We start from the raw sequence: 56853 nt of genomic DNA, 5'->3' as shown, positions 1-56853 counted from the left end.
CGCGGCGGCCAGGACACCCTGGTTGTAGGCCATCCACGAGTAGGAGAACCGGGGGCTGCGCACGGTCTGGTTGGCGTACGCCGACATGGACGCGTAGCTGCCGCCGAAGGGGAGGCGCAGGGCGCGCGGCACGTTGGTGGAGGTGCCGGCGCCGGGCCAGTGGTTCAGGGTGGCGTCGCTGAAGTAGTAGTACGTGTTCGTGCCCGGGACCAGGTAGCCCTGGACGTACAGGTCGTGGGCGCGGACCAGGACGCGGATCTCCGGGTGCTCGCTGCTGCTGATGTTGACCGTGAAGTAGTTGTTGCGCTCGTCGTTGCTGACGGCCTGCCTGCTGGTGCCGGTGCTGTCGGTGGAGACCGTGGTCCAGGTGGTCGCCGAGCGGCTGCCGTAGAGGATGTTGGCCTCGGCGCTGGCGCGGACCTGGTCGATCATGTTGCCGTACGCGGTCTTGCCGTCGTTCAGGTACCAGTCGACGTCGTCGTTCTGGTCGATCGCGTGCGCACTTGCCGCGCCGAAGGGGGCGAGGAGGCTCAGCAGCAGGGCGATCAGGACGGTGCCGGCGGCGGCCAGCGGGGTGCGGGGCGAACGACCGGGTCGGGGTCGTAGGGCGAGGGCGGGACTACTCACGATCGTGCTCCAGTCGTTCGGCGTCGGGGGATCGACAGGGATCGGTGTGGGGGATGCCACGTCCCAGATTTCCGGCCGCCGTATTGATTGGCACGCCCCTCCCACCAGGGCAATCAATCCCGTTGTGGGGACGTGGGCGGACCCGCGTCACCCATACGTCACGTGCGGGCAACCCGGCCGTTTCCTGGCCATCCGTATGGTCATCGCTCCGGATGTCGCTTTCGTGAGGTGTACGGAGGTACGCGCATGGGTCGTCCCGAGCGACCGGTCGACCCGCGGGCGGGTGCCGTGCAGGGGCTCGCGCACGCGTTGCGGGAGCTGCGCCGGGCGGCGGGCGGGCCGTCGTACCGGACGATGGCGAAGGCGGCGGGTTTCTCGGCGACCACGCTGTCCCAGGCGGCGGCGGGCGAACGGCTGCCGACGCTCGCGGTGGTCGAGGGGTACGTCCGGGCCTGCGACGGCGACCCGGCCGAGTGGGGCCCGCGCTGGAAGGAGGCCGAGGCCGAGGCGAACCGTGCCGCCGAGGAGGCGGAGGCGGCCGACGACGGCCCGGCACCGCCGTACCGAGGACTCGCCCGCTTCGAACCCGCCGACCGGCACCTCTTCTTCGGCCGGGACCGGGTCGTCGCCGACGTCCACGCGCTGGTCCGCGACCACCGTTTCGCGGTGCTGTTCGGCCCGTCGGGAAGCGGCAAGTCGTCCCTGCTGCGGGCCGGACTGATCGCACGGCTCCAGGAGGAGATAGCGGCCGGCACCTGCCCGGCGAGGCTGCGCATCCTGACACCGGGGCCGACCCCCGCCACCACCTACGGCCACCTCCTCACCCCCGCCCCCGCCGAACCGGAGAGCTGGGTGGTGGTCGACCAGTTCGAGGAGATCTTCACCCTCTGCCACGACACGGCCGAACGCTCCCGCTTCATCGACCTCCTGCTGGCCGCCCGCGACAAGGACACCCGCCTTCGCGTCCTGGTCTCCGTCCGCGCCGACTTCTACGCCCGCTGCGCCGAACACCGTGGCCTGGCCGACGCGCTGCACGGGGCCGCGCTGCTGCTCGGTCCGATGACGGCGGAGGAGTTGCGGGAGGCGGTGGTGGGCCCGGCCCAGGCGGTCGGCTGCCTCGTCGAACGCGCCCTGACCGCCCGCCTGTTGGAAGAGGTCCTCGACGAACCGGGCGGCCTCCCGATGCTCTCCCACGCCCTCGCGGAAACCTGGCGCCGCCGCAAGGGCCGCCTCCTCACCCTCTCCGGCTACGAGGCGGCAGGCGGGGTTCGAGGCGCGATCGCGGCAACGGCCGAACAGGTCTACGGCACCCTGTCCCCCACCGAGTCCACCACCGCCCGCCACCTCCTCCTGCGCATGGTCGTCCCGGGCCAGGGCACCCCCGACAGCCGCCGCCCCCTCACCCGCGCAGAGCTCTCGGAGTGGGCGAACCCGGCGGTACCCGCAGTCCTGGAACGCCTGACCCGAGCCCGCCTCCTCACCGCCGACGAGGACGGCGTCCACCTCGCCCACGAGGCATTGATCACCTGCTGGCCCCGCCTCCACGACTGGATCGAGTCCGACCGCGAGCGCCTCCGCCACCACCGCATGCTGACGGAGGCGGCCCACACCTGGCTGGAACACGACCGAGACCCCGGGACGCTGTACCGGGGCACACGCTTGGCCCGAGCGGAGGAACTGTTCGGAGAGGAGCTGAGGGGCGACCCCCTCAGGGGCGCGGGGCTGTATTTGATGAGCGGCTACCGCCGCGTGGGCGCGACCAGCCACAACGAACCCGCACCCGGCACCAAACCCAAGCCCCCCACCGCCATCCCCGCCCTGACCATCCCCGCCCTGACCACCCCCGCCCTGACCACCCCCGAACACACCTTCCTCACCGCCGCCCTCGCCGCCCGGGACACCGAACACCGCACAGCCACCCGAACAACCCGCCGCCACCGCATCCTCACCGCATCCCTCGCCACCGTCCTCGTCATCGCGGCACTGACAACCCTCGCCATATGCCATGTGCTGCACGACAACGACCGCCAGCGCACCCAGAGCGCCGCCCGCCGAGTCGCCGACGTGGCCGACGCCCTCCGGACCACCGACCCCCGCACCGCACTCCAACTCGGCGTAGCCGCCTGGCGAATAGACAAGTTGCCGGAGACCCGCCGCGCACTGCTCGGTTCGCTCGCGCAGCCGGAGACGGACACGTTCACCGACCCCGCACCCGGCGAGGACACCCGACGGTTGCTCACTGACGGCGGTCGCACGCTGCTCAGCGCGTCCGGCGACACCTGGCACACCTGGGACGTGGTCACCCACCGTGCCACCGGTTCGGGCCGAGTCCCCGACGGCACGGTGACCGACGCCGACACCTCCGCACACCTCCTCGGGGTCACGGACACCGACGGCGACCTCCGCCTCTGGAACACGCTCACCCGCCACTGGACCGGCGCCCCCGCCCTGCACGACGTCGACGACACCCACTTCACCGCCGACGGCCGCACCCTCCTCACCACCGAGGGCGACCACGTACGGCTGCGCTCGGTCGCCGACGGCCACGTCACCTTCGAGGCGCGGGCACCGGACACGACCCTCACCGCCGTCAGCGCGGACGGCCGTACGGTCGCCGCCTGTTCAGCCGGGACCGTACATGTATGGAGCACGGTCAACTCCAGCCCACTGCACGGCACTTGGCAGCAGAACCCAGCCATCTGCGACAACGACTCCCCCCTCCTCACCCTCACCGGCGCCCGCCTCGCCGTCGGCACCGACACCGGACCGCGCGTCTGGAACACCGCGACCGGCCACGAGGTCGCCGTCCTCCCCGACACCGGTGTGCAGTACGCGTCGTTCAGCCCGGACGGCACCTTCATGGCGACGGCGGACGGTTCCGAACTCCGCGTCTGGCGGCTCGCGGACCCCGCCACCCCCGTCTTCCGCCACGGCCTCGACAACCAGCACCTCTACGGCGGCCTCGCCTGGGACTACGACGGCCACACCCTGCGCTACCTGGAGAGCGGCACCGTCCACACCCTCGACCTGGGCGCCTCGGTCACCTCCGCCTGGCGCCCCACCGCGCTGGACGACATCCGCTTCAGCCCCGACGGCACCACCTACGCCACCACGCGACGCACCGGCACCCACTACCTCTTCCGCCTCTACGACACCTCCACCGGCCGCCTCCGCCACACCTTCCCGCCCGCCCCCGTCCCGGTCTCCACCGACCCCGCCCGACCGACCGACCCCGCCGGCACCCTCCCCCTGATGGCGTTCGGCCCGGACGGCACCCGGTTCGCGTACGGCGTCTCGGCGCCCGGCCGGGAGACGGCGGCGCAGCCGTTCGGGGTGTGGGACGTGCCGCGGGGGAGATCCCTCGCGACCCTCAACCTGCCGGGCGAGGCGGTCGTCGCACTCGCTCTCGGCCCGGGCGCAGGTCACCGTCTCTACGCGGTCCGCACCTCCGCCATCGGCCAACTCACCGACGAGACATGGGACTTCGCCCGCCACCGCAGGACCGCGGTCCTCACCGGCGTCACCGGCAGCCATCTCGCCGTGCGACCGGACGGCGGCCTGCTGGTCGGCGAGGGGAGGGTCGCCCGCTCGCCCTCGGGCCGTTCCGCCGGGCAGGACCTCGTGCAGGACCTCGTGCAGGGCGACGAGATCGGCGCGCTGGCGTTCACGGCGGACGGTTCCACGCTGGCGGCCGGTGACCAGACGGGCCGGGTCGACCTGTGGGACGGAAGGCTCCGCCACCGCGAGGGCGTCCTGCGCAACGTGTTCCCCACCCCGGTCGGCACCGCCCCGACCGGCACCACCCCGGAAGGCGTCTCGGCCCTCGCCTTCAGCCCCGACGGCCGTACCCTCGCGGTCGGCGGTACGGGCGGCAGCCTGCAACTCTGGGACGTGGCCACCCAACAGCCGCTCAGCAGCGCTCCGTTGACGACCCCGGGCGAGGCGATCACGTCCCTCGCCTTCAGCCCCGACGGCACCACGGTGTACGCGGGCAGCGTCCACGTCCCGCTCCAGCGCTACGCCGTGGATCCGGCCCGCGCCCTGGCACGGGTCTGCGCGCGCACCGGGAACGCGGAGCTGACTCGGGCGCAGTGGCGGACGTACGTACCGGACGCGCCGTACCGCCGTATCTGCTGACGGACGTGTACGGAGGGTCTCCTCTCACCCGTACGGCTCAGCTCACGCGGCCACGCCCGCACGCCGCTGCTCCACTGATGAGGAACGAAGAAAACAAGGGGGCCGGTAGTACCCACTAGTACCCACTAGGACCACTGAAGGAAGTGCCGCCCATGGCTGTTCCCGAAGCCACCCTCGCCATCAACTTCACCCAGGGGCTGAACGACGCCTGGTCGAAGGTCGCGCAGTTCGTGCCGAAACTCATCGGCTTCCTGGTCATCCTGGCCATCGGCTGGTTCGTGTCGAAGATGATCGCCCGCGTCCTGGACCGGGTGCTGCGCAAGGTCGGCTCGGAGAAACTCTCCGAACGGGCCGGTACGGAACGGTACTTGCGGGACTCCAAGTACGACATGACCGGCATCGTCTGCAAGATCGTCTACTACGCGCTGATGCTGATCACCCTCCAGCTCGCGCTCGGCGTCTTCGGCTCCAACCCGGTCAGCACGATGATCAACGGCATCGTCGCCTGGCTCCCGCGCGGCATCGTCGCGGTCGTCCTGGTGGTCGTCGCGATGGCCATCGCCAACGCGGTCCGGGGCATCGTGGGCAGCGCTCTCTCGTCCATGTCGTACGGCAAGATGCTCGCGACCATCGTCTGGGCCTGCATCATGGCGCTCGGCGTGATCGCGGCCCTCGGCCAGGCGGGCATCGCCACCTCGGTCACCCAGCCGGTGCTCTACGCGGCCCTCGCGACCGCGGCCGGCATCCTGATCGTCGGCGTCGGCGGCGGCATGATCACCCCGATGCGCCAGCGCATGGAACGCATGCTGATGGCCGCCGAACGCGAGACCACCAACGCCCGCGGCAGCCTCACGGCCTACCAGTCGGGCCGCCAGGACGCGATGACCAACCAGCCGGTGCGCGAGCGCACGGACCTGCCGGGGTCGTCGGACATGTGAGTCGCACGGCTACGCTGGGTCGTACTGTCGCGAAGGAGATGGCGGTATGACCCAGCAGACCATTTACCAGCATCTGCGTGAGTTGCGGGATCATTTCACGCCGCCGCAGGGTTTCACCTTCCCCGAGATCAGCAACGGCACGTTCGTCATGATGATGAGCCCCCGCCCCCGGCACCAGCTCACGGCCGTGGACGTGCGCGACCAACTGGCCGGACAGCTGCCGCCCGGAATAATCGCCGCGGAGGCCACGGACACGGATGACGCGTCCCTCGGCACACTGCGCATTCCTGACCTGCTCGTGGTCCCGCGCTCGGCCATGGAGACGGACGATCCGCTGGACCCGCACGAGATCCTGCTGGCCATCGAGATCGTCTCCCCGTCGAACCCCGGCAACGACTACGACGCCAAGAGCCACGACTACCCGGCGATGGGCATCCCGCACTACCTCATCCTCGACCCGCGCGACGGCACCTGGACGTACCAGTGGGGAATCGACACCCACAGCGGTCGCCCCGCCTACGGCAACCGTCTTCAGCGACAGCCGTACGGGACCCCGCTCGCCGTCACCACCGAGCTGGGCACCTGGAAGCTCGACACGAGTGGGCTGCCGCTCTACTCGCGCAAGGACATGATGCTTCCGCCGGAGTGAGCGGAGCGGGACGCGTGGTGCTGGGCCGGCGAATGGTCCGCGGCCTTGGCCGGGCTTGCCGCCGCCGCTCCGATCAGGGCGGCCACGGCGATGACGGCGGCGCAGAATCCTCTGACGTAACGCGCGGACATACCTACCTCGCAACGACAGTGACAGCGACAACGACGGCGACGACAGTGATGAGTTAAGCACGCTTAATGCGTGCCTAACTTAGAGGGTCGGAGTGCGCAACGGGAAGGGCTTCAGGGCGAGTTGAGTCACCGGAAACCCTTTTTCAGTCACCGTGGCGCTGCTCGGGGAGCAGCCCGTGCCGGTGCACCAGCCAGCTGATGGCGGTCAGCCTGCACACCGCGTAGTCGTGGCCGACCGGCTCCCGCCAGTCCAGTTCCGCGAGCGCGTCCAGGAAGCCGAGCGCGTAGTCCGTGAGGTCGGCGTGGTCCGGTGGCGGGGGCGAAAGATCCGGGCCGCCCGCCGCGAGGCGTTCGCGCAGTTCAGCCACGTGCTGGTCCACGGCGGCCACGAAGGCGGGCTCGAACGCGAACTCCGCGAAGCGCGGCGCGTACGAGTCGCTGATCTTGACCAAAGGGGACATTTCTCCACCGTACGTTACGAGCGTTATGGAGAGTTCGTGATTCTCATCACCCAGGCGGCGTCAAGTAGTTACTCTCGGCGACAGGCCGGTAACTACTCGGAGGTGACTGTCGCATGGTCCACGTTCGCCAACTCGACCCGAGCGCATCCCCGTTGGACTACTTCGGCTATGAATGCCGTCGGTTGAGGGAGGCGGCGAGTCTCACGCTGGAGGGCCTCGGCAAGATCCTCTACTGCACCGGCTCGCTGATCGGGCAGATCGAGACCGCCCAGAAGGTCCCGACCCGGAACTTCGCCGAGCGCCTCGACGCCGCGTTCATGACGGACGGGTCCTTCACCCGCATGATCGGCATGGTTCTGCGGAGCCAACTCCCCAACTGGTTCCAGGCGTACGCGGACATGGAGGCGAAGGCCGCGTACATCTCGACGTATCAGTGCCAGTTGGTCTACGGCCTTCTCCAGACACCGGAGTACGCGGCAGCTCTGCTCGCCGTCGACGAGCCGGACAAGGTCGAGGAGATGGTCTCGGCGCGCATGGAACGGCAGCGCATTCTGGATAAGAAGCAGCCGCCCGCGGTGTGGGTCATCCTGGACGAGTCCGTGCTGTTCAGGATGGTCGGCGATCGCGAGGTCATGCGTAAGCAACTGGCCCGGCTGGTGAGCTTCCGGGACAACCCCTGGGTGAACATCCAGGTGCTGCCGTTCTCCGTGGGCGCGCACACCGGAATGATGGGCTCTTTCACTCTCCTGCGCTTCGACGACGACCCCGACATCCACTACTCCGAGGGCTACGACCAGGGGCACATGACCGCCAACCCAGACGTCATCAGGGAACGTTCGGTCGGATACGCTCGATTGCAGGCCGCTGCCCTCTCGGTGGAGGACTCGGCCGACCTGATCGCACGCGTGATGGAGGAGCGTTATGGAGACCGGCCGACAGACGTGGCGGAAGTCCAGCTATAGCGGCACCAATGGCGGCGAATGCGTCGAGTGTGCCCCTCTCGGCACTGTGGAGTGGCGTAAGTCGTCCTTCAGCGGCAGCAACGGCGGTGACTGCGTAGAGGTCGCTGCCGGTGCCCCCTGCGTCGCGATCCGTGACTCCAAGAACCCCGGCGGAGCCGTTGTCACCATCAACCGCGCCCACTTCGAGGAATTCATCAACTCACTCTCCATGTAACTGAGTTACTCGCCAGTCTGTAACTCGGCTTACTGGCATGATTAACGCATGGTGAGACGGGACGACCCGGAAGTCATCGGGCGCAGGGTCCAGCAGTTGCGGCACGAACGCGGGCTCACCCAGCGGCAGTTGGCCGAGCCCGCCTACACGCCCGCGTACATCTCCACGCTTGAGGCCGGCCGGGTCCGCCCCTCCGACGACGCGTTGCGCCACCTCGCCGAGCGACTCGGCGTCGCCTACGAGGAGTTGGCGACCGGCCGGCCCGCCCACCTCGCCACCGAACTCCGCCTGCGCCTCACCGAGGCCCAACGCACCCTGGCCACAGGGGAGTCGGAGGAGGCCACCGAGCAGTACGCCGACCTCCTTGAGGAAGCGGTGTCGCTGGGGCTGGCGGACGAGGAGGCCGTAGCACTGCTCGGGCTCGGCGAGTGCGGACTCGACACCGGTGATCTCACCGCCGCCCGCCTGCACTTCGAGCGCGCCGAGCAACGCCTCGCCGACGAACCGCTCCCCTCCCGCGTCCCGGCGATCCGGGGCCGAGCGGTCGCCCACTACCTCACCGGTGAACTCCGTTACGCCGTCTACCTGTTGGAGTCCACCCTCGACGAGCTGAACCGGGGCGGCCTGCACGACCCGGATGCCCTGCTGCTGCTCTACGCGAGCGCGATAGGGCCGTACATGGACATGGGCGCGCACGCGAGGGCGGCCCAGGCGGCGGAGCTGGCGCTCGCGCTGGCGCCGCAGGTGGCGGACCCGGCGCTGCTGGCCCGTATGCACAGGTCGGTGGCGCGAACGCTGATAGCGGAGGGCAAGGTAGCGGAGGCGGACGCCTCGCTCGCGAAGGCCGCCGATCTGTACCGCCAGCTCCAGTTCCGTACCGAACTCGCCAACTGCCACTGGATGCGCGGCTACGTCTACGCCCAGGACGGCGAACTGGAGCGTGCCGAGGTCGAGTTGAGACAGGCGCTGGCCATGCTGACGGCGAAGCGCGCGGCGCTCTACAGCAGCCAAGTAGCCGTCGAACTCGCCGACGTACTCCACAAACGCGGCAAGTCCGACGAGGCCGCCGCCCTCCTCCACGACGTCCTCAGCGACCTCAGCTCCGAACGCGGCGCCCTGCACTCCGCCGCCGCGCACCGCCTCCTCGGCATCATCGCCGAGGACTCCCGGGACACGGACGCGGCCGAGGAGCACTACGTCCGCGCCCTCAGCCTGCTGGAACGCGCGGGCGCGGCCGGCGACCTGGCCGACCTGTGCCGGATGCTCGGCGACCTGCTCCGCCGTACCGGCCGGGTGGAAGCGGCCCTCGACGCCTACCGCACCGGCCTCGGCCACCGCACCGCTCCCGGCACGACGACTCTGGGCCCGGCCCCCGCACAGCCTCCTCTTTGACAAATCGGGGATACCGCACAGCGCCGACGGTTACCGTGCGACGTACGAGTCGTAGCCGTACTGGTGTGAAACGGGATGAGACAGGCGCGTGCGCGTGCAGAACGAACGGACCGTGGTCGACGGCCTGCGCCTGGCCGTACGCGCCATGGTCTACGCGGTCCTGGGCGGCGCGGCGCTCATAGCCATCGCGACGGTCGTCTCGGTCCTCGGCCCGATGGTGGCGATGGACCTCTACACCCCGGCCGTGGCGGCCTGGTGGACGGTCTTCACGGCGGTCGCCGTCCAGGGCGTCCCCTTCCTGCTGCTGGGCACGGTGGTGTCGGCGGCGATCGGAGCGTTCGTACCGGAGAAGGTGTTCACTCGCCTCCTCCCCCGCAACCAGGCCCTCGCCGTCCCCATCGCGGGCGCGGCAGGCGTCGTACTCCCCGGCTGTGAATGCGCGTCGGTACCGGTGGCGAGCAGCCTGATGCGCCGGGGGGTCGCTCCGGCGGCGGCGCTCGCGTTCCTGCTCTCAGCCCCCGCGATCAACCCGGTGGTCCTGGTGGCCACGTCGATCGCGTTCCCGAACCAGCCGAAGATGGTGCTGGGCCGACTCGTCGCCTCCCTCGCCACGGCGGTGGTGATGGGCTGGCTCTGGGCGAGATTCGGCAAGGAGGAGTGGCTACGCCTCCCGAAGCGCGCCCAGAGCGCCGCCTCTTCGCCGACCGGCGTGAAGGCCTTCGTGGCGGGCCTGCAACACGACTTCCTGCACGCGGGCGGCTTCCTGGTCCTGGGCGCGGGGGCGGCGGCAACGTTCAACATCGCCGTACCGCGCTCGATCCTGGCCGTCTTCACGGGTTCGTCCTGGCTGTCGCTCCTCCTGCTGGCGTTCCTCGCGGTCGTGCTGTGCGTGTGCAGCGAGGCGGACGCCTTCGTGGCGGCCTCGCTGAGCGGCTTCTCCCCGGCGGCGAAACTGGCGTTCATGGTGGTGGGCCCGATGGTCGATCTGAAGTTGATCGCCCTCCAGGCAGGCACGTTCGGCCGCGCCTTCGCGTTCCGTTTCTCCTCGACGACGTGGCTGGTGGCGGTGGTCAGCAGCACGCTGGTGGGTTGGTGGTTGCTGTGAGGCGCTACGGCTCGGCGGTCCTGCTGTTGCTGACGGGCGGCGCGGTCCTACGGATCTCCCTCTTCAGCGAGCTGTATCTGCGGTATGTGCAGGCGGCGTTGAGGCCGTACCTCGTCATATCCGGGGTGCTGTTGATGCTGCTGGGGGTCGCGGCGGCGGTCAGGGGCATGCGGCAGAGGGACGAGGAGGAGCACGGGGAGGAGGGTGAGGAAGAGGAGCACGCCCATGGCCACTCCCACTCCCACTCGCACGGCGGCCCCCGTATCGCCTGGCTGTTGACGCTCCCGGCCCTGGCCCTGCTGCTCTTCCCGCCCCCGGCGCTGGGTTCGTACAGCGCGTCCAGGGAGGAGGCACAGCGTGCGGCGCAAGGCATAGGCACCTTCTCGGCGCTGCCCGCCGGGAAGGTGCTGGACATCTCGGTCGCCCAGTACAGCTCCCGCGCGATCTACGACACCGGCCACTCCCTCAAGGGCCGCACCCTCCGCATGACCGGCTTCGTCACCCACGGCTCCAACGGCACCTGGTACCTCACCCGCCTCCTGGTCACCTGCTGCGCGGCCGACGCGACGATCAGCAAGGTCGAGATCCGCGGCGACGAGGTGGACGGCGCCCCGCAGACGGACAGTTGGGTCACGGCCACGGGCACGTGGGTCCCGAAGGGCAAGCTCGGGACGGACGGGGCGTGGCCGCCGATCCTCAAGGCGACAACGGTCAAGCAGGTGAAAGAACCGGCCGACCCGTATGACAAGCGTTGACGCATTCCGGAGGTTCGGGTGATTCCTGCGCGTTAAGGTGCCCCTGATGCGCTGGGTGTGGAGCGCGTCACACATCGCTACGAAACAGGGGCCGCCGGGAAAGCTGTGCGGCCGTGCATCTGGGGGGCCTCATGCACGAGATGGTCAAGGGTGGGAACGTCGGTCTGGCGTCGCTGAGCGAGGACGCCGGCTCGGTGATGATGAGCCTGAGCTGGGGCAGTCCGACGGGAGAGGGCGACGCGGACGTCTCCGTACTGCTGCTCACCGCGGACGGAAAAGTGCGCAGCGACGGGGACTTCTACTTCTACAACAACCCCGTCGCCGCCGACGGGAGCGTCCAACTGCTCGGCAAGGCGCCGACGGCGGACGGCAGCGAGGACCGGATCACGTTCGATCTGACCGCCATTCCGGCGGGAGTTGAACAGATCGTCGTGGCGGCGAGCCGCTACGAGAGCGCCCGTTTCTCCGAACTCCAGGATCTGCGGCTGACGTTGGCCGACGGCTCCGGCGAGAGCCTGCTGCGCTTCTCGATCGACGATCCGGGCGAGGTCAGCGCGCTGCTCTTCGGCGAGTTCTACCGGCGGGGCGGAGACTGGAAGTTCCGGGCGATCGGACAGGGCTACGAGTCCGGACTGGCGGGCGTGGCAACGGACTTCGGCGTCGACATCGACGACGACGCGGGCACGGACGCAGACGTGGAGGCCGCTTCCGATTCCGACGCCGAGCCGGACTCCGAATCCCCGGTCCGTGCGCCGGAAGCCGTCTCCGTGATTCCCGCGCAGCCGTCGAGCCCCGCGGTCGAGTCGGTGCCCGAGGCGGGGAGCGGGACCGAGGCAGCTCCCCGTCCCACTCGCCCCCGTACGGCGAAGAAGAAGGTCACCCTGCCGAAGGTGGCCAAGAAGTCCCTCGCGGAGAACGACTCCTGGCGAAGTGCCCGGCTCTTCCCCGCCTCCGCGCTCAAGAGCGACCACGAGCGGGAGACCCGGGCGACCTCCGTGCTGCTGTCGGTGATGGCCCAAGTGCCGGAGTTCGGGCGGCGGTTGACGGCCGCTTTCGGTGCGCCGGTCGGGCGGATGGAGACGTTCACCGAGGTCACGCTGCCCAACGGCGAGTCGCCCCGGCGGCCCGACGGGGTGATCCGGGTCGAGCGGGCGGGCAAGCTGTGGACCGCGCTCGTCGAGACGAAGACGAACGGCAACCCGCTCAAGTTGGACCAGGTGCAGGCCTACGCCGACATAGCGGCCCGGCGCGGATACGAGGCGGTCATCACCCTCTCCAACGATGTGGAGCTGGAGGGCAGCCCGCTGGTGGAGGTCAAGCTCGACGGGCGGCGCAAGCACAAGGTGGCGCTCTGGCATCTGTCCTGGGCCGAAGTCGCCCACCAGGCACAGCTGTTGATCCGCCACGAGGGTGTCGGCAACGCGGCGCACGCCTGGCTGCTCCAGGAGCTTCTGCACTACCTCCAGCACGAGAACTCCGGCTGCCACGGCTTCCAGAACATGGGCCGCTCCTGGGTCCCGGTGCGCAACGCGATCGACGCGGAGACCCTGTGCCAGGGCGACCCGCGCGCGGTGGAGGTCGTAGAGAGCTGGGAACGGCTGGTCCGGCAGGTGTGTCTACGGCTCGGCGGCGAGCTGGGCGAGAAGGTGCTGCCGGTACAGCGCGCCAAGCGCGGTACCGACCCGGCGTCACGAAGGGCCGCGTTGGCCGACCGGCTCTGTGTCGACGGCCGGCTCGACGCCGAACTCCGTATCGAGGGCACGCCCGGTGTCCTCGCTCTCTGCGCCGACCTGCGCACCGGCAAGCTGCGCACATCCATCGAGATCGCCGCACCCGACCAGGGCTACCCCCTGACCTGGGCCAAGCGGCTGGTCCGCCGCCTCGCCGAGGCACCGGCCGACCTGCACGTCGAGACCCTGTTGGAGGGGCAGACGGGCGGCCCGCGCGGCACGCTGGAACGCCTGCGCCCCGAACCGGCCGACATCCTCCCCAAGAACGGAGCCCAGATCACCGGCTTCCGCCTCTCCCTCTTCAGAGGCATGGGCAACACCCGGGGCACCGCCGAATCGGGCTTCATCCGCAGCGTCGACGAGTCCGTGGACCGCTTCCACGCGAGTGTGGTGGTGCATCTGGAGGGGCGTTCGGCGCGGGCTCGTCGACCCGTCGACGCCTAGATCTGTACCCGCCCCTGCTTCTGCACCTCCGTCAACCGCTGCGCGCCGGTCTCCAGCGCCTGGCCGGCCGCGTCCACGGGCACGTTCCCCAGGCCGCCGTTCGTGACGGTGATGGTGTCGTCGCCGATGCGGACGGCGGCGGTGTCGAGGGTGAGGGTGGACCGGTCGCCCTCGGGGGTGGTGCCGGTGAGGGTGAGGTGGAGGCCCTCGCGGGCGTCGCCGACGGTGGGGAGGGTGGCCTCCGTGACCGTCACGGTCTGGGTGCCGGAGCGGGTTGTCGTCGCCGTGAAGGTCGCGCACTTCTGCGGGAGTGTCTTCAGCCAGGTCATCGTGCGGTCCACGTCCGCCGGTTTGAACGCGGCCACCTGGTAACGGAGTTGGGCCTCGTCGTCGGGGTCGTCCAGGGTGGTCACCGCCTGGGTGGTGGCGGGGGTGCCGAGGAGTTCGTCGGCGTAGAGGGCGTCCAGGAGGCGTTGGCAGTCGGGGGCGTTCGTCTTCGCCTTCAGCAGGGTGTCCCGCCAGGTCGCCGTGCCCTGGGTCGGGGTCCAGGGGGCGCCCAGGTCGGCCTCCGTGATCAGGGCGGCCTGGGCCTGGGCGGGGGTGAGGACGGGGGCGGCGGCCGGGGACGCGTGGGTGGCGGGGGTCGTTCGCACGGCCGAGGGGGAGGGGGCGGTCGTCACCTCGTGCAGGATGGCCTCGTTCGCGCAGCCGGCCGCGGTCAGCAGTGTGCCCGCGGCGAGGAGGATCAGGGCCGGGGTGCGGGTCATCGAGGGTCCCTCCTGGGTGGGTGAGTCCTCCCAACGGCACCATCGCCCGCGCCCGGCCACCAGCGCGCCGGGCCGTCCGGGTGAGTGCGAGTACTTCGGTTGTGGGTCGGGTGCGGGCCCGGTGGGGGCCGGTCGCGCAGTTCCCCGCGCCCCTAAAAGACGGGGGCGTCCGGTTGTGGGTCGGGTGCCGGTCCGGTGGGGGCTGGTCGCGCAGTTCCCCGCGCCCCTAAAAACAGAGGGTCAGCGCTGAGGCCAACCCGGGCGCCAACCCCCTAGGGGCGCGGGGAACTGCGCGACCAGCCCCCGCGGCGCCGCACCGAAAATCCATGGCCGGGGTCTTCATACGACTGCTAGCGTCCGCCGCATGAAGCGCGCCCCACTGTCCATCACGACGACGCCGGACCCTGTCCCGGCGCGCTGACTGCTGAACCGAGTCGAAGCCCCGGGGCGAGTGCCCCGGGGCTTCGTCGCCGCCGGATTCCTCGCCCCGCCAGCCGCAAAGCGAGGAACCCCGCCATGTACGACCACCGCCGCCTCGGCCGCGAACTCGACCTCTTCGACACCGACCCCCTGATGGGTGCGGGCCTGCCGTACTGGCTCCCCGACGGTGCGACCGTACGGCACGAACTGGAGGAGTACGTAAGGGAGTTGGAGCGCGCCGCAGGCTACCGGCACGTGTACTCGCCCGTCCTCGGCAAGCGCGAGCTGTACGAGATCTCCGGTCACTGGTCGCACTACAGCGAGGACATGTTCCCCCCGATGAAACTCGGCGGCGAGGAGGTCGTACTGCGGCCCAGCCTCTGCCCCCACCACGCCCTCATCTACCGTTCCCGCGCCCACAGCTACCGCGAACTCCCCCTCCGTATCGCCGAGTTGGGCGGCATGTACCGCTCCGAACTCTCCGGCGTCCTCGGCGGCCTCACCCGCGTCAGGGCCATCCAGCTCAACGACGCCCACATCTTCTGCACCCTGGACCAGGCGGTGGAGGAGGCTCGCACCGCCCTGAACCTCATCGCCCGCGCCTACGCCGACCTCGGCATCCGCGCCTCCCGCCACCGCCTCTCCCTGCCGGGCGAAGGCGCCAAGTACGTCGCGGATCCCGCCCTTTGGCGCCGGGCCACCGCGATGCTGACGGAGGTCCTCGACACCTCCGACGTCGTCTACGAGTCCGCCGAGGGCGAAGCCGCCTTCTACGGCCCGAAGATCGACGTCCAGATCGCCGACGCGGCCGGCCGCGAGGCCACCCTCTCCACCGTCCAGATCGACTTCCACCAGCCCGAACGCTTCGACTTGCGCTACATCGGCGCCGACGGCGCGAAACACCGTCCGGTGATGGTGCACCGCAGCGTCATCGGGAGCGTGGAACGGGCGGTGGCGCACCTCGTGGAGGAACACGGCGGGGCGTTCCCGGCGTGGCTGGCGCCGGTGCAGCTGGTGGTGCTGCCGGTGTCGGAGGCGCAGGCGGAGCAGGCGTACGACCTCATCCGCCAAGCCCGACAGCGAGGCCTGCGCGCAGAGTTGGCCGGTCCCGAGCAAGGCACCCTCGGTGCCCGCATCCGAGCCGCGCGACTCGTCCCGTACCAGGTGGTGATCGGCGAACGGGAGGCCGACGCAGGCCTGGCCGCCGTACGCCTGCGGGACGGCCGTCGTGTCGAGCCGCTGCCGTCCGCCGAACTCCTGCACCGCGTCGCGGCCCGGGTCGAGGCGCGTGGCGCCGAACTGTGGGCGGATGCGTAAGGTCACCCTTGATCCGCCGAACAGTTGTGAGAGGAGCCTGCCGTGACCGGTCAGCCCATCCCCGTGATCATCGACTGCGACACGGGGGTCGACGACGCCCTGGCGCTGCTGTTCGCCGTCCGCCACCCGGGCCTGGACCTGCGCGCGGTCACCTGTGTCGCCGGGAACACCGACGTCGACCAGGTCGTACGGAACACGCTGATCGTCCTGGACCACGCCGGTGCCGGTGACATCCCGGTCGCGCGCGGTGCGGCCCGGCCGCTGATCGAGCCGGCGCGTTCGGCGGCGCACGTCCACGGGCAGGACGGCATGGGCGACATGGGGCTGCCCGACTCCACACGTACGCCCGTCGACGTGGACGCGGTGACCCTGCTGCGCCGCGAGATCCTGGCGTCGCCGAGCCCGGTCACGCTCATCCCGACGGCGCCCCTGACGAACATCGCGCTGCTCCTGCGTACGTTCCCGGAGGTCACCGAGAACATCGAGCGGATCGTGTTCATGGGCGGCGCGGTGGCGGTCGGGAACGCCACGCCGGTCGCGGAGTTCAACGTCTGGCACGACCCGGAGGCGGCCGCGATCCTGCTCACCGCCGGGGTGCCGATCACGATGTACGGGCTGGACGTGTTCGAGCGGGTGCAGGTTCCGGCCGCCGATGTGCGGCGGCTGCGGGAGAGTTCGGAGCCCCGGCTGAAGCTCGCCGGCGACCTCCTCGCCCACCGCGACCCGGCCGCCTCCGGCGACCCCACCCCCACCGGCGGCCTCGGCGACGCGGGCGCGGTCTGCGCGGTCGCCGACCCGGGCGGCCTCACCACCCGCCTCCTCCCGGTCGAGGTCTCCCTCGCCCCGGGGCCGGGCCGAGGACAGACGATCGTCGACCGGCGCCCGCGCCACGGCGAGTCCGAGATCCATGACGGCGCCCGCGAACAGGCCCTGGTGGACGTGGGGTTGGACGTGGATGTGGAGCGGTACGTGAAGCTGTGGCTGGGGACGGTGGAGGCGTAAAGGGCGCGGTCGGCTCACCGGGAGCGCAGAGGAAACGGTTAGGGATACACCCCTTAGGGGTGTATCCCTAACCGTTTCCGTCCAGGAGGGTTCGTGCAGCGTCACGCAAGGCCGGACAAGCCGGCACGTCTCTTCGACCGTGGCGCCGAATGGGACGCGCTCAGCGCCTTCGTGAACCGGCCGCTGCCCCACGCCATGCTCGGCATCGTCAGCGGCCGACAGCGCAGGGGGAAGACGTATCTCCTGCGGGCGCTCGTCGAGCAGTGTGGGGGCTTCTACTTCGGGGCCACCGCAGGGACCGAGGCCGAATCACTTCGGCAGTTCAGCGCGGCCCTGGCCGAGCACCAGGGCTCTCCGGTGCCCTTCACCTTCGCCACCTGGGACGACGCGATCTCGTATCTCTTCGGTCTCGCCGTACCGGGGCGCGGGGACAGTCCGTTCCTCGTCGTCATCGACGAGTTTCCGTACCTCGCGAAGGTGGCGCCGGAGCTTCCCTCGCTCATCCAGCGCGTGATCGACCGCTTCCAGGTGGACGAGAGCGGCATGAGGCTCCTCCTCTGCGGTTCGGCGATGTCCGTCATGGGAGGACTGCTCGCCAGCACCGCGCCCCTGCGCGGCAGGGCCCAGCTCGAACTCGTCGTACGTCCCTTCGGCTACCGGGCCGCGGCGGACTTCTGGGGTGTCGCCGACGATCCCGCGCTCGCCGTACGGCTGCACGCGCTGGTCGGCGGCACCCCCGCGTACCGCCGTCAGTTCCTGGCGGACGACGTTCCCGCCGGTCCGGAGGACTTCGACGACTGGGTGTGCCGGACCGTCCTCTCGCCGTTCAGTCCGCTCTTCCGTGAGGCGCGCTATCTGCTCGCCGAGGAGGCCGACATCCGTGACACGGCGCTCTACCACTCGGTACTCGCGGCGGTGGCACAGGGCAACACCACACGAGGCGGCATCGCGGGCTACATCGGCCGCAAGTCCGTCGACATCTCGCATCCGCTCAATGTCCTGGAGGACAGCCATCTGCTGGCCCGCGAGTCGGACATCTTCCGGGCCGGAAAGTCGCAGTACCGCATCACCGAGCCGCTGATCAACTTCTATGAGGCGGTCATGCGTCCGGCCTGGGCGCGGCTGGAGAGCGGACAGGCCGCCGAGGTCTGGGGACAGTCGGCGGAGCGCTTCGCGGCGCAGGTCGCGGGACCGCATTTCGAGGCGGTGTGCCGGGAGTACGTGCTCGGACCCGGACGCTCCCTGCTGAGTACGTCGTTGGGGGAGGTCGGCAGCGGTGTGGTGGCCGACCCGAAGGAGCGCCGGCAGATCGAGATCGATGTGGCCGTCGTCGAATCGGGGTCCGGAGCCGGCAGTCCCGCGGTCACGCTGCTGGGCGAGGTGAAGTGGGGGACCGTCATGGGGGTGAACCAGTTGGAACGCCTGGGTCGGGCCAGGGAACTCCTTGCCGGCCGGGGCATGGACACGACGCGGTGCGGGCTGGCGTGCTTCAGCGCCGTCGGCTTCAGCGACGCTCTCCGTGCCCGGGCCGAAGGAGGCGGTGTGCTGTTGATCGGCCTCGACGAGCTGTACGGCCGTGCGATGCCGACGGCGCTGCTGCCCTGAACGAACCCCGCCGCTCACCGACCCTGAGATGGGCGCAAGCGGCGGGGTGTCCGGAGAGATACGCCTACCGGGATACGGCTACGACTGCGCGGCCCGCCGGCGACGCGTCGCGACCACGATCGCCGCCCCGCCCGCCAGCAGGACCGCCGCCCCGCCGACCAGCGCGCCGGTGTTGCTGCCGCCACCGGTCTCGGCCAGGTCGCCGCCACCGCCGCCGTTGGGCGAGGGGGCCGGCGCGGGAGTGGTCGACTCGGAGTCGGACGGGGTCGGGGTGGAGGACTCCGGGGTCGACTCGGAGGCGCTCGGGGTCGGGGTCGAGGAGTCGGAGGCCGGCGGGGTGGACTCCGGGACCGACGGCGGGACCGAGGCCGGGGCCGACGGGGTCGGGGGCTGGGACTCGGTGGTCGTGCAGTCCTTCGTGCCGCCGTTCCAGGCCGCGATCAGCTTGTCCTTGATGACCGTGTGGTCGGGGCCCTTGGGCAGGTCGCCGTGGACGAGGCCGTCGCCGGCGGCCGGGTTGCCGTCGAACTTGACCGCGCCGCGGTAGAGGTCGATCTGCGCGAAGCAGCCCTCGTCCGGCACCGCGATGTCGAGCGAGTCGGTCTGGCCCTTCTTCACGGTCACCGTGTCGAAGTCGACGAAGACCTGCTGGCCGGAGGTGGCGAAGGTCGGGCCGTGGGCGATGTACGAGGCGAGCGAGGCGGTGCAGCTGCCGGCGTCTCCGGCGGTGCGGACCTTGATGTGGATCTTGCCGTCGTCGGTGGGCTTCAGGTTCTGGTCGTCGACCTTGACGGAGGGGAAGAAGTCCGTGCCGTTCAGCGAGAACTGGCAGCCCTCGGTCTCGGTGACCGTGCCGGCGCCGGAGCCGGGCCGGTAGTGGCCACCGGACTCCCAGCCGTCACCGCCACCGCCGTGGGCCCAGGCGCCGGAGGCGCCGCCGACGGATGCCGCGGCGAGGGCGAGGGAGGCGGCGCCCGTCCCCAGCAGGCGACGCACAGTGACACGACTCGCTATGGACATACTTATCCCATCTTGGCCTGACAAGGAGTGGAGGAGCTGAGCAGCGAAGGAAACACCGGGCCCATTGGTCACATGCGCCACAGCGTGTGCACATCGTGGGTCCACCGGAAGTTGACTGTCAACTTCCGTCAGCGCAGCGGGAATTCATAAGGAGACCACGTGACCGACCTGTCCTCCCGTGACCCGGACTGGTGGCGGCAAGCCGTCGTCTACCAGGTCTATCCGCGCAGTTTCGCCGACGCCGACGGCGACGGACTCGGGGACCTCAAGGGCATCACCCAGCGCCTCGGTCACCTCGCCGCGCTCGGCGTCGACGCGCTCTGGCTCAGCCCGTTCTACCCGTCCGAACTCGCCGACGGCGGCTACGACGTCGCCGACTACCGCGACGTCGACCCGCGCCTGGGCACCCTCGACGACTTCGACGCGATGGTCGCCGAGGCGCACCGTCTCGGCCTGAAGGTCATGGTCGACATCGTGCCCAACCACACCTCCCGGCTGCACAGTTGGTTCCAGGAGGCGCTCGCCGCCCCGCCCGGTTCCGCCGCCCGCGACCGCTACGTGTTCAGGGACGGACGCGGTGCGGACGGTCAACTCCCGCCCACCGACTGGCCGTCGGTGTTCGGCGGCAGCGCGTGGAAGCAACTCCCCGACGGGCAGTGGTACTTGCACCTCTTCACGCCCGAACAGCCCGACCTGAACTGGGACAACGAGGAGGTGCGGGAGGACTTCCGCACCACGCTCCGCTTCTGGTCCGACCGGGGCGTCGACGGCTTCCGCGTCGACGTCGCCCATGCCCTGGTCAAGGACCTCAGCGAGCCGCTCCGCGACGTGGGACCCATCGCGGCGAACTCCGAGGACGTCCTCGACTCGATCCCGCCGGGCACCCACCCCTACTACGACCGCGACGAGGTCCACGAGATCTACCGCGACTGGCGGCGTACGGTCCTCGACACCTACACCCCGCCCCGCATGGCGGTCGCCGAGGCCTGGGTACCGGCCGCCCGCCGCGCCCTCTACGCCCGCCCGGACGAACTCGGCCAGGCCTTCAACTTCGAGTACCTGGAGGCCGGTTGGGACGCGGCCGAACTCCGCGAGGTGATCACCGGCTCGCTCGCCACGGCCCGCGCGGCGAGCGCCTCGGCGACCTGGGTGCTGTCCAACCACGACGTCGTACGCCACGCCTCGCGCCTGATGCTGCCTCCGGGCACCGACCCGAACACCTGGCTGCTGTCGAACGGCCACACCCCGCCCGTCGACACGGCGGCAGGCCTGCGCAGGGCCCGTGCCGCGACGTTGCTGATGCTGGCGCTGCCCGGTTCGTCGTACGTCTACCAGGGCGAGGAACTCGGTCTGCCCGAGGTCGCCGACCTGCCCGTAGAGGTCCTCCAGGACCCCGTCTGGGAACAGCAGGGCCACACCCACAAGGGCCGCGACGGCTGCCGCGTACCCCTGCCGTGGACTTCGACCGGTCCGTCGTACGGCTTCGGGGCGGGGCCCGCGTGGCTGCCGCAGCCGGCGAGCTTCGCGTCGTACGCCGTCGAGGCACAGGACGGGACCGAGGGCTCGACCCTGGAGCTGTACCGCACGGCATTGCGGCTGCGCCGCAAGCTGCTCGACGGGGAGGAGCTGACGTGGGCCGCGGACAGCCCGCCCGGGGTGCTGCACTTCGCGCGCTCCGACGGCTGGCGGTGTGTCACCAACCTGTCGGACGTGCCCTTCGCCCTGCCGCCGGGGGAGGTGCTGCTGAGCAGCGAACCGGCGGCAGGGGGTGGCGAGTTGGCGCCCGACACGACCGTGTGGCTGGGGGCGTAGCGCGCTCGGTGGCGCACTCACCCCACGGTCGGGGTCTGGGTGGAGCTGGGTGACGCCTCGCCCGGCAGGACCGGCGGCTGGGTGGTGCTGTTCACCGGCGGGGTGAGCACCACCTCCGGCGCCCCCGCGGCCGGGGGTGGCGGGGTCAGGTCCACGGCGGGCAGCTTCGGCGGGGTCGTCTCCTGGAAGAGGACCTGGCTGAAGTTGACCAGGCCGGTGTCCTCCATCACCGTGATGTGGTCCAGAACGGTCGCGTTGGCCTGGTTGGCCAGGGCCCGCACCAGGGTGTTCTCGGTCGTCCCGCGGATCTTCGCGATGGTGGCGAAGATCGAACCGTGCGTGACCCGCAGGATGTTGGCGAAGTCCGTGTCGAACTGCTTGCCGCTGTCCGAGTTCAGCGTGTTGATGAACCCCTGCTGCTGCGGGCTGGGCTGGTTCGGGATCGTGATGTTGAGCATGGGTGCGATCTTGCGGACGGTGGAGTCCAGCGCCGCGTGCCCGTCGATGAGGTGCTTGCTCGCGGTGACGACCGCCGGGCTCGCCCCCTTCTTCAGTCCCATCTGGCCGACGGGGTACTCCCACAGCCCTGCCGCGCGCACCTTGACCACGAAGTCGCGGTCCGCCTCGGTCAGCGGCCCCCACTGCGTGTTGGCGATCACGCGTGCGGGGGCGCTGGAGACCGTGGTCACGCCCAGCATTGCCGGATAGGCCAGTGCGACGAGGGTCAGGCTGAGGGCACCGCCCACAACCATCGTTCCCGTCGCGTTCCGCGAAAAGCGCACCGTACCTCCTGTGTCATGGACCGCCCGTCGGCGGTACGGACAGTGGGGAATACGGATCAGGGCAGCGCGCCAAGTCTTTTGTTTTGGTAAAGCCGGAGTGGGGCGCGTCACAAGTGACGGACAGCAACTCCGGTTGCCGCCCCGGTCGCCGTGGCTGTCGTACCGCCGTACCGGCCGGATAGGTTCTGCGGAATGCGCACCCTTTCCCCGGCCGCCCGCGCGCTCGCCGCCCGCTGCGAACCGCGGGTGAACGAGCTGGCCCGGCGGATGACCCGCACCGTCTTCGAGGATCTGCACGGGTACGCCGAACTGCCCGCGGACGTAAGGGGCGTGGAGATCACGGCGACGGCCCGGCACGGCCTGCGCCGGTTCCTCCGGGGCGCGGCCGACGGCGAGGTCCCCCGTCCTGCGGCGGACGGGGGCCTGCGGTACTTCCAGGAACGCGCCCTCCAACGCGCGGACGAGGGCATGCCGCTCCAGCTCCTCCTCGGGACCTACACCGCCGGCGCGCAGGTCTTGTGGCAGGCGCTCACGGACGCGGCCCGCCCCGGTGAGGAGAGCGCGCTGACCGAACTGTGCGGCGCGCTCATCGCCGCGCAGGGTCGTGTCATCGGCGCGGTGACCGAGAGCTACCTCGACGAACAGGCCGCGATCGTCGCGGAGCGGGGGGAGCAACGGCGTTCGCTGGCAAGGGCGTTGCTGGAGGGGACCGGGGCAGCCGATGCGGTGGAGGGGCCGGTCCTGGTCGTACATCTGCGGTTCGAGGCCCGGCAGTCCGGCGGTGTCGCGGTACGACGCCTCGTGCGCCGGGTGCAGACGGCCCTGGACCGACTCTTCGGCACGGAGGTATCGGCGCTGCTGGACGGTGGTGGCGGTCACGCGCTCGTGCCGGGGCGTACGGAGTTGCCGGACGTGGCGGCGGAGGTACTACGGGAGGCGGCGGGCCCGGGACTCCGGCTGGCCGCGACGGTCGCCTCGGGGGCCGGGGACGTCCCGGACGCGGCGCGGGTGGGCGAGGAGATCGTGCGGGTGGCGACGGCCTGCGGCCACGCCCCGGGCCCGCATCACCTGGACGACGTACTCCTGGAGTACCACCTGTCCCGCCCCAGCGCGGGCAGCGCGCGGATAGCGGTGCTCCTCGCGCCCCTCGCCGACCGCCCGGACCTGACGGCCACCCTCCGCACCCACCTGGAACAACGCCAGGACCGCAGAGCCACGGCCCGAGTCCTCGGCCTCCACCCCAACTCGGTGGACTACCGCCTGGCCCGCATCACCGAACTGACCGGCCTGGACCTGGGCGCACCCCGGGATGCGGCACTGGCGTTGGCGGCACTGCTGCTCGGCCCGCGTCAGGCGAACTGACCGGGCTGGTAATCGCCGGCGGGCATCGTGAGCATGACGTTCATCCGGTTGAAGCTGTTGATGAGGGCGATCAGCGAGACGAGCGCGATGAGTTGCTCATCGTCGTAGTACTTGGCGGCGTTCGCCCACACTTCATCCGACACCCCACCGGCCGCGTCCGCGATACGGGTCCCTTCCTCGGCCAGCTCCAGCGCGGCGCGCTCCGCGTCGCTGAACACGGTGGCTTCCCGCCAGGCGGCGACGAGGTTGAGCCGCACCGCCGTCTCACCCGCGGCGGCCGCGTCCTTGCTGTGCATGTCGGTGCAGAACCCGCACCCGTTGATCTGGCTCGCGCGCAGCTTCACCAGTTCCTGCGTGGCGGCGGGCAGCGGCGAGTCGTCGATGACCTTGCCCGCGGCGATGAAGTGAGTCAGGGCCTTGCCGGCGAGCGGACTGGCAAAGGGGTTCAGTCGAGCACCCATGGTGGGCTCCTCTGTTCTGTCGTGGCTGTTGGCTACACAGCTCTGACGGAACGGGGCCCGGGGAATGTGACAGGGCTGGGTGTGACCTGGGTCTCGCGCTCAGTGATGGGGGTGGAGGGTGCCTGTGTGTATTGCCTGGAGGAGGTGGGTGAGGGGGGTTGGGGTGGTGGTGAGGTGGGTGGTGGGGGTGTCGGATTCGCGGAGGTGGATCATGCCGGGGGTGGCGGCGACCTCGACGCACTCGTTTCCTTCGGCCCCTCCAGAGAAGGACGACTTCTGCCAGCGCAGCTCGGTGTCCATGCCCTCGCCTCACAGTTCGTGCACCAGTTCGCCGAGGAGCATGAGGGCGCGGAAGGCACAGTGGACGCCACCCCCTGACCCACCCCCTGACCTTGACCTTCAACTGCCCTTCGTTGACGGAATGTTGACCGGTGTATGGCACAGCATTGGCGAACCCCCGCTATACGTTCGGCCCCATGCCGCCACTCCCCCCACACTCCCAGCAGCGGGCCCGCCAGCAGGCCCCCCTCCCCGTCCTCCCGTACCGCAAGCCCACCAAGGGCCGTGACTACTGGGTGCTGAACGACGTGCTTCCGGACGTGGACGCCGTACGGGAGCGGTGTCTCGCGAAGGACGACTGGGTCAAGGGGTATCCGTACACGTCGGAGACCTGGCCGGGGCTGCGCACCATGCCGGGGCTTGAGCCGGCCGAACTGGGGCGGATCGAGCGGCTGGTGAAGCAGGCGATCGGGGTCAAGGAACTGTGGGTGGAGAAGGCGCCCGGCGGCGGGACGCTCAACCACAACTGCATCCAGGTCGTCGGGAAGGGCGAGAGCGAGCCCCGGCCACACACCGATTCCCGCGCCCTGTGCCGGTACGCCGCCGTGCTCTACCTCAACCCCTCCGTGCCGAAGGACTGCGGCACCAGTTTCTACCGGCAGCACCTCCCCGGCGGACGCCTCGGCGGCAACGTCGTCCAAGCTCCGCACAACAACCTCGTCGAGGCCTTGGGGACGCGGTTCGTGGCGCCGGACGCCTTTGAAGAGGACGTGCGCGTGCCGCACAAGTACAACAGCCTGTTGCTCTACCACGCCAACCTCGTGCACAGCGCGACCGGTTACCACGGCAGCACGCTGGAGGAGAAGCGGATGACCGCCGTCTTCTTCTGGATGGCCTGAGCACCGGGTGGCCTGAGTACTGGACGGTCTGAACCCAACACCCTTGTTTTTATTGCGACTTACGCCCCCTTTCTTCTCTCCGTCAGCGCCGCCCCGAACACCATCCCCACCGCGATCGCCGTGACGATCGTGACCAGTTTCAGCAGGTCCCGGAAGCCCTCGATGACATGCCCGCCCGCCAGCGTCGTCAGGCCGCGCATGCCGAGGGAGCCGACGGTGAGGGTGAAGAAGCCGGGGAGGAGCAGGACCAGGCGGGGCGGGCGGTGCTCGGAACGGGCCAGCAGTGTCGCCGCCGCCGACAGCACCGCCGCCGCCACGAACGTCCCCCCGACCTCCCCCACCAGCTTCGTGAACAACGACTGCACGCCCACCGTGACGTAGACGAGGACGAGCAGCGGCCAGTACAGGCGGCGCGGTACGGCGAAGGCGAGGACCGTGCCCGCGGTGAACACGATCCAGCCCAGGAACAGTGCCCAGCGCGCCATGTCGGAGTCCGCCGCGATGTCCCAGAGGGAGTGCGTGGAGGTGCCTGTCGCGAACACGCCCAGCATTACGCCCAGATAGAGCTGCACCAGCAGGAACACGGCGTAGACGAGGCGGATCGCGCCCGTGGTGATGAGGCCGGCCGCCAACTCGGCCGTGGCCGCGCTCAGATAGTCGCCGGGGACGAAGAAGAAGAGCGCCGGGAGCATCAGCAACACCGGGCCGCCGTGGGACGGTTCGCGGGCGAACACCTCAAGTGCCACCACCGAAACCACCGTTGAGACGACCAGCGGCAACACCTTCGCCAGGCGCGGGAGTCGGTCCGCCGTGATCGCCAACGCCGCCGCGATCGTGGCCAGTACCGCCGTCGACCCGACCTCGTACCAGGTCGGCTGCATCAACGGTGCGAAGCCCAGCGAGAACAGCACGATGCCGAGGAACTTGAGCGGCCAGGGGTAGGGGGCGGGGGCGTTCTCGATCCTGGCCAGCCGTCGGTCCGCCTCCGGCACGCTCAGGCGGCCCTTCTCCACCTCCGCGAGCAGCGGCTTCAGCGCGGTGACCTGGTCCAGGCGGAACACCTCGGGGAAACCGCGCACGGTCACCGTCCGTGTGCCGCCACCGGCGATCACCGTGAGCGCCGCCGCGTCCGGAACCAGCAGGAGCGAGGCCTCGCCGCCCAGGGCGCGGGCCGCCGACCGTACGGAGTCCTCGATCAACTCGGCGCCCTCACCGCTGGACCGGAGCAGCAGCCGGGTCAACCGGGCCAGGAACGTGGTGAGTTCGTCGAGTTCGCCGAGCGCGGGGACCGCGCGCTGTTGCTCCACGACCGCCTCCGTTACGCAGCCCCCCGGCGCGACACCTGTGTCCAGAAAGTGTGACACTTCCTGCGAAAGTGTCACACTTTTTCGAACCACCCCCCCAGCCTGTACGGTCCGGACCCGTCCGGCATCCCGGCCCCTCACCCGAACGGCCCACCCGACCTGCGTCCAGCCGCCCCCGCATCGAGCCTGGCCACACCACCCGAACGTCACTCCAGGGAGGGCCCGTGGCCTCGATGGACGTCCCCGCCGACCTGCCGAAGCCGGTGCCGAAGGCGCACACGGCGGCGAGAGCCCGGCCCGCGCCCACCCTGACCTGGGTCACCCTCGCGCTGATGACGACCTCCTCGGTGGCCAGCCTGCGGGCCGCCCCGACGATGGCCGTGTACGGCCTGGCCTGCGTGTTCCTGTACCTCGCCCCGGCGGTCGTGTTCCTGCTGCCGACCGCGCTGGTCTCGGCGGAACTCGCCTCCGGCTGGAGCGGCGGTGTCTACCGCTGGGTGAGCGAGGGGCTGACGAAACCGCTCGGATTCCTCGCCGTGTGGTGCCAGTTCGCGATGACGATCTTCTACTACCCGAGCCTGCTCGCCTTCGTCGCGAGCACCATCTCGTACGTCATCGACCCGGCCCTCGCCTCCAACGGCCTCTACACCGCGATCGTCATCATGGTCCTGTACTGGACGGGCGTGTGGGTGTCGTCCCGTGGGACCAAGGCCCTTGCGGGACTGTCCAGTTGGGGACTCATCATCGGAACCCTCATACCGGGCACCATCCTTGTCGTGCTCGGCATGGTCTTCCTCTCCCAGGGCAATCCCTCGGCCGCCCCGATGACGTCCAGCCATCTGCTGCCCGAGTGGACGGGCCTCGCCAGCCTGGTCCTCATCGTCAACAACTTCCTCTCCTACTCCGGCATGGAGATGAACGCCGTCCACGTCTCGTCGCTGAAGGACCCGGCGAAGGAGTACCCCAAGTCGATGTTCCTGGCGATGGGGTTGGTGCTGCTCATCTTCATCCTCCCCGCCCTGGCGATCAGTTGGGTGGTGCCGTCCGACCAGACGAGCCTCACGGCTGGTGTGATGCAGGCGTTCAACGCGTTCTTCTCGTACTTCCACATCGGCTGGATGACCCCGATCGCCGCCGTGATGCTGGTCTCCGCCTCGCTCGGCGGCATGCTCACCTGGCTGGCCGGACCGTCCAAGGGCCTGCTGGAGATCTCCCGCAGCGAGGGCTATCTCCCGCCGTTCCTACAGAAGTTGAACCGGTTCGGGGTGCAGCAGAACATCCTCGTCACCCAGGGTGTCGTCACGACCGTCATCGCGCTCGGGTACGCGCTGCTCCCCAACGTCTCCAACGTGTACTGGATCTTCTCGACCATCACCACGCAGGTGTACCTGATCGTCTACCTGTTGATGTTCGTCGCCGCGATGCGCCTCCGGAAGACCCAGCCCGACCACCCGCGCGGCTACCGCGTCCCCGCCCTCCATCTCCTGTGCACGGTCGGCCTGTTGGCCTCGGTCGCCGCCCTCGCGATCGGTTTCGTGCCGCCCTCGCAGTTCGGCGGCGGCAGCGTCTGGTCGTACGTCGGGATCATCGGCGGCGGACTCGTCATCCTCGGCCTGCTGATCCCGTGGGCCTTCCTCAAGTTCCGCAAACCCTCCTGGCGTACGACCGCGCCCGCGGAGGACGGGACGACGGCCGGTGGTGTCGCATGAGCCCCACCAAGTTCGCCTCCGAACACCGATGGATCTACGTCGGCGCGATCGTGCTGCTGGTCGCCCTCGCCGTCGTCGGTGTCATCCAGTACGACAGCGTGAAGACCTCCAACAAGGCGACAGACAAGGCGAATCAGCTCGCCGACGCCGCGGTGGCGGCCGGCTATCCGCGGCCCGAGACCAAGACGATCGCGCGGGCGCTCGGTACCGACGGCGGGATCGTCTGCAAGGACCCCGGCAGTGCCCTGAAGTCGGCCCTCTGGAAGATCAACGTCTCCAACGGGGCCGCGTTCGTCGGCCAGCGCCCGGTCATCGGCGACACGGCCGCGCTGCGGGCCGAGGCCAAGATCCTGGAGATCTACTGCCCGGACAAGCTGCACAAGATCCAGGACAAGATCGACGACCTGAAGACCGACGACACGGTGAGGGACTGATCGCGATGGCTGAACTAGCGACCTGTATAGCTGAGTTGATGCCCCGCGCGAAGGCCGATCTCACCGAGCTCGTCGCGATCCCGTCCGTCGCCGACCCGCGCCAGTACCCGCCCGAGGAGTGCCACAAGGCCGCCCAGTGGGTCGCCGACGCCTTCACCGAGGCGGGTCTGCGGGACGTGCACCTCGCGGAGACCCCGGACGGCAGCCACGCCGTGATCGGCCACCGCCCGCCCCCGCCCGGCGCCCCGACCGTCCTCCTCTACTGCCACTACGACGTCCAGCCCCCGCTCGACGACAAGGCGTGGACCACCCCGCCCTTCACGCTCACCGAGCGCGACGGCCGCTGGTACGGACGCGGCACCGCCGACTGCAAGGGCAACGTCGTCATGCACCTCACCGCCCTGCGCGCGCTCGGCGAAGACCTCCCGGTCGGGCTGAAGTTCGTCGCCGAGGGCTCGGAGGAGCAGGGCACGGGCGGGCTTGAGCAGTACGTCGCTCAGCACCCGGAGAAGTTCCTCGCGGACGCGCTGCTGATCTGCGACACGGGCAACGCGGCGGTCGGTGTCGGCACGGCGACCACGACCCTGCGCGGGCTCGCCAACGTCGTCGTCACGGTCAACACCCTCGCGGGCGAGGTCCATTCGGGCATGTTCGGCGGCCCGGCTCCGGACGCCCTGGCCGCCCTCGTCCAGCTCCTTTCCTCCCTCCGCGACCCGGAGACGGGCGCCACGGTCGTCAACGGCCTGGACTGCGAGGGGACTTGGGACGGAGTCGGTTACGACGAGCAACAGTTCCGTACGGACGCGGGTGTCCTGGACGGCGTACGGCTGACCGGCACCGGAACCGTCGCCGACCGCCTCTGGTCGCGCCCCGCCGTCACCGTCCTCGGCATCGACTGCCCGCCGGTCGTCGGCTCCGCCGCCGCCGTACCGGCGACCGCCCGCGCCCGCGTCAGCCTGCGCGTCCCGCCCGGCACGGACCCCGGCGCGGCCCGCGAGGCACTCACCAAACACCTTACGGACGCGGCCCCTTGGGGTGCGAAGGTGACGGTGGAGACGGAGGGCACCGGCTCACCGTTCCGCGCGGCCACGGACGGCCCGGCGTACACCGCACTCGGGACCGCGATGGAGCAGGTCTACGGCAAACCCCTCGCCTTCCTCGGCCAGGGCGGCTCCATCCCGCTCTGCAACGTCCTCGCCGAGACCTATCCCCGCGCCGAGATCATCCTCATGGGCGTCGAGGAACCCCGCTGCCTCATCCACGCCCCGAACGAGAGCGTCGACCCGACGGAGATCGAGCACATGGCACACGTGGAGGCGCTGTTCCTGCGGGAGTTCGCGAAGTCGCGGGGCCGCTGACGGCACACCGGGGGCCGCTGACGGCTCACCGGCACGCGGCGGCGGCGAGGATGCGTCAGTCGGCCGTGACGGACGTTCCGCCCCATTCCTCCGGGGCGACGTCGGCGAGCGTCTCCGAGAACGTCCACCGGTGGCCCGCGAGGTCCTCGGCCGTGTACTGCCGTTCGCCGTACTCGAAGTCGGTCGGTTCCATGATGATGCGTGCGCCATGGTCCCGGGACCGGTCGTAGTGGGCAGCGACGTTCTCCACCCGGACCGTCACCGCGTGGGTGACCTCGCCGGGGCGCGGCGGGCGGCGATCATGCCCCACGTCTCCGACGATCACGGCACCGTCGCCGAACGCGAGCTGCGCGCGGTGGTCCTCCCCGATCCGGACCCGCTCGGCGAACCCGAAGGCCGCACCGAGCCAGGCGACCGCCTCGCGGACATCGGGATAGATCAGGACGGGGATGACCGTCGACGCCGGAATGGAGCGATTCGGCTTCATGGCTGGCTCCCGTCGTTCTGGCCGCGCCGCGCGACCGACGTACGTACGCACCGGCGGACGCGGAAGAAGGTCGTCCCACCTCGGCCCCAATTTACGCCCTAGTAGCGCAGCGCCGTCCCGACGTCCGCCTTCACACCGCCCGACAGCTTGCGGTTGCTGCGGGCGGTCGCCGTGGCGGACTTGCGGGACGGGACGTCGGAGACGGTGACGACGACGGTGTCCAGGAGATTGCCGCCGTCGTCCTTGAACTCGACTTGTACGGCGAAGGACTTGGCCGAGCCGTCGGTGTTGTCGACGGTGACCTCTACGGTGCTGCGGCCGGCCGAGTCGGTTGCGGGGGTGCCGAGTTGGACGGCGTCCTTCGCGTCGACGCCGTTCTTCACGTTGTCCAGCTTGTGGCCGGCCTCGGCGGTCGCCGACGCGATCGCGCCGGTGGCCCGGGCGCCGATGGACGCGACGGCGGAGGCGGCCTCGCTGGCGACGGAGGAGGGCGTGCTGTCGTCGGAACAACCGGTCAACCCGGCCAGACCGGTCAGGCCGAGGGTGACAGCTGCCGCCGCCCGCACCGCACCGTGCCTGTTCCAGGCCATGTCGCCTCCATGAGTCGGGTCGTCCCCAGGTCGTCCCTCCAGTGAAGGGCCGATGCGGTACGGCCGCATGCCGGCGTCACCCGAACGGCACCGCACTGCTCGCGGCCCCGGGGCATCGGGGGTGCGCTGGCAGTCACACGCGCGGAGGAGGCAGGGGTGACGGAACTCGACCGGCTGCGGGCGCGGGTGGCCGAACTGGAGGCGGAGCGGCGGCGGGGACCGGGGCGCCGGGTGCGTTCGCTGGTCGCGATCCTGCTGGTCGTCGTCGGGTGCGTCCTCGCGCCGCTCGGCGTCGTGGCCGCGTGGACGGCGGACACGGTGGGGGACACCGACCGCTATGTGAAGACGGTGGCGCCGCTCGCCTCCGACCCGGACATCCAGAACGCCGTCGCGAACCGGGTGACCTCGGCCGTGATGGACCACCTCGATCTCACCGCCCTGCTGTCCGGTGCGGCGCCCGACCAACGCCCGCTGCTGGAAAAGGCGTTGGGGGCGTTGGGCGGCTCCCTGGAGGACTCGGTCCGTGCCTTCGTCCACGACAAGGCGCAGGCGGTCGCCGCCTCGGACGCCTTCGCCACGATCTGGAAGGACGCCAACCGCCGTGTCCACAGCACTGTGGACAAAGCCCTGACCGGCAGCGGGGGCGGCGCGGTACGGCTCGATGACGGCGCCGTGACGCTCGACGTGGGCCCGGTCGTGGACCAGGTGAAACAGCGGCTGGTCGACGAGGGGATGACCGTCGCCGGGAAGATCCCCGAGATCCACACGTCGATCACGCTGCTCAAGAGCGACGACCTGGCCAAGTACAAGACGTACTTCCGCCTCCTCCAACTCGCCGGTACCTGGCTGCCGTTGGTGGCCGTACTGCTGGTCGCGGCGGGTGTCCTGCTCGCGGGACGGCGCCGGCGCGCCCTGGTGACGGGCGCGCTGGGCGTCGCCGCCGCGACCGCTCTGCTGGGCATCGCGCTACGGATCTTCCGCGCCGTCTACCTGGACGCGCTCCCGGCGGGAGTGTCACCGGCGGCGGCCGGCGCGGTGTACGACGCGCTGACCCGTTTCCTGCACACGACCGTACGGATGGGCGTGGCGCTGGGCGTGGTGGTCGCGCTGGGCGCCTGGCTGACGGGTCCGGGCCGCCGGGCCGGTCTCGTACGACGGCTGTGGACGTCCGGGATCGGCGCGGTGCGGGCGGTCGCCGACGGGGCGGGGCTGCGTACGGGACCGGTGGGACCGTTCGTGCGCCGGTACCGGGCGTGGATCGGCTGGGTGCTGGTGGGCGGGGCGCTGCTGGCGTATCTGCTGTGGTCGTATCCGACGGGGTGGGTGGTGGTCGGGCTGGGTCTCGCGGTGCTGTTCGGGCTCGCGGTGGTGGAGTTCCTGGCGGCGGAACCGGGGCCGGGGCCGGAACCGGGGGCCGCGTCGGGTGTCACCCGTTCGGCGTAACCCCCCTGGTGGAGGGGTTGCCCCGGCCGGATGGTCGAAGCACCACACACCACAGAGAGGTGGGGTACGGCCATGACCCAGCAGCCGCACTCGACGCAGCAGCCGCACTCGCCGTCCGCCGGCGACCAGGAGAGGCCCCCGGCCTGGAACGACTCCGGCCGGAACCCCGGCACCCAGGGCTACGGCCCGCCCCCGTCCGGCAGCGGTCTCGCGATGGGCGGCGCGGTCTTCGCCGGCGTCCTGATGCTGATGAACGGCGTCATCGCCATCCTCCAGGGCATCTCCGCGCTGGCCAAGGACGACGTCTACACCCGCGTCGGCGACTACATCTACAGCATCAACCTCACCGGCTGGGGCGTCATCCTGATCTGCCTCGGCGCGGTGGGCGCGATCACCGGCTGGGGCATCCTCCGCGGCATGAGCTGGGCCCGGGTCTGCGGCATCGTCCTCGCGAGCCTCAGCGCCATCCTCCAGTTCATGTTCCTCCCGTACGCCCCGGTCTGGTCGGTCATCATGATCGCGATCGACGTGTTCGTGATCTGGGCACTGGCGGCGTACAGCCCGGCGCGGGCCGAAGCGCGGCAGTAGGGCGGCGCGGGGCGCCGGAGGTTCTTACGAAACCGGGACGTCCGGCGCCCGGAGCCGGTGCGGGGCGGCATCGGCGGGGGCGGGGTGCGAGGCTGGCCCCATGCAGCAGTCGTACGAGAAGGTCGGGAAGGCCGAGGGGACGGTCGGCGCCCGGGTACTGGTCGTCGACGACGATCCGACCGTCGCCGAGGTCGTCTCCGGGTATCTCGACCGGGCCGGGTATGTCGTGGAGCGGGCCGCGGACGGGCCGGAGGCGCTGGCCCGGGCCGATGCGCACTGGCCCGATCTCGTCGTGCTCGATCTGATGCTGCCGGGGATGGACGGGCTGGAGGTCTGCCGGCGGATGCGGGGGCGCGGGCCCGTGCCGGTGATCATGCTGACCGCTCGCGGGGACGAGGACGACCGGATCCTGGGCCTGGAGGTCGGGGCCGACGACTACGTGACCAAGCCGTTCAGTCCCCGGGAGCTGGTCCTGCGGGTGGAGTCGGTGCTGCGGAGGTCCCGGTCGCCCGTCGGGTCCGCCATACCGTTGAGCGCCGGGGGGCTGGGCGTGGACCCCGCCGCCCGCCGCGCCACCAAGGACGGCGTCGAACTCGCCCTCACCCACCGGGAGTTCGACCTTCTCGCCTTCTTCCTCCTGCATCCGGGGCGGGTGTACGGGCGGGAGGATCTGATGCGAGAGGTGTGGGGGTGGGACTTCGGTGATCTGTCGACCGTCACCGTCCATGTACGGCGGTTGCGCGGGAAGGTCGAGGACGATCCGGGGCGGCCGCAGTACATCCAGACGGTGTGGGGGATCGGGTACCGCTTCGATCCCACCGGCACCGAGGGGGACTGACCGGTCATGCGTGACGCCCTGCTCATCGCCCTGTTCGCCTTTCTCGGAGCCGCCGCCGCCGGAGTGCTCGGCGCCGGTGCCCTGTGGTTGCTGCGGCGGCGGTCGCTCACCGCTTCCGTGTCCGTCGTCGCCGCGGTCGCCGTGACCGCCATGCTCGCCGGGACGCTCGCCGTGGCGCAGGCGATGTTCCTGTCCCGGCACGATCTGTCCGTGGTCACGACCGTGGTCGCGATGGCCGCCGTCGTCTCCCTCCTCACCGCCCTGCTGCTCGGCCGCTGGGTCGTCGCCCGCAGCCGCGAACTCGTCCTCGCCGCCCGCGACTTCGGCGACGGCGGCGACTACTCCGCCCCCGCCCGCCCCGGCAACGCCGAACTCGCCGACGTCAGCCGCGAGTTGGCCGCCACCAGCGCCAAACTCGCCGAATCCCGTGACCGCGAGCGGGCGTTGGAGTCCTCGCGGCGCGAACTCGTCGCCTGGATCTCGCACGACCTGCGCACCCCGCTGGCCGGTCTCCGCGCCATGTCCGAGGCCCTGGAGGACGGGGTCGCCGCCGATCCCGGCCGCTACCTCCGCCAGATCCGCACCGAAGTGGAACGCCTCAACGACATGGTCGGCGACCTCTTCGAACTCTCCCGCATCCACGCCGGCTCCCTCGCCCTCACCCGCTCCCGCATGTCCCTGTACGACCTCATCGGCGACGCCCTCGCCGGCGCGGACCCGCTCGCGCGCGAGCACGGCGTACGGCTGGTCGGCGACCGCATCGAACCGGTGCCGGTCGAGGTGGACGGCAAGGAGATGAGCCGGGTGCTGGGGAATCTGCTGGTCAACGCGATCCGTCGGACGCCCGCCGACGGCACGGTGGCCATTGCCGCCGAGCGGTCCGCCGACGGGGTCGTGCTGTCGGTGACGGACGGCTGCGGTGGCATCCCCGAGGACGATCTGCCGCGCGTCTTCGACACCGGCTGGCGTGGCACCCACGCCCGGACCCCGCCCGCCGGGGCCGGTCTGGGGCTCGCCATCGTGCGCGGGATCGTCGAGGCGCATCAGGGACGGGCCGCCGTACGGAATGTGTCGGGCGGCTGCCGGTTCGAGGTGACGTTGCCGGCGGCGGAGGTGTGAGCCGACCCCAGGGCGAGCCTCCGCGGTGCACCCCTGGGTCAGGTTACGAGGTCACAAGGTCACACGTGGCCTATGCCGCCCCCGCCGAAGGAACCGCTCCTCCCGGGCAGCCAGCGCAGCCGGCTCTGGTCCTTCCCCGTTCTCGTCCCGGAGGGATGGAGCTGGTACGGCATCAGCCGCTCCTTCTCCTCCGAGGCGACGGGCATCTCGTCGGGTTCCCGCATCTCGCGCATCTCGTGGACGGCGCCGCCCGCGGGGAGGTGGGGCTGCTCCTCGGGGAGCGGCCGTGGAAGTTCCTGGTCCCGGATCTTCATACCGAAATAGATGGCCCAGACCAGCGCGCCCGCGATCAGCAGGCCACCGAGAAAGGCGGCGCCCACGTCGAGTGTGTTGTGCGACGCGGCCAGCAGTTCGTACGTTGCCATGCTCATACTCCGAGTATCACTCTTTCGGGGGGAATGTGGTGATTCGGGTTAGATAGTTCGCTACTTCGGCCGGATCCCGGGTCAGCAGCGCCATGTGGTTGTCGGGGCGGACCAGGACGAGGGCGGGGGCGGAGGTCCTGATGCCGTACGCGCGTCGGGCGTGACCTTCGTGGTCCCGCAGGTCACTGCCGCCGCCGTCCACCGTGAACGCCTGGAGCAGATCGTCGTGCTCGGCCCCCAACTTGCCCACCGCGTCCGCGACTTCGGCTCCGAAGCCGAGCAGGGTGAAGCGCGGGTCCGCATACACCTCGAAGAGCCGGACCGGGTTGCCGGAAGCGTCCAGGCAGGGGGCGTCGGGGGCGCGGTCGCCGGGGCGCAGGACGGCGGGGTCGCCGGTGGTCGCGGGAGTGGCGGTGGCGGCGAGGGAGCTCCAGCGGTAGCCCGTGCCCATCGGCGGCGGGGCCGCGGCCTCGACGCCGGTGCCGGGCTCCTTGACCGCCTCGCGCACCCGGGCGTACAGGTCGCTGCTGATGCCCAGGGTCCAGGCGGCCACCGGGAGGCGCTCCTCCTCGTAGGTGTCCAGGAGCCCGGGGCCCGCCTGCCCGGCGGTCGCGAGGGCCAGTTTCCAGCCCAGGTTGTAGGCGTCCTGGATGCCGGTGTTCATGCCGAGGCCGCCGGCGATCGGGTGGATGTGGGCGGCGTCCCCGGCCAGGAAGACCCGGCCGACGCGCATCCGGTCGACCATGCGGACGTTGACCCGCCAGAGGGAGAGCCAGGTCGGGTCGGTCAGCGTGATGCCGGGCACCTGCGCGTACCGGTCGAAGATCCGCTGGAAGCCCTCCAGTGACGGGGGCAACGGGTCGCCGCCCGCGTCGAGTTCGGGGCCGGCCTGGAACTGGAAGGAGTTCGTGCCGGGCATGGGGCAGAGCATCACTCCGCTGCCGTCCGACGCGAACCACTGATGCCAGACGTCCCGGCTGATCCCCTCGGCCTCGACGTCACCGACGACCATCGACTGCGTCTCGTCCGTCGTACCGTCGAAGCGCATCCCCATCGCCTTGCGCACCCGGCTGCGCCCGCCGTCGCAGCCGACGAGATGGCCGGCCCTGATGCGCCCGCCGTCGGCGAGGACGGCGGTGACACCGTCCTCGTCCTGCTCGAACCCGGTGACCTCCGTGCCTCCTTCGACGCGGACCCCGAACTCCGCGAGCCGCTCGCGCAGGAGTTTCTCCACCTGCCACTGCCCTATGAGGACCCCCCGCTCGTACGGCGCGTCGGGGGTGGGGCGGGCGTCCGCGAAGGGGTCGGTGTCGTTCACGTGCGCGCCGTCGAAGTACTTGCGGAACGGCAGCCGTGTCGTCCCGGCGGCGAGGGCGCGCTCGGTGACACCGACGTCCGCCAGGACCTCCAGGGTGCGCGGCTGTAGACCCTTGCCCCGGGATTCCCGGTGCGGGGCCGGGGCCGCGTCGACGATCCGCACCCCCGCACCGCGCCGGGCCAGCTCGATGGCGAGCGTGAGGCCGGTCGGTCCGGCGCCCACGATCAGCACACCGTCGTTCCGTACAACGTCGTCGGTCATGAGGGGTCCTCTCGTCGTCCCGCATCCATGGAACATCGGCCGACGAGAAAATGCAACCCGGTCTCAGAAGATTCTCGGTCTCATTCAATCCCGAGCCTCATCCGCGTGTAAACTGGCTCGCATGGACGAACCCGCCGGTCTGCGCGAGCGCAAGAAGGAACGCACGCGGAACCTCATCGCTCAGGAAGCCCTGCGTCTCTTTCGCGCGCAGGGTTTCGACGAGGTGTCCGTCGTCGAGGTCGCGGCGGCGGCCGAGGTCTCCAAGGCCACGCTGTTCCGGTACTTCCCGACCAAGGAGGACCTGGTCCTGCACCGCTTCGCCGACCACCTCGGCGAGGCGGCCCGCGTGGTCCGGGAGCGCCCGGCCGGTCTGACCCCGGCCGCGGCCCTGCGCGACCACTTCCTGGCCGGACTCGCCGCCCGCGACCCGATCACCGGCCTGAACGACCACCCCGAGATCCTGTCCTTCCAGGACCTGATCTACCGCACGCCCAGCCTCCGCATCGGCATGAGACAGCGGTACACCGGCCAGGACATCGACGCGCTCGCGGACGCCCTGCCGGCCGGCGGCGGCTCCGGCTCCGGCGGTGCGCCACCGATCGTGAGACGCCTGGCCGCGGCCCATCTGATCGCCGTACAGCAGGAGTTGGGGCAGGAGAACTGGCGGACGATCACGTCGGGACGCACCGCCGACGAGGCGTACGACGACGCGGTCGCGGCCGCGGAGGGGGCGTACGGGCAGCTGATGTCGGGGCTGGACGCGGTGTAGCCGGCGAACACGCGAGCAGCCCCGCCCCGAGGACGCACGGTCCTCGAAGCGGGGCTGCCCTGCACCCGGTGAACCCCAATACCCGGGGAAACAGGCACTAGTTGGAGAAGTACAGGTACTTCCAGCCGGTGTACGTCGTCGAGTTGACGTTGTCGCCGGACGAACCGTTGATGTACGCGGCCCGGATGCGGGCCTTGATGCCGGACTCGCCGGGGGCGCCGAGGTTGACCGCGACCTTGCCGTTCGTGTTCAGGGCGAAGTACTCCGAGTCGGAGTCGTACCACTGGCCGTTGTAGTAGACCTGTAGGTCGAGCCGCTCCTGGCGGTTCTTGTAGTAGGTCATCGTCGTGGTGACGATCGGCGCCGAGTTCTTGTGGAACCAGTAGTACGACGTCGAGCCGATCTTCGCCTTCTTGTAGTGCTTGGTGATCGCGGTGGAGACCTTGACCTTGGCGTAGGCCGTGACCTTCACCGTCTTGGACGCGTTGCGGGCGTCACCGGCGAAGACCGCGCTGACGGCGGTGTCGCGGGTCATGTCCACGGTCACCGTGATGTTGCCGCTGGAGTTGACCTTGCCGGTCTTGACCAGCTTCTTCGGCTTGTCGCCGCCGAAGGGGTCCGAGTAGATCGCGACCGTGCGGTTCTTGTACGTCTTGCCGAGGTGCGCGGTGAACTTCACGTCGGCGCCGTAGGAGTACAGCTTGCCGTTGTTGTTCAGGCTCAGGGTCGTGGCCGAGCGGGAGACGGCGACCTTGTCGGAGGCGCTGACCGAGGTGTGCCCGGCGTCGCCCGCGTAGGTCACCTTGTAGGTGACGGTGCCGCCGGCCGGCGGGGTGTCCGTGAAGGAGTAGGTGCCGTTCGCCTTCACCGTGACGGCGGGCAGCGCCTTGCCCTTCGTGGACTCCAGGTCGGTGCGCGTGACCTGGAGCTTCGCACCGGCGGGCAGCGCGACCGTCGCCGAGAGCTTGCCGGTGACGGTGAGCTTCTTGGCGCGGGGCGCGGAGGAGGGGGCGTTGACCGTGAGGGTCGGGACGTTCTTCTCCGGGTCGGTCAGCGCCTTGAGCGTGTAGCCGCCGCCCGACCCGCCGACGAGCGCGAAGATCCGCGAGTTGTCCGGGGCCCAGGCCAGGGCGGCCGTGTCGAAGGAGCCGACGTTGTACGTGCGGATCGCCTTCGTGGCGTTCGGCCTGTACGTCGCGACCGAGGTGCCGCTGACCGACGCGACCGTCCCGTCCGGGGCGATGTCGGCCTGCTGCCCGCTCGGATAAGTGCCCGACTGCGTGAACTTGCCGTCCGCGTACGCGTCCCGCACCGCGCCGTTGACCAGCACCTCGTCGGCGCCGGGCACCAGGTCGATGTCGTGGATACCGCTGTTGAGCGAGTAGTCGCCGAGGTAGTAGGCGACCTTCTGCGGGGTGGCCCCCGAGACGTCCAGGACGGCCATCGAGTCGGTGGAGATACCGGTCTCGCCGAGGGCGAGGACACCGGGCCTGGACGCGGCGGCGTCGAGGAATCCGGGGTTGTCGATCGAGATGCCGTCGGGCTGCCGGCCGAGTGTCACCGGGTCGGTGCCGCTCGCCGGGTCCACGGCCGGGTCGACCGAGCCGACGTTGCTGTCCCACTGGTCGCCGTAGGTGAACCAGAGCTTGCCCGAGGTGAAGGCGACATAGCGCGGTCCCACAGTGGTGGCCACCGGGTAGCGGGCCTTGACGTCGAGGGTGGCCGCGTCGAGCGCCACGATCTCGTGCGTGCCCTGGGCCGCCGCGTACACGGTGGTCCCGTCGTCGGACACGGTCAGGGCGGTGACCCCGCTGATGCCGCCGACCGAGGCGAGGACGTTGCCCGAGTAGTCCGTGGCCGCGACCGTCCCGGCCGACCTGTCGCCGACGAACACCCGCTTGAGGGCGCCGTCCGCGACGAGGCCGCCGGGCGTGGTCACGTTGGCGGTGGCCGCCGAGGCCGTACCTGTCGCTACGACGCTGAGCGCCGCCGAACCGAGAAGGACCGCGAGCGCTGTCGCGGTCGAGATGCTGCGCATCCGCACGTGCTGTTCCCCCCACAAGGAAAACCGGTCAGGAGACCGGGGGTTGAGAGCGCCGCGCAACACCCGGACGTGACCGCGGATGAGAGACGCGGTGACGCGCGGGGCGCGGCTGCTGGGAGCAGCGTATGACATGGCTGTGACAGCTGGGAAAGGAGTTATGGGGTTGTCGTGTACGCGCGCTGTTCGGGAGACTCTCGCTCGCCATGACGAGGGGGCGTTGATGAGTGCCGGGGCCGGGCGCGATCACCGCCGGGGGCGCGACGATCCCCGCCGACGTCACCGACGTCCACCCGCGTACCGGCCCGGGTCGTGGTCGGCCGCACCACGACCCGGGCCGGTCCTCCGGCGTCGGCGTACGTCAGTTCTGGTGGACGACGTTCCGCCCCGGCCCGCCCGACAGGACGTCCGTGCCCGTGCCGCCCCACAGGGTGTCGTTGCCGGAGTTGCCGTAGATCGTGTCGGCGCCGGCGTCGCCGTGGAGGACGTCGTTGCCCGTGCCGCCGTAGATGAAGTCGTTCCCGGAACCGCCGTGGATCCTGTCGTTCCCGGTGCCGCCGGTCAGGCTCTGGGCGCCCGTGCCACCGGTGATGACGTCGTTGCCGGCCCCGCCGTCGGCCGCGTCGCCGGTGGTCGTGATGGTGTCGTTGCCGTCGCCGCCCTGGGCGATGGTGCCCGCGGCGGCCTTGAGGGTGTCGTTGCCGTCGTCGCCCCAGCCCACCGAGTACGTGCCCAGGGTGAGGCTGTCGTTGCCGGTGCCGCCCGCGATGTAGTTGCCGTCGACGCCGCCGTCGTCGGTGGCCTTGTCGTTGCCGGCGCCCAGGTCGACCGAGGCGAAGTTGTAGGTCTGGTCGGTCCTGTTGTGGTAGGCGAGGGTGTCGTTGCCGTTGCCGAGCGTCAACTGGACGGTGGGGTAAGGGTCCTGGCTGTCCAGGGCGGTGACCGTGCAGAGGACCTTGGTGTGGTCCGAGGCGCTGGGGTACGAACAGCCCGTGCCCGCCTTGATGGTGACCACGTCGTCGATGAGATACGTGATCTTCTCGGTGCCGGTCACCCTGCTCGCGGTGACGGTCACCTTGTTGGCCTGGCCCGCGGCGGCCGTGTAAATGACCTCCTGGCCCCCGGAGTTGAGCGCGGCGGTGGCCGGCGCCGTGGCCGCGTCCGCCGTCCCGGCGAGGAACAGCGGGGCGGCCAGCGCGGTGCCGAGCGCGAGCGTCAGCGCCGAAGCGGAACGCGGCGTACGGCGACGGGAAGAACGAGAGGACATCGCACAACCTCCGTGGAACGTAAGGGGAGTTGACGGAAAGCGAGGTGCCCGAAACCGGTGGATCCGGATTCCGGCACAGCGTCTGACCGCCCCTCCGCGTCCTTGGTTGTGCGTCCTTTCGCACGGGTGTCGCATCCCCGTGAAGTGTCAGCCGTGATTCAGCGCGAATTCACGAACTGGCCCGCCGATCACCTACAACCCTCGCTAAGGGGTACGGGCCAGCTCGTCTGCGTCACGACGGAACGCCCACCGCAACTCCGGTTCCATGGCGAACCGGAAGAGCTGCCGCACGGGCGGGGTGCACAGCGCGGTCACGACGACGGCGGCGACCACGGTCGCCGTGACCTCGCCGAGGGGGCCCCGCATCCACGAAGGGTCGTACCAGCCCCAGGACTTGGCGCCCTGCGCGACGAACCCGTGCAGCAGATAGCCGTAGAGCGTGCCCGCGCCCAGGGCGGTGAACCAGGTGCGGCGGCGCGGCACCCAGGCGAGGAAGCAGGCGACCAGGAGCGTCGAGCAGGCGAACAGGGCCAGCGTCATGAGCGGCCCTTCCCAGTCGGGCGCGCCGAGTTGCTCCGCGCTCGCGTTGTGGAACAGCCACGCGTAGTCGAAGCGCGGGACCGACCAGTACGCCACCGCGAGCGCGACGACGAACACCGGCACCGCCAACTGCCGTACCTCGGGCCGCCGTACGAGCTGGAAGTGCTCCGGCTTCAGACACAGCCCGAGCACGAAGTACGGCAGGAACTGCAACACCCGTTGCAGATCGAGGTCGTTGCCGATGGAGGGGGAGAGCGTCGCCAGCATCGCGATGACCAGCGCCACCGCCAGCGGCCGGCGTACGTGCTTCCAGATCGGCGTGGTCAGCCGCCAGACGAACAGCGCCGCGAGGAACCACGTCAGGTACAGCGGGTCCAACAGGCTGATGGCGCGGTCGGGTTGGTGGTCGGTCCAGCGCGTGTAGAGCGTGTACGCCGTCTCGAACACGACGTACGGCACGACAACTCCCCCCAGCAGCCGCCTGATCTGCGGCGGGGTCGCCCGGAAGCTCCGCGAGAAGTACCCGGAGATCACGATGAACGCCGGCATGTGCACGGCGTAGACGAGCGTGTACAACGCGGTGACGCTACGGCTGCCCGACCGCAGCGGCTCCCAGGAGTGGCCGATCGCCACCAGCACGATCGCCAGGTACTTGGCGTTGTCGAAGAAGGGGTCGCGTTGCTTTCCGGGGGTGCGCTCCGACGCGGTGGGCTCCGCCGTGGGGGCGGCGGCGGGGCTGGGGGACGGCCCGGTGCGACCGTGGACCCGGGTGGAATCGGGGGTCTCGGCGGAGGCGGCGGAGGCGGTGGGAGAAGCACGCATTCGGCTCGCCTGACCGCTCCACGGCGGTTCAAACATCCCGCACGCCTCTTTTTTCCCACCCTCTCCGCGCCCGCTTCCTGGAGCACACCGACCACAACCCGCACGGCTTCGGCACCCGCCGTAGAGGGGGTTCTTTGCCAGGAGATGGAATTCCCGCTGGTCGGCACGTCACTCACGGGAGTTATCGTCCGACCTGCTTGTTCACTCTTTTCACAGGAGCTTCATGCGCCTCAAGCAGGTCTCGCTCACGGCGGCGATATCGGTCGTCGCCGGGCTGACCACCGCAACCGTCGGCCTCACCGGAACCGCCGCCCGGGCCGACGGCACGGCCGCGCTGCCGCTGTCCCACTACGCGCACCTGCTGGTCGACACCGCTCACCAGCACCTCTTCTTCAGCCAGGGCGCCGGTACGACCGGCATCGTGGTGACGGACCTGGCGGGCAACCCCGTCACCACCCTCACCGGCGAACAGGGCGCCACGGGGCTGGCGTTGTCCCCGGACGGCGGCACGTTGTACGCGGCCCTCGCCGACGGTGACGCGGTCGCCGCGATCGACACGGCGACGCTGACCGAGTCCGCGCGCTACGCGACCGGGACCGGCAGCGGACCCGTCTCCGTCGCGGTGGCGGGTGGGAAGGTCTGGTACGGCGGGACGGTGAATGGCAGGGGAGCCGTCGGGTCCGTGGACCCGGCCGCCGCCGAGCCGGTCGCGACACCCCAGTCGGTGCTGGCCAATTGGCCTGCCGCACCGCAGCTCGCGACGGGTGGTGGTGTGCTCGCGGCCGAGGAGATGAGCCCGAGCACGACCGACGTGGCCACCTTCGACGTCTCCTCCGGCACGGCGACCGCCCTGACCCACCTGGGGGTCTCCGGCGGTCCGACCACCGGGTTCCAGGTCACCGGCGACGGCAGGAAGGTGCTGCTCGCCACGGCCGGCGACAACGTCCTGCGGGCCTACCGCACGGCGGACATGGCGACGGCCGACCCCGACGTGTACTACGTCGGCGGAACCCCCTCCGGGCCCAACTCGCTCACCCTCGACACCGACGGCACGATCGCCGTCGGCAGCACCCAGGGCTCGGCACCCGGTGTGTACCTCTACGCGGGCTCCCAACTCGCCGAGAACTACGTCAAGTTGCCCGCCGGGACCCTGGCCCCCGACGGCCTGAAGTGGGGAGGCGACGGCGGGACCCTCTACGGCGTCACGCAGGACTCCTCGGGCGCCTACACCCTCAACGTGCTGAGCGCGCCCAAGCTCACCGACACCCGACTGGCCCTGGACCTCCCGGGATACGCGGTCCCCACCCGCCCGTTCACGCTCGACGGCTCACTCACCACCAAGGGCTTCGTCCCGGCCGGAGCGAAGCTCCAAGTCACCCGAGACGGCACGGAGTTGCCCGATGCGACGGTCGGCGCGGACGGCACGTTCCCGATCACCGACACCCGGCCCGACGAGGGCACGTACACCTACCGGGTGTCGTACGCCGGGGACGCGGCGCACCGGCCCGCGACGACCTCGCTGAACGTGGGGGTGGGGCGGCTGCCGACCACCGTCGGCTACCCGGCGATCAGTTCGGCCGAGCCCCACGCGGTGGTCTTCACCGGCACCCTGAGTTCGGTGGACTTCCGCACCTTCCCCCAGGGCACGACCCTCCAGGTGTCCCGGACGAACGAGGACACCCACGAGACGGTCCAACTCCCCTCCGTGGCAGTCGATCCGGTCACGTCGGAGTACACGGTCAGTGACGCCCCGGACACCACAGGACGGTTCACCTACCGGGTCTCCTTCGCCGGCGACGCCATGTACCAGCCCTCGGCCGACGAGCCGTCCCTGATGGTCTCGCCGTACACCCCGACCCTCACCCTCAAGCCCCCGACGACCGCCACGCGCGGCGCCGCCCTGACGTTCGGCGGGACCCTGGGCGACGCCCCGTACCCCGCAGGCGAGACGGTCACCGTGTCCCGCACGGACCTGGCCCACACCTCAACTCCCGCCACCTGGACGGTTCCTGTGGGTACGGACGGGAAGATCACCGTCAAGGACACCCCGGCGATCGGCGGCGCCGACACCTACAGAGTCGACTACCCGGGCGACGCCGCCCACCAGGCGGCCACGGCCTCGGCGACCGTCCAGGTGTCCCGCGCCGCGACGGCCGTGTCCGTCACCAGCAACGAGTCGACGTACACCTACGGCGCGACGGCCACCGTCACCGCCCACCTCGGCACGACGTACGACAGCCGTACGGTGTCGATCTACGCGACGCCCGCGGGCGGCAGGAAGACGCTGGTGAAGACCGCGGCCGTGGACAGCAAGGGCAACCTGAAGGCGACGTACAAGCTCACCCACGACACGACGTTCACGGCGTCCTTCGCGGGCGACCACCGCTACGCCCCGGCGACGGCCACCCGCGCCGTCCACGACCAGGTGGGGATCGCCGAGAAGCTGGGCGGCTACTACACCAGCACCAAGTACGGCACGGTCACCTACCGCGTCTACCACCACACCGTGAAGCCGCAGGTGTCCGGCACGGTGTCGCCGGACAAGTCCGGGCAGTGCATGCGGTTCCAGGCCCAGGAGTACTACAACAAGGCCTGGCACACGCTCACCACGTCCAGCTGCTTCGCCATGGCCCCGGGCAGCGTCGGGACGACCCACCTGAGCCTCACGAACGCGGTCGGCCAGAAGTTCCGGGTGCGGACCGAGTATGTGGCGAGCGCGAAGGACACGACCAACGTGAGCACGTGGGGAGGGTGGTTGTACCTGACGGTCAGGAACTGACCGTCAGGAAGAGGCAGTCGGGAACCGGCAGTTGGGAACCGGCCGTCGGGCAGAGGGCTGCTCAGCCCTCCTTGGGCCCCGCCTGCTGCACCACCTCGAACGTCCACAGCGTCGAGTCCGTCGCGGCGGGCCTCGGCCGCTCACCCTGCGGGGAACCTTGCGCGCCGCCCTCCTGGGGTGCGCCCCGGTGGGCGGCCTGCCCCATCCCCGACATCCAGTTCTGGAAGTCCTCCTCGGCGCGCCAGCGCGTGTAGACGAGGTAGGTGTCGGTGCCCTCGACGGGTCGGAGCAGCTCGAACCACTCGAAGCCGTCCGAGCCGTCCACCGTCCCGGCGCGGTTCGCGAACCGCTTCTCCAGCGTCTCGCGCTGCTCCTCGGGGACGGTGAGTACGTTGATCTTGACGATGCTCATGGGCCCATTCTTCAACAGGCGGGGCCTCAAGGCCGCAGACCCTCCCTGAACGTCCGCCGATACGCCTCCGGCGGCACCCCCAGCACCCGGTTGAAGTGCCGCCGCAACGTCGCCCCGCTGCCCAACCCACAACCGGCGGCGACCTGGTCGATCCCCTGGTCGGTCCGTTCGAGCAACTCCTGGGCGCGGTTGACCCGTTGGACGAGGAGCCACTGGAGGGGACTGGTGCCGGTGACCGCGTGGAAGTGGCGAGTGAGGTTGCGGGGGCTCATCGCCGCGTGACGGGCGAGGTCGGTGACCGTGAGGGGTCGGTCGAGGCGGGCCGTCGCCCAGGACAGCAGTTCCGTGAGGGCGTGTTCCGTGCCGTGGTGCGTGCCGTGTGACACCGGTGACGGGATGAACTGGGCCTGCCCGCCCAGCCGGTGGGGCGGTACGACCAGGGTGCGGGCGAGCGTGTTCGCCACCGCCGCGCCATGATCGGTGCGTACGACGTGCAGGCACAGGTCCATCGCCGCCGACTTGCCGGCCGAGGTGAGCACGGTGCCCTCGTCGACGTAGAGCACGTCGGGTTCGACCCGGACCTCGGGATGGCGGGCGGCCAGGACGTCGGTGTGCGCCCAGTGGGTGGTGGCGCGCCGCCCGTCCAGCAGTCCGGCGGCGGCCAGCACGAAGGCACCTGTGCAGAGCGAGACGATCCGGGCGCCGGCCTCGTGGGCATCCCTGACTGCCTCTACCAGTGCGGGCGTTGGCTCCTCGTCCACGTCGTGGCAGGCCGGGACGACGACCGTGTCGGCGGTGGCGAGCGCGTCGAGTCCGTGGCGGGTGTCCGCCCGCAACCAGCCCCCGACCCCGGCTGCGGCCGGACCGCACACGGTCAGCTCGTACCAGGGCTCGGCGATTGCCCGATCCACGCCGAACACCTCGTAGGCGGAGGCGAGTTCGAAGAGCGGGGTGCCGTCCGCGACGGCCAGCGCCACCCTGTGCCCGGCCGGCCTGTCGTCTGTACCCATGTCCGAAACTGTACGGGCATCGTCATTCGAGCCACTGGAGCGCGGAGCGCCCGACCGCCACCCTTGATCCATGACCACGGATCACCGCACCCACCCGAGCGCCACCCCCGCAACTCCCCTCCATGTCACAGTCATCGGCGCCTACGGCCATACCGGCCGCTTCGTCGTCGCGGAACTCCGGCGTCGTGGTCTCATCCCGATCCTGTCCGGGCGCGACCCCCAACGGCTCGCCGTGCTGGGGGAGTTGTACCCGGACCTGGAGACCCGCCCGGCCACGGTCGACGACCCCGCCTCCCTCGACCGCGCCCTCGCCGGCGCGGCAGCGGTGATCAACTGCGCGGGCCCGTTCGCCTCGACGGCGGCCCCGGTGATCGACGCGGCACTGCGCGCGGGAGTGCCGTATCTCGACGTCACGGCCGAGACCGAGGTGGTCCTGGACACGATCGCCGCCTACGGCGACCGCGCCCGCGAGGCCGGTGGCCTGGTCGTCCCGGCGGTGGCGTTCTACGGCGGTCTCGGCGACCTCCTCGCGACGGCGGCGGTCGGCGACTGGAAGACCGTAGACGGAGACAAAGGCGGACACGGGCAAGGGCAAGGGCAAGGGCACGGACACGGACACGGACACGCCGACAGGATCAGCATCGCCTACGCCCTCAGCGACTGGCGCCCCACCGACGGCACGCGCGTCACGGGCCAGGTGTCGGCGGGCCGTCGCTCCGGCGGCCGCATCCTCTACGCGGACGGCCGTCTTCAGAGCCGCTCCGGTGACGCACCCCGCGCCGACTGGATGTTCCCGGACCCCATCGGAACCCAACCCGTGGTCGGCGAGTTCACGATGGCCGACAGCGCGACCATCCCAACTCACCTCTCCGTACCGGACATTGACACCTGCATGACGGTGTCCGCCGTAGCGGACCTGCGCTCCGCCGACACGTCGGGGCCCGTCGCCGTGGACGACTCCGGCCGTTCCGCGCAGACCTTCCTTGTCGAGGTCGTGGCGAGGCGCGACGGGCAGACCCGCCGTGCCGTCGCCGCCGGACAGGACATCTACGCGGTCACCGCGCCCCTGGTCGTGGAGGCGACCTGCCGCGTGCTCGCCGACCCGCACCGGCCGTCCGGGGTGGTCACCGCCGGTGCCCTCGCGGACGCGCGTGGCTTCCTCGGCGCGCTGGCTCCGGGGCACTTGACGCTCGACTTCACGAACTGACAGGACCCCGGGGGCGGTTGTGCGTCGAACGGCGGCCTCCAACCGCCCTCTTTCGGGTGATCTGCGAGCTACATAACAGACGTAACGTTTCCTCACTTCGCTCGCTGAGCTGCGCTTTTGCGGAAAACGGGCCGAAACTGTTCACGTGTTCGGATCGCGTCACGCCCCCGCCCCGATCTTGATCCGATCTACAGTCGTGCACGCTCGTCCAAGATCACTTCCCCATCGAGGCGTGTGTGACCTTCCGACTGCCCAGCGCAGCCCCGCTCTTGAGAACGCCGCAGACGGCCGTCCTTGAGGGCATCGCCGGTTTCGTCCCCCCGGACGCGGTGCCGAACCACGCCCTGCCCGCCGCGTGGGACGTCGACGACGCCTGGGTCCGCCGACGCACCGGCATCGGCGAACGCCGCCGCGCGGCACCGGGTGTGACCACCGGCGACCTCGCGCTGGAGGCGGCCGGCCGCGCGCTCGCGGTCGCCGGCGGCCCCCTCGTCGACGCCGTGATCGTCGCCACCTCGACCCCCGACCGGCCGATGCCCGCCATGGCGCCCCGACTGACCACTCGCCTCGGCCTCGGCGAGATCGCCGCGTGGGACGTCTCCGCCGCGTGCAGCGGCTTCGTCTACGGCCTCGCCGCCGCCGTCGGCACCCTGGCCTCGGGGTGCGCCGACCGGGTCCTGCTGGTCGCGGCCGAGGTGTACTCGACGCTGCTGGACCCGCAGGATCGTTCCGCCGGAATCGTGTTCGGCGACGGCGCGGGGGCGGTGGTCCTACGGCGCGGTGAGCGCGACGAGCCGGGCGCCGTACGGGCGCTGGACCTCGGCAGCGACGGCTCGGGCGAGGAGTTGATCCAGGTGCCGGGTGGTGGTGCGCGGGAGCGTTCCCGGCCCGCGGAATTCGGCCCGGACGACCGTTACTTCCGTATGCGGGGGCGTGAGGTGTTCCAGCATGCGGTGACCCGTATGACCCAGTCCGCCCACACCGTGCTCAAGCGCGCGGACTGGGCGGCCGAGGATGTGGACCGGTTCTGCGCCCATCAGGCGAACGCCCGCATCCTGTCCGCCGTCGGCGACCGTATCCCGGTCCCCGGCGAACGGCATGTCACCAACATCGCGCGCGTCGGCAACACCGGCGCCGCGTCCATCCCGCTGGCCCTGGCGGACGCCGCCGCGCGGGGTGAACTCCGCGCGGGGGAGAGGCTGTTGCTGACCGCGTTCGGTGCGGGACTCACCTGGGGCTCGGCAGCCCTGGTGTGGCCGGAACTGCCGACCGTGCCGCACGTCGACGCGACCGGCACGGATGCCACGGCCGTATCCGCCGCCAACCCGGCCGTACCCGCTGCCGCCGACCCGGCCCTGCGGACCCAGATCGCTTGAGACCGACCTCGCCTGAAACCCGCCCCGCTTGAGACCGACCTCGCCTGAGACCGCACCCGCCTGAGCCCAACCCCGCCCGTCCCCGAACGTGCTCGTCCACCGGCGTCTGCCCTGCAAAAAACAGGTCGGACGACTCGGTTCCGGAACTCCACTCGTCCCTGAGCCCCGCCCTTCCCGTAGCTCCCCTCACTCCCCAGCTCTCCTCACCCCGAAGTACCCCCGGTAGCTCCGCTCGCCCCGTCGAAAGGACCCCCATGTCCCCCGCCCAGACCGCCGTGACCGCCGTACTCACCGAGAAGTTCGAGGTCAGTGCCGAGAGCATCCGGCCGGAGGCCACTCTGGAGAGCCTCGATCTCGACTCGCTCGCGCTGGCCGAACTCGCCCTGGCGCTCCAGGAGCAGCTCGGGGTTCCGGTTGCGGAGGAAGAGGCCGCCAAGCACAGCACCGTGGGCGAGCTCGTCGCCGCGCTGAACGCCAAGCGGGAGCGATGAAGGCTGCGTCCGCGCCCGTGTCCGTCACCGGTCTGGGGCTCATCACCCCGGCCGGGGTCGGCCGCGAGGAGACCTGGAAGGGGGTCCTGAGCGGGCGGTCCGCCGGTACCACGGACCCCGAACTCAAGGGTTGCGCCGTGGACTTGTCCTGCCGTATCCCGCTGATGACCCCGGAGCAGGCACGGATCGGCGGCGGCAAGGCATGGCGCATGGGCCGGTTCAGCCAGCTCGCCGTGCTCGCCGCACGCGAGGCCGTCGCCGACGCCGGGCTCGACCCGGCCGGGTGGGACGGGGCCCGGGTCGCCGTGGTGATCGGTTCGGGGCTGGCCGGGGCCGCGCATCTGGAGGACCAGACGATCCGCCATCACCAGGGCGGTCCCGAGCTGGTGTCGCCCGCGCTCGTGCCCATGCTGATCTCCAACATGGCCGCCGGGGAAGTGTCGTTGGACCTCGGCGCCCATGGTCCGTCCCTGGCGACCGAGACCGCGTGCGCCTCCGGGGCCAGCGCCTTGGCCGTCGCGCGGGGGCTGCTGCTCGCCGGGCTGTGCGACATCGCGGTGGCGGGCGGCGCGGAGGCGGCCGTCACCCCGGTGATCACCTCCGGTTTCCAGCGGATGGGCGCGCTGTCGTCCCGGGTCGACGAACCCGGCCTGGCCTCACGGCCGTTCGCGGCGGACCGGGACGGGTTCGTGATCTCCGAGGGCGCCGCGATCCTCGTCCTGGAACGGGAGGCGGACGCCCGCGCCCGTGGCCGGCGGCGGTACGCCCGGCTCGCGGGGGCCGGTCAGACCTCCGACGCGCATCACCCGACCGCCCCCGCCCCGGGGGGAGTTCACGCCGAGGCCGCGCTGCGGTCGGCGCTCGCGGAGGCTGGACTCGGGGCCGTGGACGTCGATCACGTCAACGCGCACGGGACCTCGACCCCGCTGAACGACCTGACCGAGGCGGAGTTGATCGCGCGGGTGTTGCCGCACCGGCCGAGTGTCACCGGCGCCAAGGGAGTTCTGGGCCACAGTCTCGGCGCGGCCGGTGCGATCGAGGCGGCGCTCACCGCCCTGACCATCCACCGCTCCACCGTCCCGCCGATCGCCAACCTCACCCCGGACAACCTCCCCTTCGACCTGGACTGCGTCACGGGCGCACCCCGCGACCAGCGCGTCCGGGCCGCCGTCAGCCACTCCTTCGGGTTCGGCGGGCACAACGTGGTGCTGCTCCTCACCGCCGAGGACTGACGACAACTGACCGAGGGCTGACCCGGATTGACTTGAAGAGGGCTCAATGACCGTTCACAGCACCATCGTTCACGCCACCGTCCACATCCCCGAGGGACGCCAGAGCGTGGCCGCGGTGGAGGACCGCTTCCGGGCGGGCAGCCCCGCCGTGCCGTTGTCGCGCGGGGTGCTCCAGCGGATGTACGGGCTGACGGAGCGCACCGTGGCCGACGACCTGGAGCAGCCCTCCGACCTGGCCGCGCACGCGGCCCGGCGTCTGTTCGAGGACACCGGCACCGACCCGGGCGACGTGGACCTGCTTCTCTACGCCGGCATCCTCGCCGACATGGAGGAGCCGGCCACCGCCCATGTCGTCGCCGACAAACTCGGCCTGGGCTGCCCGGTGTTCGATCTGAAGAACGCCTGCAACGGAGTCCTCAACGCCCTTGAGGTCGCCGACGCGTTCATCCGGAGCGGGCAGTACCGGCGGGTGCTGGTGACCACCGCCGAGGTCAGCACCCGGGAGAGCCGCTGGCAACTGGACGACCCGGCCGACCTGTTGACCGCGCTGCCCAGTCTCAGCACCGGCGACATGGGCTCGGCCCTGCTGGTGGAGGCGGGCGACCGGCCCGGCATCCTCGGCTCCCGGTTCTTCGCCAACTCCTGGGGCTGGCGCGCGGCGACCCTGCCCAACCCGTACGCGCAGCACCGCACACTCGGCCATCTCCGCATCGACTCCGCCCAGTTGGTGGGGTCGTTCGAGGGTCTGCCCGGCAAAGTCCGGGGCGCGCTACGGGAGTTGGGCGTCCAGGGTGACGACCTCGACCTGGTCTGTGTGCACCAGCCGTCGGTGCCGTTCACCAAGGTCGTCTGCGACTGGGTGGGCGTGGACCCGGGCCGCATCCTGGCCACCTTCCCCACCCACGGCAACGTGGCGACCAACACCATCCCCCTCCAGCTCGCCGCCGCCCTCGACAGCGGCCGCCTCCAACGCGGCGACCTGGTGGGCATGTTCGGCTTCGCGAGCGGGGCGAGTGCGGGGGTGGTCGTGTGCCGCTGGTGAACGCCGCCGGCCCACCACGACAACTCCCCAGCCTCCGACACCGTACGAACGTGAAGGCACCATGACCCCGACCCACACCCCCCGCATTCCACCCCTCCCGCCCGCCCAATGGCCCCCGGTACTGCGCTCGTTGCTCGCCGACTCCCGGCAGGACGGCCCCGGCCGGGAGAACCTGTTCGGCACCCTCGCCCACCACCCCGTGCTGGCCCACGCCTGGCTCTCCCTCGCCCGGGTCCTCACCCACGAGGGCACGCTCGGCCACCGCAGACGCGAGGTGATCGTGCTGCGGGTGGCCCACCGCCTCGACGCGCCCTACGTCCACGGTCGGCACCGCACCCCGGCCGCCGACGCGGGTCTGACGGACGTGGAGATCGACGCGACGGCGGCCGACCTGGCCGTCCACCCCTGGCAGCCGGAGGACCGGGCCCTTCTGGAGGCGGCGGATCTGCTGGCCGTCAACTCCGCGATCCCCGAGGGACTTTGGGACCGCCTGGCCCGCACCCTCACCCCCGAGCAACTCGTCGAACTCCTGGTGCTGGCCGGTCAGACCGCCACCATGTGCACCACGCTCAACACCCTGCGCACCCCCTCCGACCGGCAGCCCTCGCTCACCGTGCTCCTGGAACGGGACCGCTGTTGCAGCGCGGGTCAGTGCGTCGGCGTCGCGCCCGAGGTGTTCGAGCAGGACGAGACGGACGGCCGGGTCGCGCTGCTCGTCCCGGAGCCGGACGCGCGGTACGCCGACGAGGTGCGCTTCGCCGCCGACCTGTGCCCCAGCGGGGCCATCACGCTCGTCGACCACGAGGAGACAGCCCACCCATGACCGCCACCACCCTCACCGTCCCCGCCCTCAACCTCCCGGCTCCCTACGGCGGTTGCCCCTTCTCCCCGCCGCCCGCCTACACCGCCGCCGCCCGGGAGGCCGCCGTCACCCGTGCCGTGCTGCCGGACGGCACCGCGTGCTGGCTGGTCACCGGGTACGACGAGGTGCGGGCCGTGCTGGCCGACGCCCGCTTCAGCGCGGACGCGCGCACGCCAGGGTTCCCCTTCCTGTCCGCCGGGCAGCGTGAACTGGCCACCGCCAAGCCGAGTTTCATCCGCATGGACGACCCCGAGCACGCCCGGCTGCGCCGGATGGTCACCAAGGACTTCCTGGTCAAGCGGATCGAGGAACTGCGCCCCGGCATCCAGGACATCGTCGACCGGGCCGTGGACCGCATGACCGAGGGCCGCACCGCGGCCGACCTGGTGGCGGACCTCGCGCTGCCGGTCCCGTCGCTGGTCATCTGTCTGATGCTCGGGGTGCCGTACGAGGACCACGACCTGTTCCAGTCGCTCAGCCGCACTCTCCTCGACAACCGCACCACCCGGCCGGAGGCGGAGCTGGCGCACGCCCAACTCATGGGCTATCTGGCGGAGTTGGCGGAGCGCAAGCGCCGCGAGCCCGGTGACGACATCCTCAGCCGGCTCGCCGCCCGCGAGGACCTGACCGACCAGGAGACCGCCTCGCTCGGCTTCCTGCTCCTGGTCACCGGGCACGAGTCCACCGCCAACATGACGGCCGTCAGCGTGCTCGCCCTGCTGCGCCGCCCCGGCCAGGCGGAACTCCTGCGCGAGAACCCGGAGTTGGTACGCGGCGCCGTAGAAGAACTCCTGCGGCACCTCACGATCATCCACCTCGGTCTCGGCCGGGCGGCGACCGAGACCGTGCGGGTGGGCGAGGTGACGATCCCGGCGGGCGAGGGCGTGATCTGCATGCTGTCCACCGCCAACCGCGACGAGCGACTCTTCGCGTCCGGCGCCGACTTCGACCCCACCCGCGATGCCCGCCGCCATGTCGCCTTCGGCTACGGCATCCACCAGTGCCTGGGCCAGACCCTGGCCCGCGTGGAACTCCAGATCGTCCTCACGACCCTGCTGCGCCGCCTGCCCGCCCTGCGCCTCGCCGTCCCGGCGGACCAACTCACCTACAACCAGGACAACATCGTGTACGGGCTGCGGGAACTTCCGGTGACCTGGGCCTAGTTCAGGTCAGAACACCCGCCCGAGGTCCTGCCGCACGATCGTCCGCATGCTGTGTTCCGCGAGCGCCGCGATCGTCATGGACGGGTTGCAGGCGCCGGTGGAGCCCGGGATGCGGGCGCCGTCGAGGACGTAGAGACCCTTGTGGCCGAGGACGCGGCCGTAGAGGTCGACGGCGTCGCCCATCGGGACGCCGCCCAACGAGTGCCAGGTGGACGGGGCTTGGGCGTTGGTGTCGATCATGAGGCCGCCGCCCGCGGTGGCGATGTCCCGCATCTTGCCGGCGATCAGCGTTTGCAACGCGGCGTCGGCGTCGGTCGGCCAGGTGAGGACGGCGTCGTCGGTGGTGGCGTCGTAGGCCCAGGTGCCCGCGCCGTCGACGATGCCGAAGCCGACCACGGTGAGGGCGGTAACTCCCGTCTGCTGTACGGGTGAACCGGCGTGCACGACCGTCAGCGGGATCGTGCTGCCCGGGTCGCGGCCGCCGACGCAGGCCGGGCCGCCCTGCTGGGTGCCCGCGTCGCCGGTCGGGTTGATCCAGGCCCAGATGCGGTCGCCGTTGTTGCCCCACCCGGTGCCGATCGCGTCGGGCAGGTCCGGAATCAGGTTCTTGGCACGGGACTTGACCAGGAGGCGGGTGGTGCCGGGCGAGCCCGCGTTGAGGAAGACGGCGTCCGCGGTGATCCGGATCTGCTCCTGGACGGTGCCCGCGGTGTCGATGCGGTCGACGGACAGCACCCACTTCTTGTTCGCGTCCATCGCGAGGTCGCGCACGATGTGGAGGGGGGCCACCTGCACGAGTCCGGTCGACTCCGCCTGCGCGAGGTAGGTGACGTCGATGGAGTGCTTGCCGCCGTTGTTGACGCCGAAGGCGATGTCGCTGGTGGTGTACGTCGGGTCGTACAGGCCCTCCAACTCGCCCCGGACATAGGCCCAGTCGATGGGCAGCGGCACCTTGAACGGGGTCAGGCCCGCCTTCGGCGCGATGTCCTGGAAGAGGCGCGACGACTTGTACGGGTCGGAGGCGAGCACGTCGTAGGGGATGGTGGAGATGCCCAGCATCCGGGAGACGGTCGGGTAGGCCCAGAGGTCGAGGTCGTCGTAGAGGCCGGCCGCCTGGGGGATGGAGGTCGCGAAGTCGGCCTTCGTGGGTTGGAGGGTCATGCCGTGGTACATGATCGATCCGCCGCCGACGGCTGCTCCGCACATGGCGGTCATGCCGTTTCCTACGACGGCTTCGAGGACGCCCGTGTAGGGGGTCCAGGTCTGGGTGCCGCCGCCGACGACGGCGTGGTCCGTGAGCCAGGCGGAGCGGTTGTCCATGTTGGCGAAGCGGCAGAACGTGGTCGCGTCCGGGCCGGTCGGCCAGCGCTTTCCGCGCTCCAGCACCAGGGTGGAGACGCCGGCTTGGGCCAGTCGTAACGCGGTGACCCCGCCGCCGAAACCGGTGCCGACGACGACGGCCCGTTCGCGGAGTTCCGTGACCGCGGCGCGGGTCGAGGCCGCGGCCCGGGTCTGTCCGGTGGCCAGGGCGACCGCGCCGAGGGCGGTCGCGCCGAGCAGGCCGCGGCGGCTGAGGGTGGGGTGGGGGGAGGTGTGTTCGGGCATGGGGGGACTCCGGCAACCGTAGGGGGAGTGCGAGTCGCCGGGAGCGTAGCGCGTTTGGACATGGCACTGTCAACAAACGGAAATGTAATTCTCGGACGGGAGAGTCTCGCTATCGATCGGCCGTCCCCGAATCGTGTGGGGGTTCGGGGTGGGTCCCTTCGAAGTCCGGTGAATCCGATCGCCCCCAAGTGTCCGCTCTGTACACTCCGTTACCCGTCAGGACCGTGTGTGAGGGCGAGGGGTGGAACGGTGCCGGTGACACCAGCGGCCGGGGACAGGATCGACGGCCGGTATCTCCTGCACGAGCCCATCGGCACCGGCGGCATGGGCGTCGTATGGCGGGCCTGGGACGAGCGGTTGCAGCGCTGGGTCGCGGTCAAGTGCGCACGCCTGGACGACGATCGGGCCACGCGACGGCTCATGGGCGAGGCGCGCAACGCGGGGCGGCTGCACCACCCGAACATCGTGGCCGTCTTCGACTACATCGACGAGGGCACCACCTGCTGGATCGTCATGGAGTACGTCCCCTCCCGCAGCCTCGCCCAACTCATGGCGGAACGCGGCCCGTTGGCGCCCGAGGAGGCCGGGTCGATCGGCTGCCAGATCGCGGACGCGCTGGTGAAGTCGCATCGCGCGGGTGTGGTGCACGGCGATGTGACCCCGGAGAACATCCTCGTCACCGACGAAGGCGTCGCCCGACTCACCGACTTCGGGATCTCCCGGGCCCTGGGCAACGACTCCACGCAGAGCACGACCGGCACCGTGCGCGGCAAACCCCGTTACCTGGCGCCGGAGTTGGCGAAGGGGCAGCCCGCCGGTGAGAAGGCGGACGTGTTCTCCCTGGGTGCCTCGCTGTTCGCGGCCGTCGAGGGGCAGTCGCCGTACGGCGAGGCCGAGCACCTCATGACCTATCTGGCCCGGGCCGTCGAGGGACGCATCGAGCCCACCCGCCGGGCCGGTCAACTCACCGAGCCGCTGGCCGCGTTGCTGGCGGTGGAACCCCGGGACCGGCCCGACGCCGCGCACGCCCGGAAGCTGCTGACCCGCGCCGCACCGCCGCCCGCGCACATCCAGGAACGGCTGGACGACC

General features: G+C 70.7%; 50 protein-coding genes (2 of these 50 running past the window's edge). 32 read left to right on the top strand and 18 right to left on the bottom strand.

Features of this window, described 5'->3' with window-relative positions; all coding sequences use genetic code 11:
- Positions 1 to 627, bottom strand: the 5' portion of a protein-coding gene (locus OG194_RS22755) for a ribosome-inactivating family protein (protein WP_327402668.1). It extends 303 nt beyond the left edge of the window; the window shows 627 of its 930 coding nt (coding positions 1-627); it begins with the start codon at positions 625 to 627; its stop codon lies beyond the left edge, outside the window.
- A 246-nt stretch (positions 628 to 873) separates the two neighbouring features.
- Between OG194_RS22755 and OG194_RS22750 the strand changes: the two genes are divergently transcribed.
- The 3 genes from OG194_RS22750 (at position 874) to OG194_RS22740 (ending at position 6351) form a co-directional block, all read left to right on the top strand.
- Complete coding sequence (locus OG194_RS22750; RefSeq protein ID WP_327402667.1) at positions 874 to 4764, top strand: nSTAND1 domain-containing NTPase; 3891 nt, start codon at positions 874 to 876, stop codon at positions 4762 to 4764.
- A gap of 152 nt (positions 4765 to 4916) precedes the next feature.
- Entirely contained in the window at positions 4917 to 5702 is a 786-nt protein-coding gene (locus OG194_RS22745; RefSeq protein WP_327402666.1) for a mechanosensitive ion channel family protein, read from the top strand.
- 46 nt (positions 5703 to 5748) lie between these two features.
- On the top strand, positions 5749 to 6351 hold the full coding sequence (locus tag OG194_RS22740) for a Uma2 family endonuclease (RefSeq protein WP_327402665.1): 603 nt from the start codon (positions 5749 to 5751) through the stop codon (positions 6349 to 6351).
- Between the two features lie 274 nt (positions 6352 to 6625).
- On the opposite strand, the gene OG194_RS22735 is transcribed toward OG194_RS22740, so the two are convergent.
- Positions 6626 to 6943 (bottom strand): DUF6401 family natural product biosynthesis protein, encoded by a 318-nt coding sequence (locus OG194_RS22735; RefSeq protein ID WP_327402664.1) that lies wholly within the window; start codon positions 6941 to 6943, stop codon positions 6626 to 6628.
- A gap of 113 nt (positions 6944 to 7056) precedes the next feature.
- On the opposite strand from OG194_RS22735, the gene OG194_RS22730 reads away from it, so the two are divergent.
- The 6 genes from OG194_RS22730 (at position 7057) to OG194_RS22705 (ending at position 13545) form a co-directional block, all read left to right on the top strand.
- Positions 7057 to 7905 carry a helix-turn-helix domain-containing protein gene (locus tag OG194_RS22730; protein WP_327402663.1) on the top strand — a complete coding sequence of 283 codons (849 nt, stop codon included), beginning with the start codon at positions 7057 to 7059 and terminating at the stop codon, positions 7903 to 7905.
- A 46-nt stretch (positions 7906 to 7951) separates the two neighbouring features.
- Entirely contained in the window at positions 7952 to 8119 is a 168-nt protein-coding gene (locus tag OG194_RS22725) for a DUF397 domain-containing protein (RefSeq protein WP_327407171.1), read from the top strand.
- Between the two features lie 48 nt (positions 8120 to 8167).
- Positions 8168 to 9511 (top strand): helix-turn-helix domain-containing protein, encoded by a 1344-nt coding sequence (locus OG194_RS22720; protein WP_327402662.1) that lies wholly within the window; start codon positions 8168 to 8170, stop codon positions 9509 to 9511.
- A 145-nt stretch (positions 9512 to 9656) separates the two neighbouring features.
- Positions 9657 to 10616 carry a permease gene (locus OG194_RS22715; RefSeq protein ID WP_327407170.1) on the top strand — a complete coding sequence of 320 codons (960 nt, stop codon included), beginning with the start codon at positions 9657 to 9659 and terminating at the stop codon, positions 10614 to 10616.
- On the top strand, positions 10613 to 11371 hold the full coding sequence (locus tag OG194_RS22710; RefSeq protein WP_327407169.1) for a TIGR03943 family putative permease subunit: 759 nt from the start codon (positions 10613 to 10615) through the stop codon (positions 11369 to 11371). Before OG194_RS22715 ends, OG194_RS22710 begins: the two co-directional genes overlap by 4 nt.
- Before the next feature lie 131 nt (positions 11372 to 11502).
- Positions 11503 to 13545 (top strand): TerD family protein, encoded by a 2043-nt coding sequence (locus tag OG194_RS22705; protein ID WP_327402660.1) that lies wholly within the window; start codon positions 11503 to 11505, stop codon positions 13543 to 13545.
- Here OG194_RS22705 and OG194_RS22700 read toward each other — a convergent pair.
- Positions 13542 to 14312: a hypothetical protein gene (locus OG194_RS22700; RefSeq protein ID WP_327402659.1), complete on the bottom strand. Its 771-nt coding sequence runs from the start codon at positions 14310 to 14312 to the stop codon at positions 13542 to 13544. The genes OG194_RS22705 and OG194_RS22700 overlap by 4 nt on opposite strands.
- A gap of 516 nt (positions 14313 to 14828) precedes the next feature.
- Here OG194_RS22700 and thrS point away from each other — a divergent pair.
- The 3 genes from thrS (at position 14829) to OG194_RS22685 (ending at position 18656) form a co-directional block, all read left to right on the top strand.
- A complete protein-coding gene (thrS, locus tag OG194_RS22695; protein ID WP_327402658.1) occupies positions 14829 to 16049 on the top strand; it encodes a threonine--tRNA ligase in 1221 nt (406 codons plus the stop codon).
- A 42-nt stretch (positions 16050 to 16091) separates the two neighbouring features.
- A complete protein-coding gene (locus tag OG194_RS22690) occupies positions 16092 to 17051 on the top strand; it encodes a nucleoside hydrolase (RefSeq protein ID WP_327402657.1) in 960 nt (319 codons plus the stop codon).
- A gap of 195 nt (positions 17052 to 17246) precedes the next feature.
- Positions 17247 to 18656, top strand: a complete 1410-nt coding sequence (locus OG194_RS22685; RefSeq protein WP_327407168.1) for an ATP-binding protein — start codon at positions 17247 to 17249, stop codon at positions 18654 to 18656.
- A gap of 78 nt (positions 18657 to 18734) precedes the next feature.
- On the opposite strand, the gene OG194_RS22680 is transcribed toward OG194_RS22685, so the two are convergent.
- Entirely contained in the window at positions 18735 to 19676 is a 942-nt protein-coding gene (locus OG194_RS22680; RefSeq protein WP_327402655.1) for an LAETG motif-containing sortase-dependent surface protein, read from the bottom strand.
- Positions 19677 to 19835: 159 nt separating this feature from the next.
- Between OG194_RS22680 and OG194_RS22675 the strand changes: the two genes are divergently transcribed.
- Positions 19836 to 21488 (top strand): glycoside hydrolase family 13 protein, encoded by a 1653-nt coding sequence (locus OG194_RS22675; protein ID WP_327402653.1) that lies wholly within the window; start codon positions 19836 to 19838, stop codon positions 21486 to 21488.
- 17 nt (positions 21489 to 21505) lie between these two features.
- Here the strand turns inward: OG194_RS22675 and OG194_RS22670 are convergent, their stop codons facing one another.
- Positions 21506 to 22234: a DUF4142 domain-containing protein gene (locus OG194_RS22670; protein WP_327407167.1), complete on the bottom strand. Its 729-nt coding sequence runs from the start codon at positions 22232 to 22234 to the stop codon at positions 21506 to 21508.
- A gap of 228 nt (positions 22235 to 22462) precedes the next feature.
- Here OG194_RS22670 and OG194_RS22665 point away from each other — a divergent pair, with 228 nt between their 5' ends.
- Positions 22463 to 23632, top strand: coding sequence for a PucR family transcriptional regulator (locus OG194_RS22665; RefSeq protein ID WP_327402652.1), 1170 nt, complete (start codon positions 22463 to 22465; stop codon positions 23630 to 23632).
- Here OG194_RS22665 and OG194_RS22660 read toward each other — a convergent pair.
- Both OG194_RS22660 and OG194_RS22655 read right to left on the bottom strand, forming a co-directional pair.
- Entirely contained in the window at positions 23620 to 24093 is a 474-nt protein-coding gene (locus tag OG194_RS22660; protein WP_327402651.1) for a carboxymuconolactone decarboxylase family protein, read from the bottom strand. The two genes, OG194_RS22665 and OG194_RS22660, sit on opposite strands and share 13 nt — an antisense overlap.
- A gap of 99 nt (positions 24094 to 24192) precedes the next feature.
- A complete protein-coding gene (locus tag OG194_RS22655) occupies positions 24193 to 24393 on the bottom strand; it encodes a DUF397 domain-containing protein (protein WP_327402650.1) in 201 nt (66 codons plus the stop codon).
- A 176-nt stretch (positions 24394 to 24569) separates the two neighbouring features.
- On the opposite strand from OG194_RS22655, the gene OG194_RS22650 reads away from it, so the two are divergent.
- Complete coding sequence (locus OG194_RS22650) at positions 24570 to 25271, top strand: DUF6445 family protein (RefSeq protein ID WP_327402649.1); 702 nt, start codon at positions 24570 to 24572, stop codon at positions 25269 to 25271.
- Between the two features lie 59 nt (positions 25272 to 25330).
- Here the strand turns inward: OG194_RS22650 and OG194_RS22645 are convergent, their stop codons facing one another.
- On the bottom strand, positions 25331 to 26578 hold the full coding sequence (locus tag OG194_RS22645; protein WP_327402648.1) for a threonine/serine exporter family protein: 1248 nt from the start codon (positions 26576 to 26578) through the stop codon (positions 25331 to 25333).
- Between the two features lie 221 nt (positions 26579 to 26799).
- On the opposite strand from OG194_RS22645, the gene OG194_RS22640 reads away from it, so the two are divergent.
- The 3 genes from OG194_RS22640 to OG194_RS22630 are packed head-to-tail and all read left to right on the top strand — an operon-like array spanning position 26800 to position 30076.
- On the top strand, positions 26800 to 28284 hold the full coding sequence (locus OG194_RS22640; RefSeq protein ID WP_327402647.1) for an APC family permease: 1485 nt from the start codon (positions 26800 to 26802) through the stop codon (positions 28282 to 28284).
- On the top strand, positions 28281 to 28718 hold the full coding sequence (locus OG194_RS22635; protein WP_327402646.1) for a hypothetical protein: 438 nt from the start codon (positions 28281 to 28283) through the stop codon (positions 28716 to 28718). The genes OG194_RS22640 and OG194_RS22635 overlap by 4 nt, the downstream gene beginning before the upstream one ends.
- A 5-nt stretch (positions 28719 to 28723) precedes the next feature.
- Positions 28724 to 30076, top strand: a complete 1353-nt coding sequence (locus OG194_RS22630) for a dipeptidase (protein WP_327402645.1) — start codon at positions 28724 to 28726, stop codon at positions 30074 to 30076.
- A gap of 55 nt (positions 30077 to 30131) precedes the next feature.
- Here the strand turns inward: OG194_RS22630 and OG194_RS22625 are convergent, their stop codons facing one another.
- Together OG194_RS22625 and OG194_RS22620 are read right to left on the bottom strand one after the other, a co-directional pair.
- Entirely contained in the window at positions 30132 to 30563 is a 432-nt protein-coding gene (locus OG194_RS22625; RefSeq protein ID WP_327402644.1) for a VOC family protein, read from the bottom strand.
- Positions 30564 to 30661: 98 nt separating this feature from the next.
- Entirely contained in the window at positions 30662 to 31153 is a 492-nt protein-coding gene (locus tag OG194_RS22620) for a hypothetical protein (protein WP_327402643.1), read from the bottom strand.
- 156 nt (positions 31154 to 31309) lie between these two features.
- On the opposite strand from OG194_RS22620, the gene OG194_RS22615 reads away from it, so the two are divergent.
- From OG194_RS22615 to OG194_RS22600, 4 genes are all read left to right on the top strand, one after another.
- Positions 31310 to 32596 (top strand): hypothetical protein, encoded by a 1287-nt coding sequence (locus tag OG194_RS22615; RefSeq protein ID WP_327402642.1) that lies wholly within the window; start codon positions 31310 to 31312, stop codon positions 32594 to 32596.
- Positions 32597 to 32668: 72 nt separating this feature from the next.
- Positions 32669 to 33184, top strand: a complete 516-nt coding sequence (locus OG194_RS22610) for a DUF7144 family membrane protein (protein ID WP_327402641.1) — start codon at positions 32669 to 32671, stop codon at positions 33182 to 33184.
- 100 nt (positions 33185 to 33284) lie between these two features.
- A complete protein-coding gene (locus tag OG194_RS22605) occupies positions 33285 to 34022 on the top strand; it encodes a response regulator transcription factor (RefSeq protein WP_327402640.1) in 738 nt (245 codons plus the stop codon).
- A 6-nt stretch (positions 34023 to 34028) separates the two neighbouring features.
- Positions 34029 to 35141: a sensor histidine kinase gene (locus OG194_RS22600; RefSeq protein WP_327402639.1), complete on the top strand. Its 1113-nt coding sequence runs from the start codon at positions 34029 to 34031 to the stop codon at positions 35139 to 35141.
- Positions 35142 to 35200: 59 nt separating this feature from the next.
- Here OG194_RS22600 and OG194_RS22595 read toward each other — a convergent pair whose 3' ends face one another.
- Positions 35201 to 35572, bottom strand: coding sequence for a DUF6479 family protein (locus OG194_RS22595; RefSeq protein WP_327402638.1), 372 nt, complete (start codon positions 35570 to 35572; stop codon positions 35201 to 35203).
- 10 nt (positions 35573 to 35582) lie between these two features.
- Positions 35583 to 37145, bottom strand: a complete 1563-nt coding sequence (locus tag OG194_RS22590) for an FAD-dependent monooxygenase (RefSeq protein WP_327402637.1) — start codon at positions 37143 to 37145, stop codon at positions 35583 to 35585.
- 121 nt (positions 37146 to 37266) lie between these two features.
- Between OG194_RS22590 and OG194_RS22585 the strand changes: the two genes are divergently transcribed.
- Complete coding sequence (locus OG194_RS22585; RefSeq protein ID WP_327402636.1) at positions 37267 to 37914, top strand: TetR family transcriptional regulator; 648 nt, start codon at positions 37267 to 37269, stop codon at positions 37912 to 37914.
- Between the two features lie 97 nt (positions 37915 to 38011).
- On the opposite strand, the gene OG194_RS22580 is transcribed toward OG194_RS22585, so the two are convergent.
- The 3 genes from OG194_RS22580 to OG194_RS22570 all read right to left on the bottom strand — a co-directional run bounded on the left by OG194_RS22580 (position 38012) and on the right by OG194_RS22570 (position 42584).
- The gene (locus tag OG194_RS22580; protein WP_327402635.1) at positions 38012 to 39952 is read right to left on the bottom strand and encodes a YncE family protein; all 1941 of its coding nucleotides are present in this window, start codon (positions 39950 to 39952) and stop codon (positions 38012 to 38014) included.
- A gap of 364 nt (positions 39953 to 40316) precedes the next feature.
- Entirely contained in the window at positions 40317 to 41222 is a 906-nt protein-coding gene (locus tag OG194_RS22575) for a calcium-binding protein (protein WP_327402634.1), read from the bottom strand.
- Between the two features lie 204 nt (positions 41223 to 41426).
- Positions 41427 to 42584 (bottom strand): acyltransferase family protein, encoded by a 1158-nt coding sequence (locus OG194_RS22570; RefSeq protein ID WP_327402633.1) that lies wholly within the window; start codon positions 42582 to 42584, stop codon positions 41427 to 41429.
- Between the two features lie 223 nt (positions 42585 to 42807).
- Between OG194_RS22570 and OG194_RS22565 the strand changes: the two genes are divergently transcribed.
- Positions 42808 to 45363, top strand: a complete 2556-nt coding sequence (locus tag OG194_RS22565; protein ID WP_327402632.1) for a hypothetical protein — start codon at positions 42808 to 42810, stop codon at positions 45361 to 45363.
- Between the two features lie 61 nt (positions 45364 to 45424).
- Here OG194_RS22565 and OG194_RS22560 read toward each other — a convergent pair whose 3' ends face one another.
- Both OG194_RS22560 and OG194_RS22555 read right to left on the bottom strand, forming a co-directional pair.
- A complete protein-coding gene (locus OG194_RS22560; RefSeq protein ID WP_327402631.1) occupies positions 45425 to 45775 on the bottom strand; it encodes an antibiotic biosynthesis monooxygenase family protein in 351 nt (116 codons plus the stop codon).
- Between the two features lie 26 nt (positions 45776 to 45801).
- Positions 45802 to 46785, bottom strand: coding sequence for a helix-turn-helix domain-containing protein (locus tag OG194_RS22555; protein WP_327402630.1), 984 nt, complete (start codon positions 46783 to 46785; stop codon positions 45802 to 45804).
- A 70-nt stretch (positions 46786 to 46855) separates the two neighbouring features.
- Here OG194_RS22555 and OG194_RS22550 point away from each other — a divergent pair, with 70 nt between their 5' ends.
- The 7 genes from OG194_RS22550 (at position 46856) to OG194_RS22520 (ending at position 54158) form a co-directional block, all read left to right on the top strand.
- Positions 46856 to 47992: a saccharopine dehydrogenase family protein gene (locus OG194_RS22550; RefSeq protein WP_327402629.1), complete on the top strand. Its 1137-nt coding sequence runs from the start codon at positions 46856 to 46858 to the stop codon at positions 47990 to 47992.
- 236 nt (positions 47993 to 48228) lie between these two features.
- Positions 48229 to 49368 carry a beta-ketoacyl-ACP synthase III gene (locus tag OG194_RS22545; RefSeq protein WP_327402628.1) on the top strand — a complete coding sequence of 380 codons (1140 nt, stop codon included), beginning with the start codon at positions 48229 to 48231 and terminating at the stop codon, positions 49366 to 49368.
- Between the two features lie 254 nt (positions 49369 to 49622).
- Positions 49623 to 49859, top strand: coding sequence for a phosphopantetheine-binding protein (locus tag OG194_RS22540; protein WP_033284078.1), 237 nt, complete (start codon positions 49623 to 49625; stop codon positions 49857 to 49859).
- Positions 49856 to 51091, top strand: a complete 1236-nt coding sequence (locus OG194_RS22535; protein WP_327402627.1) for a beta-ketoacyl-[acyl-carrier-protein] synthase family protein — start codon at positions 49856 to 49858, stop codon at positions 51089 to 51091. Before OG194_RS22540 ends, OG194_RS22535 begins: the two co-directional genes overlap by 4 nt.
- Before the next feature lie 46 nt (positions 51092 to 51137).
- Positions 51138 to 52133, top strand: coding sequence for a 3-oxoacyl-ACP synthase III family protein (locus OG194_RS22530; RefSeq protein WP_327402626.1), 996 nt, complete (start codon positions 51138 to 51140; stop codon positions 52131 to 52133).
- Positions 52134 to 52194: 61 nt separating this feature from the next.
- Positions 52195 to 52956, top strand: coding sequence for a ferredoxin (locus tag OG194_RS22525; protein WP_327402625.1), 762 nt, complete (start codon positions 52195 to 52197; stop codon positions 52954 to 52956).
- Positions 52953 to 54158, top strand: coding sequence for a cytochrome P450 (locus OG194_RS22520; RefSeq protein ID WP_327402624.1), 1206 nt, complete (start codon positions 52953 to 52955; stop codon positions 54156 to 54158). The genes OG194_RS22525 and OG194_RS22520 overlap by 4 nt, the downstream gene beginning before the upstream one ends.
- Positions 54159 to 54164: 6 nt before the next feature.
- Here OG194_RS22520 and OG194_RS22515 read toward each other — a convergent pair whose 3' ends face one another.
- Positions 54165 to 55763, bottom strand: coding sequence for a GMC oxidoreductase (locus OG194_RS22515; RefSeq protein WP_327402623.1), 1599 nt, complete (start codon positions 55761 to 55763; stop codon positions 54165 to 54167).
- A gap of 249 nt (positions 55764 to 56012) precedes the next feature.
- Here OG194_RS22515 and OG194_RS22510 point away from each other — a divergent pair, with 249 nt between their 5' ends.
- On the top strand, positions 56013 to 56853 hold the 5' portion of the coding sequence (locus OG194_RS22510; RefSeq protein WP_327402622.1) for a serine/threonine-protein kinase. 1103 nt of this gene lie beyond the right edge of the window; only the first 841 of its 1944 coding nucleotides appear in the window; it begins with the start codon at positions 56013 to 56015; its stop codon lies off the right edge, out of view.

The organism is Streptomyces sp. NBC_01288 (assembly GCF_035982055.1).
In the GTDB taxonomy this organism is placed as follows: Bacteria; Actinomycetota; Actinomycetes; order Streptomycetales; family Streptomycetaceae; genus Streptomyces.
The sequence above is the reverse complement of the archived record's forward strand: the minus strand, read 5'-3'. Positions and strand labels throughout refer to the sequence as shown.

Coding starts and splice junctions, on each gene's coding strand:
- OG194_RS22560 (WP_327402631.1), bottom strand. CDS start 45,775: ATGAGCATCGTCAAGATCAACGTACTCACCGTCCCCGAGGAGCAGCGC.
- OG194_RS22720 (WP_327402662.1), top strand. CDS start 8,168: ATGGTGAGACGGGACGACCCGGAAGTCATCGGGCGCAGGGTCCAGCAG.
- OG194_RS22515 (WP_327402623.1), bottom strand. CDS start 55,763: ATGCCCGAACACACCTCCCCCCACCCCACCCTCAGCCGCCGCGGCCTG.
- OG194_RS22555 (WP_327402630.1), bottom strand. CDS start 46,785: ATGGGTACAGACGACAGGCCGGCCGGGCACAGGGTGGCGCTGGCCGTC.
- OG194_RS22625 (WP_327402644.1), bottom strand. CDS start 30,563: ATGAAGCCGAATCGCTCCATTCCGGCGTCGACGGTCATCCCCGTCCTG.
- OG194_RS22585 (WP_327402636.1), top strand. CDS start 37,267: ATGGACGAACCCGCCGGTCTGCGCGAGCGCAAGAAGGAACGCACGCGG.
- OG194_RS22570 (WP_327402633.1), bottom strand. CDS start 42,584: ATGCGTGCTTCTCCCACCGCCTCCGCCGCCTCCGCCGAGACCCCCGAT.
- OG194_RS22745 (WP_327402666.1), top strand. CDS start 4,917: ATGGCTGTTCCCGAAGCCACCCTCGCCATCAACTTCACCCAGGGGCTG.
- OG194_RS22535 (WP_327402627.1), top strand. CDS start 49,856: ATGAAGGCTGCGTCCGCGCCCGTGTCCGTCACCGGTCTGGGGCTCATC.
- OG194_RS22550 (WP_327402629.1), top strand. CDS start 46,856: ATGACCACGGATCACCGCACCCACCCGAGCGCCACCCCCGCAACTCCC.
- OG194_RS22750 (WP_327402667.1), top strand. CDS start 874: ATGGGTCGTCCCGAGCGACCGGTCGACCCGCGGGCGGGTGCCGTGCAG.
- OG194_RS22605 (WP_327402640.1), top strand. CDS start 33,285: ATGCAGCAGTCGTACGAGAAGGTCGGGAAGGCCGAGGGGACGGTCGGC.
- OG194_RS22655 (WP_327402650.1), bottom strand. CDS start 24,393: ATGGACACCGAGCTGCGCTGGCAGAAGTCGTCCTTCTCTGGAGGGGCC.
- OG194_RS22735 (WP_327402664.1), bottom strand. CDS start 6,943: ATGTCCCCTTTGGTCAAGATCAGCGACTCGTACGCGCCGCGCTTCGCG.
- OG194_RS22715 (WP_327407170.1), top strand. CDS start 9,657: ATGGTCTACGCGGTCCTGGGCGGCGCGGCGCTCATAGCCATCGCGACG.
- OG194_RS22730 (WP_327402663.1), top strand. CDS start 7,057: ATGGTCCACGTTCGCCAACTCGACCCGAGCGCATCCCCGTTGGACTAC.
- OG194_RS22740 (WP_327402665.1), top strand. CDS start 5,749: ATGACCCAGCAGACCATTTACCAGCATCTGCGTGAGTTGCGGGATCAT.
- OG194_RS22705 (WP_327402660.1), top strand. CDS start 11,503: ATGCACGAGATGGTCAAGGGTGGGAACGTCGGTCTGGCGTCGCTGAGC.
- OG194_RS22660 (WP_327402651.1), bottom strand. CDS start 24,093: ATGGGTGCTCGACTGAACCCCTTTGCCAGTCCGCTCGCCGGCAAGGCC.
- OG194_RS22520 (WP_327402624.1), top strand. CDS start 52,953: ATGACCGCCACCACCCTCACCGTCCCCGCCCTCAACCTCCCGGCTCCC.
- OG194_RS22650 (WP_327402649.1), top strand. CDS start 24,570: ATGCCGCCACTCCCCCCACACTCCCAGCAGCGGGCCCGCCAGCAGGCC.
- OG194_RS22680 (WP_327402655.1), bottom strand. CDS start 19,676: ATGTCCATAGCGAGTCGTGTCACTGTGCGTCGCCTGCTGGGGACGGGC.
- thrS (WP_327402658.1), top strand. CDS start 14,829: ATGTACGACCACCGCCGCCTCGGCCGCGAACTCGACCTCTTCGACACC.
- OG194_RS22590 (WP_327402637.1), bottom strand. CDS start 37,145: ATGACCGACGACGTTGTACGGAACGACGGTGTGCTGATCGTGGGCGCC.
- OG194_RS22620 (WP_327402643.1), bottom strand. CDS start 31,153: ATGGCCTGGAACAGGCACGGTGCGGTGCGGGCGGCGGCAGCTGTCACC.
- OG194_RS22540 (WP_033284078.1), top strand. CDS start 49,623: ATGTCCCCCGCCCAGACCGCCGTGACCGCCGTACTCACCGAGAAGTTC.
- OG194_RS22685 (WP_327407168.1), top strand. CDS start 17,247: ATGCTCGGCATCGTCAGCGGCCGACAGCGCAGGGGGAAGACGTATCTC.
- OG194_RS22580 (WP_327402635.1), bottom strand. CDS start 39,952: ATGCGCAGCATCTCGACCGCGACAGCGCTCGCGGTCCTTCTCGGTTCG.
- OG194_RS22610 (WP_327402641.1), top strand. CDS start 32,669: ATGACCCAGCAGCCGCACTCGACGCAGCAGCCGCACTCGCCGTCCGCC.
- OG194_RS22530 (WP_327402626.1), top strand. CDS start 51,138: ATGACCGTTCACAGCACCATCGTTCACGCCACCGTCCACATCCCCGAG.
- OG194_RS22665 (WP_327402652.1), top strand. CDS start 22,463: ATGCGCACCCTTTCCCCGGCCGCCCGCGCGCTCGCCGCCCGCTGCGAA.
- OG194_RS22525 (WP_327402625.1), top strand. CDS start 52,195: ATGACCCCGACCCACACCCCCCGCATTCCACCCCTCCCGCCCGCCCAA.
- OG194_RS22635 (WP_327402646.1), top strand. CDS start 28,281: ATGAGCCCCACCAAGTTCGCCTCCGAACACCGATGGATCTACGTCGGC.
- OG194_RS22575 (WP_327402634.1), bottom strand. CDS start 41,222: ATGTCCTCTCGTTCTTCCCGTCGCCGTACGCCGCGTTCCGCTTCGGCG.
- OG194_RS22600 (WP_327402639.1), top strand. CDS start 34,029: ATGCGTGACGCCCTGCTCATCGCCCTGTTCGCCTTTCTCGGAGCCGCC.
- OG194_RS22595 (WP_327402638.1), bottom strand. CDS start 35,572: ATGAGCATGGCAACGTACGAACTGCTGGCCGCGTCGCACAACACACTC.
- OG194_RS22565 (WP_327402632.1), top strand. CDS start 42,808: ATGCGCCTCAAGCAGGTCTCGCTCACGGCGGCGATATCGGTCGTCGCC.
- OG194_RS22630 (WP_327402645.1), top strand. CDS start 28,724: ATGGCTGAACTAGCGACCTGTATAGCTGAGTTGATGCCCCGCGCGAAG.
- OG194_RS22700 (WP_327402659.1), bottom strand. CDS start 14,312: ATGACCCGCACCCCGGCCCTGATCCTCCTCGCCGCGGGCACACTGCTG.